The sequence below is a fragment of the Pseudomonas sp. AC247 genome, assembly GCF_979258015.1.
This window is the reverse complement of the sequence record NZ_OZ409829.1, coordinates 1,989,104-2,043,938: the sequence shown is the minus strand read 5'-3', so window position 1 is coordinate 2,043,938 and position 54,835 is coordinate 1,989,104. Positions and strand designations below refer to the sequence as shown.

The 54,835-nt window shown below is 55.4% G+C and carries 62 protein-coding genes (2 of these 62 cut by a window edge); 24 read left to right on the top strand and 38 right to left on the bottom strand.

The window, feature by feature from the left end:
* Window positions 1–289: the final stretch of a serine hydrolase domain-containing protein gene (locus ACZZ0B_RS09540; RefSeq protein WP_463544995.1), read on the top strand. The gene continues 620 nt to the left of window position 1, outside the view; only the last 289 of its 909 coding nucleotides appear in the window; its start codon lies beyond the left edge, outside the window; its stop codon occupies window positions 287–289.
* Between the two features lie 1,025 nt (window positions 290–1,314).
* A complete protein-coding gene (locus tag ACZZ0B_RS09535) occupies window positions 1,315–1,995 on the top strand; it encodes an EcsC family protein (protein WP_008088555.1) in 681 nt (226 codons plus the stop codon).
* A gap of 81 nt (window positions 1,996–2,076) precedes the next feature.
* Here ACZZ0B_RS09535 and ACZZ0B_RS09530 read toward each other — a convergent pair whose 3' ends face one another.
* From ACZZ0B_RS09530 to msrA, 3 genes are all read right to left on the bottom strand, one after another.
* A complete protein-coding gene (locus tag ACZZ0B_RS09530; protein WP_463544994.1) occupies window positions 2,077–2,502 on the bottom strand; it encodes a hypothetical protein in 426 nt (141 codons plus the stop codon).
* A 130-nt stretch (window positions 2,503–2,632) separates the two neighbouring features.
* Window positions 2,633–3,112 (bottom strand): GNAT family N-acetyltransferase, encoded by a 480-nt coding sequence (locus ACZZ0B_RS09525; RefSeq protein WP_463544993.1) that lies wholly within the window; start codon window positions 3,110–3,112, stop codon window positions 2,633–2,635.
* A 67-nt stretch (window positions 3,113–3,179) separates the two neighbouring features.
* Complete coding sequence (msrA, locus tag ACZZ0B_RS09520) at window positions 3,180–3,686, bottom strand: peptide-methionine (S)-S-oxide reductase MsrA (RefSeq protein WP_008088550.1); 507 nt, start codon at window positions 3,684–3,686, stop codon at window positions 3,180–3,182.
* Window positions 3,687–3,818: 132 nt separating this feature from the next.
* Here msrA and ACZZ0B_RS09515 point away from each other — a divergent pair, with 132 nt between their 5' ends.
* From ACZZ0B_RS09515 to ACZZ0B_RS09500, 4 genes are all read left to right on the top strand, one after another.
* Entirely contained in the window at window positions 3,819–4,241 is a 423-nt protein-coding gene (locus ACZZ0B_RS09515) for a DUF4952 domain-containing protein (RefSeq protein WP_463544992.1), read from the top strand.
* A gap of 115 nt (window positions 4,242–4,356) precedes the next feature.
* Window positions 4,357–5,418 carry an alpha/beta hydrolase family protein gene (locus tag ACZZ0B_RS09510; protein ID WP_463544991.1) on the top strand — a complete coding sequence of 354 codons (1,062 nt, stop codon included), beginning with the start codon at window positions 4,357–4,359 and terminating at the stop codon, window positions 5,416–5,418.
* Between the two features lie 154 nt (window positions 5,419–5,572).
* Window positions 5,573–5,791, top strand: coding sequence for a hypothetical protein (locus ACZZ0B_RS09505; protein WP_008088544.1), 219 nt, complete (start codon window positions 5,573–5,575; stop codon window positions 5,789–5,791).
* A 38-nt stretch (window positions 5,792–5,829) separates the two neighbouring features.
* Window positions 5,830–6,303 carry a DUF2059 domain-containing protein gene (locus ACZZ0B_RS09500; RefSeq protein WP_008088541.1) on the top strand — a complete coding sequence of 158 codons (474 nt, stop codon included), beginning with the start codon at window positions 5,830–5,832 and terminating at the stop codon, window positions 6,301–6,303.
* 63 nt (window positions 6,304–6,366) lie between these two features.
* Here the strand turns inward: ACZZ0B_RS09500 and ACZZ0B_RS09495 are convergent, their stop codons facing one another.
* The 5 genes from ACZZ0B_RS09495 to ACZZ0B_RS09475 all read right to left on the bottom strand — a co-directional run bounded on the left by ACZZ0B_RS09495 (window position 6,367) and on the right by ACZZ0B_RS09475 (window position 10,330).
* A complete protein-coding gene (locus ACZZ0B_RS09495; RefSeq protein ID WP_463544990.1) occupies window positions 6,367–6,852 on the bottom strand; it encodes a hypothetical protein in 486 nt (161 codons plus the stop codon).
* A 220-nt stretch (window positions 6,853–7,072) separates the two neighbouring features.
* Complete coding sequence (locus ACZZ0B_RS09490; RefSeq protein WP_008088537.1) at window positions 7,073–7,372, bottom strand: hypothetical protein; 300 nt, start codon at window positions 7,370–7,372, stop codon at window positions 7,073–7,075.
* 1,014 nt (window positions 7,373–8,386) lie between these two features.
* Window positions 8,387–8,644, bottom strand: coding sequence for a hypothetical protein (locus ACZZ0B_RS09485; protein WP_463544989.1), 258 nt, complete (start codon window positions 8,642–8,644; stop codon window positions 8,387–8,389).
* Between the two features lie 15 nt (window positions 8,645–8,659).
* Window positions 8,660–9,025 (bottom strand): hypothetical protein, encoded by a 366-nt coding sequence (locus ACZZ0B_RS09480; protein WP_463544988.1) that lies wholly within the window; start codon window positions 9,023–9,025, stop codon window positions 8,660–8,662.
* A gap of 87 nt (window positions 9,026–9,112) precedes the next feature.
* Window positions 9,113–10,330 (bottom strand): MFS transporter, encoded by a 1,218-nt coding sequence (locus tag ACZZ0B_RS09475; protein WP_463544987.1) that lies wholly within the window; start codon window positions 10,328–10,330, stop codon window positions 9,113–9,115.
* A 133-nt stretch (window positions 10,331–10,463) separates the two neighbouring features.
* Between ACZZ0B_RS09475 and ACZZ0B_RS09470 the strand changes: the two genes are divergently transcribed.
* The 5 genes from ACZZ0B_RS09470 to ACZZ0B_RS09450 all read left to right on the top strand — a co-directional run bounded on the left by ACZZ0B_RS09470 (window position 10,464) and on the right by ACZZ0B_RS09450 (window position 15,124).
* Window positions 10,464–11,102 (top strand): TetR/AcrR family transcriptional regulator, encoded by a 639-nt coding sequence (locus tag ACZZ0B_RS09470; RefSeq protein ID WP_463544986.1) that lies wholly within the window; start codon window positions 10,464–10,466, stop codon window positions 11,100–11,102.
* Between the two features lie 359 nt (window positions 11,103–11,461).
* Window positions 11,462–12,241 carry an NYN domain-containing protein gene (locus ACZZ0B_RS09465; protein ID WP_463544985.1) on the top strand — a complete coding sequence of 260 codons (780 nt, stop codon included), beginning with the start codon at window positions 11,462–11,464 and terminating at the stop codon, window positions 12,239–12,241.
* Between the two features lie 153 nt (window positions 12,242–12,394).
* The gene (locus ACZZ0B_RS09460; protein WP_463544984.1) at window positions 12,395–12,955 is read left to right on the top strand and encodes a hypothetical protein; all 561 of its coding nucleotides are present in this window, start codon (window positions 12,395–12,397) and stop codon (window positions 12,953–12,955) included.
* Between the two features lie 173 nt (window positions 12,956–13,128).
* Window positions 13,129–13,929 (top strand): enhanced serine sensitivity protein SseB, encoded by an 801-nt coding sequence (gene sseB / locus ACZZ0B_RS09455; protein ID WP_463544983.1) that lies wholly within the window; start codon window positions 13,129–13,131, stop codon window positions 13,927–13,929.
* A 382-nt stretch (window positions 13,930–14,311) separates the two neighbouring features.
* On the top strand, window positions 14,312–15,124 hold the full coding sequence (locus ACZZ0B_RS09450; protein ID WP_463544982.1) for a DUF1206 domain-containing protein: 813 nt from the start codon (window positions 14,312–14,314) through the stop codon (window positions 15,122–15,124).
* Window positions 15,125–15,156: 32 nt separating this feature from the next.
* Here ACZZ0B_RS09450 and ACZZ0B_RS09445 read toward each other — a convergent pair whose 3' ends face one another.
* Entirely contained in the window at window positions 15,157–15,981 is an 825-nt protein-coding gene (locus tag ACZZ0B_RS09445; RefSeq protein ID WP_463544981.1) for an alpha/beta fold hydrolase, read from the bottom strand.
* Between the two features lie 25 nt (window positions 15,982–16,006).
* Window positions 16,007–16,708 (bottom strand): glycosyltransferase family 2 protein, encoded by a 702-nt coding sequence (locus tag ACZZ0B_RS09440; RefSeq protein WP_463544980.1) that lies wholly within the window; start codon window positions 16,706–16,708, stop codon window positions 16,007–16,009.
* A 185-nt stretch (window positions 16,709–16,893) separates the two neighbouring features.
* Here ACZZ0B_RS09440 and ACZZ0B_RS09435 point away from each other — a divergent pair, with 185 nt between their 5' ends.
* Entirely contained in the window at window positions 16,894–18,117 is a 1,224-nt protein-coding gene (locus ACZZ0B_RS09435; RefSeq protein WP_463544979.1) for a zinc-dependent alcohol dehydrogenase, read from the top strand.
* 93 nt (window positions 18,118–18,210) lie between these two features.
* Here the strand turns inward: ACZZ0B_RS09435 and ACZZ0B_RS09430 are convergent, their stop codons facing one another.
* Window positions 18,211–18,474, bottom strand: a complete 264-nt coding sequence (locus ACZZ0B_RS09430; protein ID WP_463546921.1) for a DUF1652 domain-containing protein — start codon at window positions 18,472–18,474, stop codon at window positions 18,211–18,213.
* 327 nt (window positions 18,475–18,801) lie between these two features.
* On the opposite strand from ACZZ0B_RS09430, the gene ACZZ0B_RS09425 reads away from it, so the two are divergent.
* A complete protein-coding gene (locus ACZZ0B_RS09425) occupies window positions 18,802–19,050 on the top strand; it encodes a DUF6555 family protein (RefSeq protein ID WP_463546920.1) in 249 nt (82 codons plus the stop codon).
* Window positions 19,051–19,058: 8 nt separating this feature from the next.
* On the opposite strand, the gene ACZZ0B_RS09420 is transcribed toward ACZZ0B_RS09425, so the two are convergent.
* From ACZZ0B_RS09420 to ACZZ0B_RS09395, 6 genes are all read right to left on the bottom strand, one after another.
* Complete coding sequence (locus ACZZ0B_RS09420) at window positions 19,059–19,988, bottom strand: ZIP family metal transporter (protein ID WP_463544978.1); 930 nt, start codon at window positions 19,986–19,988, stop codon at window positions 19,059–19,061.
* 218 nt (window positions 19,989–20,206) lie between these two features.
* Entirely contained in the window at window positions 20,207–20,455 is a 249-nt protein-coding gene (locus ACZZ0B_RS09415; RefSeq protein WP_463544977.1) for a hypothetical protein, read from the bottom strand.
* A gap of 385 nt (window positions 20,456–20,840) precedes the next feature.
* Window positions 20,841–21,206 carry a DUF6124 family protein gene (locus ACZZ0B_RS09410; protein WP_158829619.1) on the bottom strand — a complete coding sequence of 122 codons (366 nt, stop codon included), beginning with the start codon at window positions 21,204–21,206 and terminating at the stop codon, window positions 20,841–20,843.
* Between the two features lie 186 nt (window positions 21,207–21,392).
* On the bottom strand, window positions 21,393–21,758 hold the full coding sequence (locus ACZZ0B_RS09405) for a DUF6124 family protein (RefSeq protein ID WP_008080779.1): 366 nt from the start codon (window positions 21,756–21,758) through the stop codon (window positions 21,393–21,395).
* A gap of 628 nt (window positions 21,759–22,386) precedes the next feature.
* Window positions 22,387–22,779, bottom strand: coding sequence for a hypothetical protein (locus tag ACZZ0B_RS09400; protein ID WP_463544976.1), 393 nt, complete (start codon window positions 22,777–22,779; stop codon window positions 22,387–22,389).
* 262 nt (window positions 22,780–23,041) lie between these two features.
* Window positions 23,042–23,173 (bottom strand): bacteriocin immunity protein, encoded by a 132-nt coding sequence (locus tag ACZZ0B_RS09395; RefSeq protein WP_463546919.1) that lies wholly within the window; start codon window positions 23,171–23,173, stop codon window positions 23,042–23,044.
* Here ACZZ0B_RS09395 and ACZZ0B_RS09390 point away from each other — a divergent pair.
* Together ACZZ0B_RS09390 and ACZZ0B_RS09385 are read left to right on the top strand one after the other, a co-directional pair.
* Window positions 23,165–23,425 (top strand): hypothetical protein, encoded by a 261-nt coding sequence (locus tag ACZZ0B_RS09390; RefSeq protein WP_463546981.1) that lies wholly within the window; start codon window positions 23,165–23,167, stop codon window positions 23,423–23,425. The two genes, ACZZ0B_RS09395 and ACZZ0B_RS09390, sit on opposite strands and share 9 nt — an antisense overlap.
* Window positions 23,422–24,894 carry a toxin-antitoxin system YwqK family antitoxin gene (locus ACZZ0B_RS09385; RefSeq protein WP_463544975.1) on the top strand — a complete coding sequence of 491 codons (1,473 nt, stop codon included), beginning with the start codon at window positions 23,422–23,424 and terminating at the stop codon, window positions 24,892–24,894. Before ACZZ0B_RS09390 ends, ACZZ0B_RS09385 begins: the two co-directional genes overlap by 4 nt.
* Window positions 24,895–25,107: 213 nt before the next feature.
* Here the strand turns inward: ACZZ0B_RS09385 and ACZZ0B_RS09380 are convergent, their stop codons facing one another.
* The 16 genes from ACZZ0B_RS09380 to ACZZ0B_RS09305 form a co-directional block, all read right to left on the bottom strand.
* A complete protein-coding gene (locus tag ACZZ0B_RS09380) occupies window positions 25,108–25,473 on the bottom strand; it encodes a DUF6124 family protein (RefSeq protein WP_158829619.1) in 366 nt (121 codons plus the stop codon).
* Window positions 25,474–25,658: 185 nt separating this feature from the next.
* On the bottom strand, window positions 25,659–26,024 hold the full coding sequence (locus ACZZ0B_RS09375) for a DUF6124 family protein (RefSeq protein WP_463544974.1): 366 nt from the start codon (window positions 26,022–26,024) through the stop codon (window positions 25,659–25,661).
* An 882-nt stretch (window positions 26,025–26,906) separates the two neighbouring features.
* Window positions 26,907–27,167, bottom strand: coding sequence for a PAAR domain-containing protein (locus ACZZ0B_RS09370; RefSeq protein WP_463544973.1), 261 nt, complete (start codon window positions 27,165–27,167; stop codon window positions 26,907–26,909).
* Window positions 27,168–27,355: 188 nt separating this feature from the next.
* Window positions 27,356–27,679: a hypothetical protein gene (locus tag ACZZ0B_RS09365; RefSeq protein WP_463544972.1), complete on the bottom strand. Its 324-nt coding sequence runs from the start codon at window positions 27,677–27,679 to the stop codon at window positions 27,356–27,358.
* A 59-nt stretch (window positions 27,680–27,738) separates the two neighbouring features.
* Complete coding sequence (locus ACZZ0B_RS09360) at window positions 27,739–29,016, bottom strand: T6SS immunity protein Tli4 family protein (RefSeq protein ID WP_463544971.1); 1,278 nt, start codon at window positions 29,014–29,016, stop codon at window positions 27,739–27,741.
* A complete protein-coding gene (locus tag ACZZ0B_RS09355; RefSeq protein ID WP_463544970.1) occupies window positions 29,013–30,725 on the bottom strand; it encodes an esterase/lipase family protein in 1,713 nt (570 codons plus the stop codon). The genes ACZZ0B_RS09360 and ACZZ0B_RS09355 overlap by 4 nt, the downstream gene beginning before the upstream one ends.
* Before the next feature lie 76 nt (window positions 30,726–30,801).
* Window positions 30,802–33,300 carry a type VI secretion system Vgr family protein gene (locus ACZZ0B_RS09350; RefSeq protein ID WP_463544969.1) on the bottom strand — a complete coding sequence of 833 codons (2,499 nt, stop codon included), beginning with the start codon at window positions 33,298–33,300 and terminating at the stop codon, window positions 30,802–30,804.
* A gap of 90 nt (window positions 33,301–33,390) precedes the next feature.
* On the bottom strand, window positions 33,391–33,678 hold the full coding sequence (locus ACZZ0B_RS09345) for a hypothetical protein (protein WP_463544968.1): 288 nt from the start codon (window positions 33,676–33,678) through the stop codon (window positions 33,391–33,393).
* Window positions 33,679–34,159: 481 nt separating this feature from the next.
* Window positions 34,160–34,525, bottom strand: a complete 366-nt coding sequence (locus ACZZ0B_RS09340; RefSeq protein WP_158829619.1) for a DUF6124 family protein — start codon at window positions 34,523–34,525, stop codon at window positions 34,160–34,162.
* A 192-nt stretch (window positions 34,526–34,717) separates the two neighbouring features.
* A complete protein-coding gene (locus ACZZ0B_RS09335; RefSeq protein ID WP_463544967.1) occupies window positions 34,718–35,083 on the bottom strand; it encodes a DUF6124 family protein in 366 nt (121 codons plus the stop codon).
* Window positions 35,084–35,704: 621 nt separating this feature from the next.
* Window positions 35,705–36,580, bottom strand: coding sequence for a trypsin-like peptidase domain-containing protein (locus ACZZ0B_RS09330; protein WP_463544966.1), 876 nt, complete (start codon window positions 36,578–36,580; stop codon window positions 35,705–35,707).
* A 19-nt stretch (window positions 36,581–36,599) separates the two neighbouring features.
* Window positions 36,600–37,019 (bottom strand): hypothetical protein, encoded by a 420-nt coding sequence (locus tag ACZZ0B_RS09325; RefSeq protein WP_463544965.1) that lies wholly within the window; start codon window positions 37,017–37,019, stop codon window positions 36,600–36,602.
* Window positions 37,012–37,821, bottom strand: a complete 810-nt coding sequence (locus tag ACZZ0B_RS09320; protein WP_463544964.1) for a hypothetical protein — start codon at window positions 37,819–37,821, stop codon at window positions 37,012–37,014. Before ACZZ0B_RS09320 ends, ACZZ0B_RS09325 begins: the two co-directional genes overlap by 8 nt.
* Before the next feature lie 349 nt (window positions 37,822–38,170).
* Window positions 38,171–39,676, bottom strand: coding sequence for a YaaC family protein (locus ACZZ0B_RS09315; RefSeq protein WP_463544963.1), 1,506 nt, complete (start codon window positions 39,674–39,676; stop codon window positions 38,171–38,173).
* Window positions 39,677–39,782: 106 nt separating this feature from the next.
* Window positions 39,783–40,310: a DUF6680 family protein gene (locus ACZZ0B_RS09310; protein WP_463544962.1), complete on the bottom strand. Its 528-nt coding sequence runs from the start codon at window positions 40,308–40,310 to the stop codon at window positions 39,783–39,785.
* Between the two features lie 399 nt (window positions 40,311–40,709).
* The gene (locus ACZZ0B_RS09305; protein WP_463544961.1) at window positions 40,710–41,513 is read right to left on the bottom strand and encodes a 2OG-Fe(II) oxygenase; all 804 of its coding nucleotides are present in this window, start codon (window positions 41,511–41,513) and stop codon (window positions 40,710–40,712) included.
* Window positions 41,514–41,780: 267 nt separating this feature from the next.
* On the opposite strand from ACZZ0B_RS09305, the gene ACZZ0B_RS09300 reads away from it, so the two are divergent.
* A complete protein-coding gene (locus ACZZ0B_RS09300) occupies window positions 41,781–42,752 on the top strand; it encodes an AraC family transcriptional regulator (protein ID WP_440097168.1) in 972 nt (323 codons plus the stop codon).
* Window positions 42,753–43,146: 394 nt separating this feature from the next.
* Window positions 43,147–43,947, top strand: a complete 801-nt coding sequence (locus ACZZ0B_RS09295) for a hypothetical protein (RefSeq protein ID WP_463544960.1) — start codon at window positions 43,147–43,149, stop codon at window positions 43,945–43,947.
* 613 nt (window positions 43,948–44,560) lie between these two features.
* Here the strand turns inward: ACZZ0B_RS09295 and ACZZ0B_RS09290 are convergent.
* Window positions 44,561–46,480, bottom strand: a complete 1,920-nt coding sequence (locus ACZZ0B_RS09290; RefSeq protein ID WP_463544959.1) for a tyrosine-protein phosphatase — start codon at window positions 46,478–46,480, stop codon at window positions 44,561–44,563.
* A 342-nt stretch (window positions 46,481–46,822) separates the two neighbouring features.
* Here ACZZ0B_RS09290 and ACZZ0B_RS09285 point away from each other — a divergent pair, with 342 nt between their 5' ends.
* The gene (locus tag ACZZ0B_RS09285) at window positions 46,823–47,299 is read left to right on the top strand and encodes a hypothetical protein (protein WP_463544958.1); all 477 of its coding nucleotides are present in this window, start codon (window positions 46,823–46,825) and stop codon (window positions 47,297–47,299) included.
* A 263-nt stretch (window positions 47,300–47,562) separates the two neighbouring features.
* Window positions 47,563–48,162 (top strand): hypothetical protein, encoded by a 600-nt coding sequence (locus ACZZ0B_RS09280; RefSeq protein WP_463544957.1) that lies wholly within the window; start codon window positions 47,563–47,565, stop codon window positions 48,160–48,162.
* 169 nt (window positions 48,163–48,331) lie between these two features.
* On the opposite strand, the gene ACZZ0B_RS09275 is transcribed toward ACZZ0B_RS09280, so the two are convergent.
* Both ACZZ0B_RS09275 and ACZZ0B_RS09270 read right to left on the bottom strand, forming a co-directional pair.
* Window positions 48,332–48,661 (bottom strand): DHCW motif cupin fold protein, encoded by a 330-nt coding sequence (locus ACZZ0B_RS09275; protein ID WP_008085570.1) that lies wholly within the window; start codon window positions 48,659–48,661, stop codon window positions 48,332–48,334.
* A gap of 268 nt (window positions 48,662–48,929) precedes the next feature.
* Window positions 48,930–49,166, bottom strand: coding sequence for a hypothetical protein (locus ACZZ0B_RS09270; protein WP_463544956.1), 237 nt, complete (start codon window positions 49,164–49,166; stop codon window positions 48,930–48,932).
* Window positions 49,167–49,351: 185 nt separating this feature from the next.
* Between ACZZ0B_RS09270 and tspO the strand changes: the two genes are divergently transcribed.
* The gene (gene tspO / locus ACZZ0B_RS09265; protein ID WP_158835670.1) at window positions 49,352–49,792 is read left to right on the top strand and encodes a tryptophan-rich sensory protein TspO; all 441 of its coding nucleotides are present in this window, start codon (window positions 49,352–49,354) and stop codon (window positions 49,790–49,792) included.
* Window positions 49,792–50,766 (top strand): alpha/beta hydrolase fold domain-containing protein, encoded by a 975-nt coding sequence (locus ACZZ0B_RS09260; RefSeq protein WP_463544955.1) that lies wholly within the window; start codon window positions 49,792–49,794, stop codon window positions 50,764–50,766. Before tspO ends, ACZZ0B_RS09260 begins: the two co-directional genes overlap by 1 nt.
* 24 nt (window positions 50,767–50,790) lie before the next feature.
* On the opposite strand, the gene ACZZ0B_RS09255 is transcribed toward ACZZ0B_RS09260, so the two are convergent.
* A complete protein-coding gene (locus ACZZ0B_RS09255; protein WP_463544954.1) occupies window positions 50,791–51,891 on the bottom strand; it encodes a polyamine ABC transporter substrate-binding protein in 1,101 nt (366 codons plus the stop codon).
* A gap of 82 nt (window positions 51,892–51,973) precedes the next feature.
* Window positions 51,974–52,786 carry a carbon-nitrogen hydrolase family protein gene (locus tag ACZZ0B_RS09250; RefSeq protein WP_463544953.1) on the bottom strand — a complete coding sequence of 271 codons (813 nt, stop codon included), beginning with the start codon at window positions 52,784–52,786 and terminating at the stop codon, window positions 51,974–51,976.
* Window positions 52,787–53,075: 289 nt separating this feature from the next.
* Here ACZZ0B_RS09250 and ACZZ0B_RS09245 point away from each other — a divergent pair, with 289 nt between their 5' ends.
* The 3 genes in view from ACZZ0B_RS09245 to ACZZ0B_RS09235 are tightly spaced (at most 50 nt apart) and all read left to right on the top strand, a layout consistent with a single transcriptional unit that may run on beyond the window.
* Window positions 53,076–53,537 carry a hypothetical protein gene (locus tag ACZZ0B_RS09245; protein ID WP_158835658.1) on the top strand — a complete coding sequence of 154 codons (462 nt, stop codon included), beginning with the start codon at window positions 53,076–53,078 and terminating at the stop codon, window positions 53,535–53,537.
* A 47-nt stretch (window positions 53,538–53,584) separates the two neighbouring features.
* Window positions 53,585–54,325, top strand: a complete 741-nt coding sequence (locus ACZZ0B_RS09240) for a hypothetical protein (protein WP_463544952.1) — start codon at window positions 53,585–53,587, stop codon at window positions 54,323–54,325.
* Window positions 54,326–54,375: 50 nt separating this feature from the next.
* Window positions 54,376–54,835, top strand: the 5' portion of a protein-coding gene (locus tag ACZZ0B_RS09235) for a thiol-disulfide oxidoreductase DCC family protein (protein ID WP_463544951.1). The gene runs 17 nt beyond the window's last position; 460 of the gene's 477 nt are visible here — the first part of the coding sequence; its start codon is at window positions 54,376–54,378; its stop codon lies off the right edge, out of view.

Below are 54,835 nucleotides of genomic sequence, written 5' to 3'. Positions count from 1 at the left end.
ATCAACAAAAACATTGGGCGGCCCGATTCCGGGGCGTCCGTGGGTCAAGCCGGGGTATGGGCTGGGTTTGATGCAGGGATCGATCGAAGGTGGTTACACCCTCAGCGGACACACGGGCTGCGGGCCTGGCAGTGTCATTGCCGTTTACCGCGTGAGCGACGGCGACGCATCGGTTTGTTGCGCAGGTTTTGAAGCGGGCGCCAGTGAAGGTGCGGTTGAAGCGTATGTCGTTCGAAGTCTGATGCAGGCCCTACAGGGTGCGGACGCTCAACCCCGCAACCTGAAGTAGTTTCATTTGGGCCGGTCATCCTGCCCCGGGACGATCACGCTCACCGCCACTGATAAGAAGCCCCATTAACAAGCTGCCGCCGGGCCACAGTTATAAGCCAGGGAAATCCGGACGCGAGGCGAGCATTTGCCAACGAGCTGGCATCAGCAAAATCCTTGCTCGCCCTCCAACCTTCACTTTCCATGGCGACTTCCCAAACGCGATTTAGCGTTTCGCGGTCATTCGAATCGAGAGTGGGTGCGGAAGATACGGACTCATAAAATGTCCAGGGCTGCTCCCAGCAATCAAACGATTCTATTGCTGAAATCAGGTCGCGATGACAATCCATCTCAGCGCCTCAAGGTTATCGAAAAGGGTTCACTGTACCGTCAGCGCCAATCCTTGAAACAGTGCATGCATTGCCGCGCACGCCAAGTCCTCAACCGCCCGCCGCAGAAGGAGCAGTGGGCGACCTTTTGTTCGCAACACGGCTTCATCCGATGGCGGAAATACTCCCAGACAATAACCGGTTCGATACTTTCCCGACGGGCAATTTCATCTACCACGGCCTGATCACCCTTGTCGTGGAAGTCCCTTAGCGCCACAAGTGTCTGCAGTGACGGACAGTAGGCGGTAATCGAATCACCGCATCGATTACAAATGCGTTGCCCGTAGTCAGTCGTCATAAATCGTTCAGTGTTGGTCATTTGAAGTGAGCGTTTTACTAGACGCGGTGGGCAGTGACAAATACGCCTGTACTGCCAACAACCGCAAAGGGCCCGGAAGCCCGCTCAATTCAAGGCTTGCCGAAATCATCCACGACGCCGTTGAAACGCTGTGGGCTGAACGCGTTACCGCGTTCGATGTTTGGTATGAGGAAATGGGCAGCGCCTGAAAAAGAACCTCATCCACCGCTCGAATCGACGTGAAAGAGCGCTGACACTAGCCATAAAGGTAATGTTGTTTTGATATCAGTTATGGCACTCTCGGAACCCGCGCTCGGCCGTGAACACGTCACTGATTAAAATCTACGAATGGAATTCGGTATGACCCAAGTAAAAGAAGAAAGCAGTTCCTCTTTGATGAAGATGGTAGAAGCCATCGCCATCAGCCCGCAAGATGCCCGCGAACTGGTCACCCAGTACGAATCGCAAGCCCGCAAATCGGCGCCGTCCGCGTCGGATGAAAAGATTCAAGATGCCGTCGTCGACAAGATCATCAGCCGCTACTCGAAATTGGCCGCAACGTCTGGCGCCGCTACGGCCCTGCCGGGCGTTATTCCCGGTATCGGCACGGCAGTCAGTGCTGTCGGTGGCGGGCTGGCGGATATCTCGGTGTGCATGAAGTTGCAGATCGACATGACCATGTGTCTGGCGGTCGCCATTAACGGCAACATGTCCAACGAAGATGCCAAGCACATGTCGTACATCATCGCGTTGTATGGCTCTCTTGAGCAGATGGGTTCGACCGGCGCCACCCGAATCGCCAGCAAGGCCGGCGTGCGCATGGTTCAGCAGTATCTGAAGGGCCCAACGCTGCAGATCATCAAGGAACTGTTCGCAAAAATCGGTATTTCGTTCACTCAGAAAGCCGCCGCGAAAGTGATTCCGTTCGGGATCGGCGTGATCATTGGTGGCACCGCGAATTACGCACTCACCACTTACGTCGGAAAAACCGCGCGGGATGCCTTCCGTCTGAACCTGAAGGAAGAGGCGGCGACGGAGTAATTGCATCGGTCTTGGCGCTGAAACAATGCCCCATAGTCACCGAGCAAAATTGCAAATGTATTGGGGTATAGCGAAAACTGGTTATTCGCGGTGTGACTGCCGGATCTTGTCAACGCCCGGTGGCCAGACCTCATACAAATGGCAACCAATCGGAATAGGTTGGCCATCCATCTGATGGGCCGCCCAGGCCAAGACGTGCGCCATGCGTTCTGCCGCCAGTGGCGACAGCCCGCAAGACTCCGCCACCTCGTCCAGCCTCGCCCGGCACACATCGAGGTGGCGTCTTACGCCTGAGAATCCGCCGAGATAGTGATAGAACTCGTCGAGCAGGATGCCCACCCCGGAGATACCGTAGGCCCCCGCCACGCCGGGGGCCTCCTCATAGATGGCCATGACGTCATGCCCCTCCAGAGCCGCGACGGCGGTGAGTACCTCGCAAAACGTATCTTTCATGCTGTTGCTGACCCACAGGTCATAGCTGTTGCCAATGATAATGGGCGCGCCCATGAGTCCTGCCTCCATCGCCTGGGGAATGTCTCGCGAAAGCGCCAGGTCCGTCACTGGCCAGCACCCGGTGTCGATCATTTTTATGCTGGAAATAAACGTAGTCCATGATCGCTTTGAAGCCTTCCTATGATCAGCCGCCAATCCACAACATGGTCTGAACCGTAATTTGCGGATGACTCTCCAACGGCTCCCACTCATCCACAAAAACAAAACCCTGCTTCAGGTAGAAGTTCGCAGCTCTGGCATTGTCCGGTGAAACGTCGAGAAAAACCCGATCAAAGCCCTTCGCCAATGCGCGAGCTTTCACCGCTTCGACCAGTTGCGTAGCCACGCCAGAACCCCGTGCAGCGGGCTCAATCCACATCCCGATCAAGTTAAAGCGGCTGGCGCTATTGACCGCCGCGCCGATCATGCCCATAGGCCTATCTTGCTCAAACGCCAGCCAGAACGCGGTGGTGGCAGACGAAGCGCGGGATTGCCATTGTTGATCCGTGTAATCGGCGGCGGTTTGATAACTCACACCGAACGCCGTCGGCGCGTCCCGCAGTGCGGCCAGCCGGACGTGTTTGAGCAGCTTCCAGTCTTGGGTTTGGGTCAATCGAATGGTCATGTTCGTCCCTGAAAAATAAACAGCGCCCTCAACGTCTCACACGTACGTCGAGGGGGCAATTTGATTTTCAGGCGCGCTTGGGCAGCTTCCAGTTCGGGCGGATGAAGTGGCAGGTGTAGCCATTCGGAATGCGCTCCAGGTAATCCTGGTGCTCCGGTTCCGCTTCCCAGAACGGGCCCGCCGGCTCGATTTCGGTGACCACCCTCCCCGGCCACAATTTCGAAGCGTCGACGTCGGCAGCGGTGTCCTCGGCGACATCGCGCTGCGCTTCGCTGAGGTAGTAAATCGCCGAACGATAGCTTGGGCCGAGGTCGTTGCCCTGGCGGTTGGGTGTGCTCGGGTCGTGGATCTGGAAGAAGAATTCAAGGATCTGTCGGTAGCTGATCACGGCCGGATCGAAGACGATTTCGATGGCTTCGGCGTGGTTGCCGTGGTTGCGGTAAGTCGCGTTCGGTACATCGCCGCCGGTGTATCCGACTCGCGTCTGCAGCACACCGGGATAGCGCCGCAGCAGGTCCTGCATGCCCCAGAAGCAGCCGCCGGCAAGAATGGCAGTTTCGGTTTGCGTGGTCATGGTGTGTCCTTCCTCTCGGGGACGTGGGGATAGCTGATGTTATGAGGGCGTATTGGCAAATTCCAAGGTTGCGTGTAAACAAGCTGACCGGCGCCGAAAACGACGCCTGGGCAGACCCTCACGGAAGAAGCAATGAGCAGACGGATCAGCAAACTTCTCTTGGCCGTTGCGTGCATGTTTGCCGGCTGCGCCATGGCTGAACCGCGATGCGCAGACTTCCTCGCGATACTCAGCAACAAGCCTCCATTCGTCGAGTTTCTGCAGTGCAGCCAAGACCTCGACGCGCAGGGAAAACCTTTCGTCGCGCGCTACCGCGTCAAAGGCACCGATGCCCTTGCGGCTGAGCGCTACCTGAACCACCGCTTCGGATTGCCAATGCTGCGGTATATCTGCTGTGGTTGGGATTCGACGTTTTATTCCTATCGGGATAAAAAAACCCGGCACTGGTATCTGCTCGGAATGGGCTCCGAGGAAACGCCCATCAACACGCGCAAGGCTTGGCCGCAGATAGAGTACTTCTACCTCCAGGTGTTCCTCGCGACCGAAGATCCTTGAGCGCAATTGCACAGCCATTCACCTGATTTCAATAGTCCGTTCGGGCTCATGGAATGCAAGTCGTCGGCAAGTTCCAGGCTCTGCACCTCCACCTCAACCAAGGAAGATAACCCCATTGAAAACTGCCATCAGTGCCCTGTTGTTGACCTGCCTGGCGAGCCACGCCCTCGCTGACGTCAACGCGGTCGGCATCCAATCCCTGAAACTCGCGGACGCGCAAAATCAGCGGCCGCTGGACTTGGTCGTCTGGTACCCCACAGCCGCCAAAACCCCTGCCCAGATGATCGCCGATGACGTGGTATTTGTCGGCGCGGCGGCCGTGCGCGACGCGCCACCGGTGGCGGGCGAGCATCCTTTGGTTGTGCTCTCCCACGGTTACCGAGGCAATTGGGGCAATCAGATCTGGCTGGCAAATGCGCTGGCCAAAAAGGGTTACATCGTTGCAGCGGTCAACCACCCCGGCACCACAACCCATGACCGCAGCCCGAAAGCAGCCGCGCAGTTGTGGCAGCGGCCGGTTGATCTGGGTCGGGCGATTGCAGCGGTGACCTCCCAACCTGAAAAATTTGGTGGGGTCGCGCCGCGCGAGATTGCCGTGGTCGGCCATTCACTCGGCGGCTGGACCGCCATGGAAATCGCCGGCGCGCGTTTCGACCCGGACCTGTTCGCGCGTGACTGCACAGTTCATCCGCAACTGGCCAGTTGCATCAACTACCAAAAGATCAACCCGGCGAGCACACCGGCATTGAAAGATGGCCTGGCCAGTGACTTGCGCGATAAACGCGTCACGGCGGTGGTGGCACTGGATCTGGGATTTTCACGCGGCATGACCGACGCGAGCCTCGCCGCATTGCCAGTACCGGCGCTGGTGATCGCGGCGGGCGCACCGTCGCTGGATCTGCCTGCAGCGTTGGAGTCGGCCGACCTCGCCAAACGCCTGCCGGCGGCGTCAAGCCACTATGTCGAGATCAACGACGCCAGCCACTTCAGCTTCCTGCAACAGTGCAAACCGGGAGCAGTGGCACTGCTTGAAGAAGACGTGCCGGGCGATGGCATCATTTGCGGGGATGGTGACGCGGCGCGGCCACGGGAAGAAATTCAGCAGCAAGTGACCGCGCTGATCAGCGAGTTTCTGCAGAAGCAATGGAAACAGGCAGGCGGTTTGGCCAACCGCTGAGGACGCGCTTGCAGCTTCAGAAACAACGGGTTTATCAATTGCTTGTGTCAGTAATGCGGGGCGGACGGATACGAAATGCCATTGAAGTGCCACCACTGAAATAGTATGTTACTCAAATCCACCCCCCCGCTTTACCCCTCACAAGGAAGACTTCATGTCACTCAAAGGGAAGATAATCTCCGGTTATCTCGTCATAGGTTTCATCTACACACTCTATTCGTGGCTGTTCGGCGCCTATTCCCACTTCAGCTTTGCTTACAACCTCGGCCGCGGCCTGGTGTGGCCTGGCTCGATGTTCCCGGCGTTCGGGACCTTCATCGGCCTCATCATTTTACTCATCGTCATCGGCGCGATTCATCTCAATCGCCGCTGAGCCATCTGCACATTAAAATCATTCAAGGACCAATGCTCATGAGCATGAAAAAGCTAACGCTGGCGGTGTTGTTGGCAGCGGCACTGGCGGGTTGCGGCGGTAGCAAGGAAAAGGCGCAGGCACTAGTCGAAGCCAGCGGCTTGAACCAGCAATACGGCAACATCGTTGAAGTCGCAGCGCGAAGCTACTCGTCCCGCTACCCGATGCTGGAACACGAGCAGATTCGCAACGTCGTGCGCGAAAACCTCGATGCCGAAGACTTGAAAGACATGGTCGTCGAGATCTACGCCGATCACTTCGACAATGATGAACTCGACCTGATGATTCGCGCCAATCAGCATCCTGACCAGGCCATGGCGATGATAATCACATCCAAGACCGGTCGCGACCTGGCTCAGAAGATCATGACGATCCAGACGACCATTGCCAAAGACATGCAAGAAGCGCTGACCGACAGTGATGAAGCGATCATCGATGCGCTGGATGATTTGAAGGACGAAGCGCAAGGCTGAAGAACAGTCAGTTATGGCTCACGCCGCCTACTAAGTAAGTGGCGTGCCCTTGAGCGCCTTGATTCAGGACGCACCATGCCTATAACTGCAGCCGACGTAGAGACCGCTGTCCTTGTTTTCAGTAGAAACCACACGCACCACTCCACCGGTGCTCAGGCTACGTTGATAATCAACGTAGCCGTCGTTATCCAGCAGCTTTTGCAATTTAAGCGCGCTGGCAAGTTTTTCCGCATCAACTTTTGGATTAGTGCTTTCTATCTCCAGGAAAAAACTGAAACGGTCCGTCATCACCGCAGTGGAAGACGTCACACCGTTTACCGTCAATGCTGGTTTGACTTGCCAGGCACTGCCCCCCCATGGTGCGTGCGCCGCATCTTTGGCCAACTTCAATTGCTCGCTGTCTACCAATGCATTGAACTCGCCGACCTGCTGCGCATTGCCTTTGCACTCGGCCAACGCCTGGAACATTTCGCCGTGAGTCGGCGCCGCCGTAGCGGCAAAACTGAACAAGCATCCAGCGAGAGTGAAAAGACCCAAAGCGACTTTCATGACGACTTCCTTGTTGAGTTGAACCCGATGTAAAGATCACCGAAGTTCCATGGCTGATATTCCGTATTGCGCGACTTGCCTAATGGCACATGCCTGCGCAGGGGGCAAAAGTTTGCCATGTTGCAAACCACTAAGCGATCAGGGAAACCCTTAAACGCCGCGCATAAAAAAGCGCACGCAAGTCCGGAGACTCCACGTGCGCCGTTTTCAAGCTGTGTATTTAGTGCAACGTAATCAACGCAAACAGCCCGACAATTACCATCAGCACCGACATGTACTGCATCGGCACAAAGAACAATGTGTGTTTTTTGCGGAAGACAACTTCACCGCCGGTAGCTGGATCAATGTAGGTCTTGCCCGGCTGATTGTTCAGCTTGTGGCCGATAAAAGCGTTAGCGGCCGCTGCAACCAGCAAACCCACGCCTACCCCCATCCCGTTAGGAAGGCCGGCGAAAGAAATCAGTCCAACCAGCGGAATCAAAACCGAAAGAATGCCCCAGCCTTGCCAAATAAGAAACATCACGCGTCCCTGCCAAATTTTCGAAGGCGCGCAATTTAACAAACAACTTGATGCTGCGGCAACATTTTGTAATATTTCCCCGATAGTGAACTATCGATACCCTTCAATTCACTGCGGCCATTCAGAGTAGTCACGTAATGTCAGTTCTATGGAAGAGCTGAAAAGACTTTATGGATAATCCTCCCGAAAACGGCCGGGTATTACTTACGCTTGTGCTGTTTCAGTTTGGCACAAGCCACTCTGCGATGAGACCAACACATACAACATCGATATCGACTGCCCCACCGCCATCGCTGGCAAGCCAGCTCCCACACTTTTTTGTGCCCGAACCACCACCCCCTGTAGGAGTGAGCCTGCTCGCGATAGCGTCCGTCCCGGCAACATCAATATTGACTGAATCACCGCCATCGCGAGCAGGCTCACTCCTACAGGACTTTGCGCCCAGCACAGTTTTTTGAGCACACCGCCAAAACTGTGGGAGCTGGCTTGCCAGCGATGAGGCCAGCACATCCAACACCACGTCGACTGCCCCACCGCCATCGCTGGCAAGCCAGCTCCCACACTTTTTTGTGCCCGAACCACAACCCCCTGTAGGAGTGAGCCTGCTCGCGATAGCGTCCGTCCCGGCAACATCAATATTGACTGCCTCACCGCCATCGCGAGCAGGCTCACTCCTACAGGATTTTGCGCCCAGCACAGTTTTTTGAGCACACCGCCAAAACTGTGGGAGCTGGCTCGCCAGCGATGAGGCCAGCACATCCAACACCACGTCGACTGCCCCACCGCCATCGCTGGCAAGCCAGCTCCCACATTTTTTGTGCCCGAACCACAACCCCCTGTAGGAGTGAGCCTGCTCGCGATAGCGTCCGTCCAGGCAACATCGATATTGACTGAACCACCGCCATCGCGAGCAGGCTCACTCCTACAGAATTTTGCGCCCAGCGCAGATTTTTGAGCACACCGCCGAAACTGTGGGAGCTGGCTTGCCAGCGATGGCGTCAGCCCATCCAACCGCTAGACAGAATTAGACGCAAGCTCGAGCATCCTGGTGAATCGAGTAATTGCCAAGTGGATCTCATCCTGAGTATCGCCATCCCAATCCTCAACGGTCAGCAACTCTGCCCTCAGCGCGTCAATTCGATCGCGTATTTCAGCCATCTCTGCGTCCCCACACTGCCGCGCAATTGCCGCCCATTTTTCATCCGAAATACGCTGCTGCACGGAAAGCCCCGCACGTGCTTGCGCGATCATCGCTGACAATTTACTTATCAAATGCCCTTCTCCTGTTCACGCAACCACCTCAACATAACTCGACTCCCCACCCCCACTCGCCCCCGACAGCCACCCCCAGACAAAACTCAACGTGGTTCGCCCTGCGTCATCCACGCCAACAATGCCCCGCGACCAACCCGACAGAATCTCGTCCTCAGTCGTCAGGCAATGAAACAACAACTCAATCGTGTCAGGCCCCGTCACACGCCCCACCTGGTGCCCCGCGCGAATGCGACCGCCCTGATAAGTGCTCGAAATACCCACGCCATCAACACGGTAGTGAAACACCGTCCCACTACCCGACAGCCCTTGCGAGTTATCCGCCACCGCGAATCGACGATCGTGCAAACGCTCGCTGACTTGTGAGAAGAGAGTTTCCATAAATGTCACGTCCTTGGTCGAGAGAGGCTATTCCAGTGTGCAAGCATCCTACCCGATCGTTTCGCGGCAAAGGCCATCTCGAATACGTCAGTGCCCCGCCACTGCAGGTCGCCCGTCCCCGCGCGGTCCGGACTTGAACCCATGCCCGCGCGCCCGCCAGGCAATCACAAACCCTACGCCCACCAACACCACCATCGCCCATGGAAACGAGGCGACGCCCCAGCGGTCGAGCAACACGCCGCCGAGCACACCGCTGCCGGCAATTGCGCCGTTCCAGGCCACCACATTCAGCGACAACGCCACGTCCGCGCCGTCACCCGCCGCGTCGGCCAAAGCCGTTTGCAGCAAGGTCGCCGCGCCGCCAAAACTCAATCCCCACACCGCCACACCGAGGTAGATCACCTCCGGCAGACGGCCAAGCAAACCCAGTGCCACGCTCACCAGCGCAAAGGTCGCCAGGCTCACCAGCGTGGTGGTGCGCAGCAGCGGCTCGACCAGTTTCGCCGTCAGCCAGATGCCCACCAGTGCGGCGATTCCAAACACCAGCAAGACCAGATCCACGCGATCCGCCAGCCCTGCCGGTGCCACGAACGGTGCGATGTAGGTGTAGAGAATGTTGTGCGCCAGCATCCAGCTGATCACCACCGCCAGCACCGGCCGCACACCCGGCGTGGCCAGTACGTTGCGCAGCGAAATACGTTGATGCGCGGGCTGCGGTGGGTAGTCGGGCACTTTCACCAGCACCCAGACGATCAGCATCAACGTCAGTGCCGACATGATCCCGAACGCAGTGCGCCAGCCCACCAGCCCGCCCAGCCACGTGCCGAGCGGCACGCCGAGTGACAGCGCGATCGGCGTACCGACCATGGCCAGTGCCAACGCTTTGCCCTGTTGCTCGGGCTCGACCATCCGCCGCGCGTAACCGGCCAACAGACTCCACGCGAGCCCCGCCGAAACACCGGCAAAAAAGCGCGCCACCAGCGTCACGCTGTAGTTGGACGACAGCGCCGTGATGGAGTTGAACAGCAGGAAACCGACAATCGTCAGCAACAGCACATTGCGCCGGCGCCAGCCACGGGTGGCGATGGTCATGGGGATCACCGCGAGCACCGAACCCAGCGCATACGCGGTCACCATCTGGCCGGCCATCGAAGGGGAAATCGCCAACCCTTCGCTGATCAGCGGCAACAGGCCGGCCGGCAGGGTTTCGGTGACGATGCAGATGAAGCCCGTCATGGCCAGCGCGAGCAACGCGCCGATGGGCAGGCTTTTCGGCGCGGCCGAAAAAGTGAGTGAGGGTGTCACTGGGGGTACTCCTTGAGAAGAGAAATTCAGACTTAAATACCGATCGATATAAAATACTGGCGGCAGACGCCGGTCGTTGTCAACGACTTATGTATCGACTAGTATCCAAATCACTTTCCGAGGAGTGTTTGATATGGCGAGAACCGGTCGCCCCCGCGCATTCGATCGCGACGACGCCGTCGGCCAGGCCATGCAACTGTTTTGGCAGCACGGCTACGACTCGACCTCCCTCGCCCTGTTGAAGGCAGAACTGGGTGGCGGCATATCCGCGCCGAGCTTCTACGCCGCATTCGGTTCCAAAGAAGCCCTGTTCGATGAGTGCGTGCAGCGTTACCTGGCGACCTTCGCCCAAGTCACCGAATGCCTGTGGGACGCAAGCCTGCCGCCGCGCCAAGCCATCGAAACCGCACTGCGCCAGTCGGCGCGCATGCAATGTGACGACGGCCATCCCAAGGGCTGTATGGTCACCCTCGGCGTGATGAGCGCGCCCAGCCCGGAAAACGCCCGCGTCGTCGAAGCCCTCACCCAGTCCCGCGCCCGCACGCGTGCGGGGATTCTGGCGTGTGTCGAGCGTGGTATCGCTGCCGGCCAGTTACCCGACCAACCTGAGTCCCGCGCCATTGCAACGGCGTTCGACAGCTTCCTGCAAGGCATCTCCATCCTCGCCCGGGACGACACGCCGCTTGATCGCGTTGATGCGGCGATCACCCAAGTCATGCGGGCGTGGGATTTCGCCGCGACCAGTGAGCTGTCAGTGAATTGCAGTGAGTGAATGGCCTGCCTCAATCGACGGCGCGTCAGTGGAATAGATCCATATGCCTGATACCTGAATCGGGCCGACTCCGTACCGCCGCATCAGGGCTACAACACAACACGCTTTTGCCTACAAATCTTACAGACGCGGCTGACTTGCCTGCTTTTCCTTTCAGTTTTATCGTTTCCTCGTCACTGCCCATCATCGAAAGCGTTGGGTAAACAAGGTCCCCTACAAAGCTTGATCAAACTGAAAAGGAGTGGTTGACGCCTCTATCGACCCCACCTAATCTGCTCCCATCCCGCCCAAGGCAGTACGCCGTCCTAACCATCCAGGACGTGCCAAACCCTTGGGCGTTTTGTTATCAGGAAGAAAACATGCCCACAGCGGTATTGGTCGATGGCGCCTTTTTCATCAAGCGCTTTCGAAGGATTGAACCTCAAAACGCGTTCAATGCTGAGCGTGCTGCAGATCTTGTCCATCGGTGGGCCATTGCTCACCTCTTCAGCAAAATCCCATCGCGCTCCAACGGCCGGCTTCCGAGCCTTGAACAGCGGTATAGAAAAGAGTTGTATAGAATTTTTTTCTACGATTGCCCTCCTCTAGACACCAAGCAACACAATCCCATCACCAAAAAAGCAGTGGATCTTTCAAAATCGAAAGAAGCGGTATTTCGTAAGGAGTTGCACGCCAGATTACGCAATAAGCGCAAATTGGCATTGCGACTCGGACATTTGTCAAAAGATGTGAAATGGACGATCAAACCTCTGAAAATTGCAGAGTTATTGAAAGGGAAAATCCAGATCAGCGACCTTACAGAGCATGACGTCAGCATCGAGACCAGACAAAAAGGTGTCGATATGAGAATCGGTGTAGATGTCGCGTCCTTGTCATTCAAGCAACAGGTTGATCAGATTGTATTGATAGCAGGTGACGCTGATTTTGTTCCCGCGGCGAAAATGGCGAGACGTGAAGGCGTTGATTTCATACTCGACCCAATGTGGCAAAGTATCCCGGATGGATTGATGGAACATATCGACGGCTTGCGCTCAACATGTCCAAAACCACCGATACGGCCGAATGATCCGGGAATGCAAAAAACACGCGCCGATCAATGCAGAGCAAGCCTTGAGTGTTACGCAACCACCTCAACATAACTCGACTCTCCATTAGCCCCAGCCAACCGTCACCTCCGCGCAGCAGGATTTGCGGCCGAATTCTGCCAACCCAACCGCAACGCCGTGTTTGACGGCCCTCCCGGCCCCACCTAGTCTGCCCAAGGCACCCTTTCAGCGTTCACGGAAGGCCGGATGAACAACTTCGCCATCGTCGCCGCCGTTCTCTCGATGATCCTCGGGCTCTCCGTCACTCGTCTGCTGCTCGGCGTATTAACGGTATTCCGTATCCGTCGTTTGGCGGCGCCGGATTGGGTAGCGCTGGTTTGGGCAGTGATGTTGTTCACCACACAACTGGAATTCTGGTGGGCGGTCAATGCACTGTCGACGGTTAAACAAACCTTCAGCTTCCTCGAATTTCTGCTGCTGGTGATGCTGACGCTCTCGCTATTTGTCACGGCCGCCCTGTTGCTGCCCAGCCGCAGCGAGGACGAACAGCACGGTTTGCGTGTCTACTTCGAACAGGATGGCCGTTACGCCTTGCTGTCACTGTCGACCTATCTGTGCCTCGGGTTGATCGTCAATGTCACGCTGTTCCAGGCCAACCCGCTCGCACTGTGGGGTCTGCTCGACGTGATCATGATTGCCTTGCCGATCTGCGTATTTGTGGCGCGCTCGCGCAAAGCCTATGCGACCATTACTCTGCTCTACGTGCCCATCAACATCCTCGACACGCTTGTTTCGCTTGCCGCCTGACCATGCCGCCAATCAAAAACAATCCCGGTTCCAAGGGTTTAACCCGTTTGCGCTTTATTCGATTGCCGATCTCGACGTACACGCGCAAGGCAAACGCTGGATTCTGCTAGGGTGCAGCAGCGACTGACCTGCTCTTTGCCATTCACTTACTGTCTGTTTTTATGGAACGATCGATGGACATCACCAATACCCAGGAAGAAAACACCCTCGAACAATCACTGCGCCTGGCGGCAGACGAGCCCGCGCACCGACCCGACTTTTTCAAAACCCTGTTGAGTTCAACCATCTACGTGCTCGGCACCACCGGCACCGGCGAAGGCCCGGCCCATCTTGAGGCGGGCAGCAACATCAGCATCGCGCATTGGCAAAAACCCGACGGTTCCCCCGTCATCCCGTTTTTCTCTTCACTGCAAACCCTGCAAAAGTCGATCGACAGCGAACAGTCCTACATCGAAATCCCGGCCAGAGCCCTGTTTGAAATCACCCTCGGCGCACAGCTTTTCCTCAACCCAAAGTCGCCGTATGGCAAAGAGTTTTACCCGGAAGAAGTGCGCAATCTGCTCTCCGATGCGATCGGCCAAAAACCGACACAACGCACCGTCGAAAAAGACACCCAAGTGCTGCTCGGCCAGCCGTCGGAGTATCCGACACAGATGATCAACTCGCTCAAGCAACTGCTCGCCAAACACCGCAACGTAAAACGTGCGTTTCTGGCGTTGATGCACGACGCCTCGACGGATCAAAAGCCTCACCTGATCGTCGGCATCGAAGCGGACGGCGACATTGAATTGATCATGCGCGAAGCCGGTAACGTCGCCGGCGACACCGCGCCGGATGGCGAACCCGTTGATCTGTACCGCGTCAGCGAAGGTGAAACCGGCCTGAGCGATTACTTCCTCAAGCAAACCGTGCCCTTCTATGAACGCAAATCGGCAGGCTGGCTGCGTTCATTGTTTGGCTTTGGCAACGCATGAGTGAGCGCAACGCCGCGATAACCGCAGATCAGGCGTGCGCCATCGTGCTCGCCTTGTTTGACGGTGTCATGCGAGATGGCAAACCCTCGCGTTGCTGAAAGGCCCGCAACGGTTATGGCTCACGGGCACACGCAGGCTCCTGGAAGACGCGCAGCGACTGCTTGGCGAACAAGGCATCATCACGCAAATAGAGTTAGTGCCTGATGTCGGTGAAGCCATCGTCATCGGCGTCGAAACCTGGCACATCGAAGCGGTGCTGAAGGCGCTGCGCAATCGGTTGAGTTGAGCGGGGAATGACCCGCTGCCACAGTGCTTGATCAGGCAATAGAACCCCTCCCGACGAGAAAGGTCTGCTCTAGTATCACTCTCGGGAATAGATCCAATGTCCACGCAACGCAGCCTTGTAATACTCGCTCGGGGAGGATATGCCGCTCGAGGCGTGCTCTATCTGATCATCGGCATTTTCGCCTTGCTGGCAGCCCATGATTCGACAAAACCGAAGGACAGCCACCGGAGCCTCGAAGCACTGCTGGCCCAGCCGTTCGGCTATTTTTTAGTGGGACTTGTGGTGGTGGGGCTGCTCGCTTTTGGCGCCTGGCGTGTCCTGCAAGCCACGCGTGATGTCGATCATCACGGTAAAAACTTCAAAGGCCTGGTGATCCGTGCCGGCCTGTTGGCGGGAGGTGTCGTCAACAGCGCTCTGGCGTTTTTTGCATTGGGCCTGCTGATCAGCGGCATCAAAAGCTCGGGCAATTCGGCGGGGCAAACCAAAGACTGGCTGGCCCATCTTCTATCCTGGGAATACTCGAACGTGTTGGTGTACCTGATCGCCCTCGTTCCGCTGGGTGTAGGTATTGCCCACCTGGTCAAGGGATGGAAAGCGTCGTTCGAAAAGTATTTTGAAGCCGACGAGGACGTCATGCGCTACGTCCGGCCGGTGTCGCGGTTCGGCCTGATAGCCCGTGGCGTGGTGTTTATAGAGATTGCCTTGCTACTGGCACTCAGCGGTTCCGCTTATCAAGCGATGGACCCACCCGGTATGAAGGAAGCCCTCGACGCCTTGCAGAACTTGCCTGCTGGATGGCTGATTTTGATGGTGATGGCCTTGGGGCTGATCGCTTTCTCGGTTTACAGCTTCTCTGAAGCTTTCTGGCGCAAGATCAACATGGACGTGCCCGGCGTATCGAGAGCTTAGGTTGAGGCCATCACGGCGCTCAACCGTTCGGATTAGAGCAGGCGTGGCGTTAACCGGCGGTTGGCGAGCCTGGGTGCCGGCTCTTCCTCAGCGTATGGGCGGCAGAGGAATTCGCGTATCAGTTCTGCTGTTCGCCTGGCGCTGGTGACCACGAAAAAATGCCCTTCCCCCTTCAATACATTCACTTCGGCATGGCGCAGAGAACGGCGCAGGATATGTGCGTTGTACATCTGCACCAACGTGTCGCGATCACCCGTGAGGATCAGCGTGCGCTGGCGCAGACGAAACAGGCGCAGCAGACTCGTCCATCCGACCAACGCCGCGAGCTGATAATAGTAAGTCCGCGGATTAACCGAGAGCATGCCTTTCACCACACCAAAGCGCAGCAGCGTCTGAATCGAATGGCGGTTCCCTTCGCTCTTGCGCGGCTTGGCGGTTTTGCTTCGAGCAAAAAACTCCATGATGTCGGCGGGCTTCACCAGCATCACCGGGCCGGCGGAGGTAGCGGCGAGGATCAGCCGGCGCACCCTTTCTGGATGACGCAGAGCGAACTCTTGCGCCAGTGCCCCGCCCCAGCTCACGCCGAAGACATCAACCTGAGCCAATCCCAATTGCTCGAGCATCTCGGCGATCAGGTCGGCATGGCGTGGCAGCCGCATCGGCCAGCGAGGCATGTGCGATTGGCCGACGCCTGGCACGTCCAGGGTAACGGTCGTGTAATCGCCCAGTTCAGCGCGTAACGTATCGAAGGTACGGATCAAGCCACCCAGGCCATTGAGGAGCAGCAGCGGCGAGCCTTGTCCGCAGATCGAAACGTTCAACGGCAAACCTTGTACGGTTAGCGTGTGTGTTGTCATGGCGTTCCCTTGCTGCAACCTCAGTTCAAACAGAGATGCCCCCGCTCGCCTGTGAATCAACCGCAGGCAATCCCAGCGACACCCCCAGATTAGCCAAGTATTCGCCAAACCCTCCGCGACATTTGTAATCCTTGCGGGCGCTGGTGATCACGGGATTCATTGCCGTCCAGACGATATGGGCGCCCACCCTCTTGAGGTCAGCAACCAAATGGACGTCCTCGTGCGCAGTAAGGTGCTGGAAGCCGCCGGCGTTCCGATAGGCCTCGGCACTCAGGCCGAGGTTGGCGCCGTGAATGTGCCGGTGATTCTCGATGAACTGATAATGCTCCATGTACGCTGAGCGAACCCAATCACCATGGTCATTCCAGCTATCCACCTCGACCGTCCCACAGACGGCATCAGCGTTGAATTCAATCTGCCGTGCCAACCAATCGGGTGGCACAACGGTGTCGGCATCGGTGAAGGCAAGCCATTTCGCCCCAGCGGCGAGCAAGTGATCTGCACCGGTCGCTCTCGCCTTGCCCACGTTTTGAAAACACACCTCGATCCCGTCGACACCGTGCGCTGAAACAATCTGTGCGGTCTGATCAGTGCAATCGTCTAAAACCACGACGACACAGACTGGCTGGCCCGCCAATGCAGGATGTTCAGCGGCGAACAGCACAGACGTCAGGCAGGCAGTGATGTGCCGCTCTTCATTATGGGCAGGTATCACAACACCGATCATACGTAACCTCCGACTACCAAAATGACAGACTCCAGCAGTCGACCTGCTTGCGCTCCAATAGGTTTAAAAAATGATAAGAGCGCCCGCATTGCCGACCGCTAGTCATCTGCGCCGCCAACACTCTGAACTTCCGTTCGAGGTTGCTCCTCTCCCACTTACCATTCCGCTGAAGCAGGTAAGACGTCATGAGAGCACTCACCTACCACGGCGCGCACAGCGTCAAAGTCGACACGGTTCCTGACCCGGTGATCGAAGAAAACGACGACCTCATTCTGCGCGTCACCGCGACGGCGATCTGTGGATCTGACCTGCACCTCTATCGGGGAAAGATTCCAACCGTCGAGCATGGCGATATCTTCGGCCATGAGTTCATGGGGATCGTCGAAGAGACAGGTTCAGCGGTGACCGCCGTGCAACCCGGCGACCGAGTGGTGATCCCCTTCGTCATTGCCTGTGGCAGCTGTTTTTTCTGTCAGATGGACTTGTTCGCAGCCTGTGAAACAACCAATACCGGTCGCGGAGCGATCCTCAACAAAAAGACGATTCCGTCCGGCGCTGCGCTCTTCGGTTACAGCCATATGTACGGTGGAGTGCCGGGTGGCCAAGCGGAATACGTGCGCGTACCCAAGGCCAACACTGGGCCTTTCAAGGTGCCGGGGGCGTTGTCGGATGAAAAGGTTCTGTTCCTTTCCGACATCCTGCCTACCGCTTGGCAAGCGGTCACCAATGCAGGGATTGGCCAGGGTTCGAGCCTCGCCATCTACGGTGCCGGGCCTGTCGGTTTGTTGAGCGCCGCGTGCGCGCGGATGCTCGGCGCCGAGCAGATTTTCATGGTTGATCACCACCCCTACCGTTTGGCCTACGCGCAAAAAACCTATGGCGTGATCCCGATCAACTTCGATGAGGATGATGATCCGGCCGACACCATCATTCGCCAGACCAAAGGAATGCGCGGCGTCGATGGCGCCGTCGATGCGGTGGGTTTTGAAGCGAAAGGCAGCACCACCGAAACAGTGCTCGCCACACTGAAACTGGAAGGCAGCAGCGGCAAAGCTCTGCGCCAATGCATTGCTGCGGTAAGGCGCGGCGGCACCGTGAGCGTGCCGGGCGTGTATTCAGGCTTCATCCACGGTTTTCTGTTTGGCGACGCGTTCGACAAGGGCCTGACCTTCAAAATGGGCCAGACCCATGTGCAGCGGTTTCTGCCTGAACTCCTGGGGCACATCGAGACAGGTCGTCTCTCACCTGAAGTCATCATCAGCCACCGCATGTCGCTGGAGCAGGCTGCTGAGGGCTACAGGATTTTCGATAAACGAGAGGAAGACTGCCGCAAGGTGATCCTGACCCCCGGAAGTCCTCATGTCGCTGTACCGGAGATCGACGATAGCGCAGCGGTTCTGGCTACCTAGCGTGGTTGTTACGTAGCAACGACGAGATTGCTCGGGCATTTAACGAGGGGTCTCGTCGTTTTCCAATGCCATGGCAGCTTTTCGCTACCCTCCCTACCCCCTCGCTCTACGCTCATCCGACTCGAAGCTGGCTTTGCGTGAAGCCATCTCACTACGAAGTTCGCCAATCAGGTTGGCAATCGCTCTGCTAGTAGTAAGAGTCGCAGTGGAAACCCCGGTCACCAACAGCTCAACACTGCCCGAGGAAGGATCGGTGACCTTGATCGTCAACGAGCCATCCGGATTGAGCGTGCATGAGCAGGACAGCGGCAGGAAGCCACACTCAATGATATGTCGAAGCTCAAGGGCGGAGATCATCGCGTTTTTCCAAGTAGCAATCTGCATTCATTGTTGTCCATCAGGAAAAGTAGTCAAGGTGTCAAAAAAGGATTATTCGATCAGAAATATCAGTGCGAGGCTGGCTGAAACGTTCCACCGCCCAGTGCCCATTGATGCTTCTTGCTCAAGAAAAATATAACCGCCGTTCTGACATTTTCGCCTCACAGCTGTTCCAGTTTATTTCGAAATTTACGCGACGCCGGAGGTGGCCATCCCGTCAAAATCATGCTCGAAAGAAACGCGAAAAAACGTTGGAATTTTTTCGTCGCGCATCACTCATTTGGCTATGAGCGTAAGGAGGAACTCATGAGCCAAGCAGATCTTTTTGTCATCGAGTACAAACTTCATGGACAGCCAAAGTCATTCGTCATTCGCGCTAAAGCAATGCGCAATGTGGAGGCATGGCACTGGGCGAGTTGCGACGCCGGTTTAGTGCCGATTCCCAAACCCGGCAAACCACCGTTAAAGGTCATGTCACGACCCCATGCGGAACGGTTCGGCGTGACAGACGTAAAATGGCGTGAAACAGCGGCTTTAGTCTGGGCGCAGACGTAGGCTCGTCACTACCCCAAAGCAGTGTCGAGGAACATCATCACCCCGAAACCGAGCATCAAACCCAGAGTCGCCGGCGTCTCGTGTCCGTTCCTGTGGGTCTCGGGAATCACCTCATGGGACACCACGAAAATCATGGCGCCGGCTGCCAACCCGAGAGCAATCGGATAGCCCAATGCAAAACTGCTGGAAATGCCCAATCCGACGATGGCGCCAATCGGTTCCATCAAGCCCGAGCCCACCGCGATAAGTGCCGCGCGCAGTGCAGAGATGCCGGTCACGCGTAATGCCAACGCCACAGCCAGGCCTTCGGGAATGTCTTGAATGGCGATTGCAGTGGTCAGCGGGAGTCCGACCTTCATATCACCGTTGGCGAAGCTCACGCCAATGGCCATGCCTTCCGGCAGATTGTGCAGCGTGATGGCGAGGACGAACAGCCAGACACGATTGATGCGCTGCGCTTCGGGGCCACGGCGACCGCTTTTCTCGTGTTCATGAGGCACGAATCGATCCAGACCGACCATCAGCGCTACACCCAATGCCAACCCTGCAACCACCACGCAGGCGGCAAGCAACTGGTTGTCGCAAAGCGCCTGAGCGGCTTCAATGCCGGGCAGAATCAGCGAAAACGAACTGGCGGCCAACATCATTCCGGCGGCGAAGCCGAGCATGATGTCCTGCGTTCGGGCGGCGATATCGCGCAGCGCAATCGCGACCACAGCGCCCAACGCCGTCGCCGCGAAGCCAGACATGCCGCCAAGAAATGCGAAGTGCAGATTCTGTTGATTGGCACCGACGAAGGCGCCATACCCACTGATCAATAGAAAGACTGTTACGCCAATCAGAATTGACCAGAATGCCAGCCCGCCCCACCCGGAGCCTGAGACCCGGGAGACCCAGGAACGAAATGGCGTGCCTGATGAGGCTAACGGCTCGGGCATGCGACCTCCTATTTTCTTGAGTCGGTGTTTTCAGTGGAACCGGATAGCGACCGCAGGAACAGCCTGGAGACACGCTGCGCGTCCCGATCAAAAGCCACGCGGGTAGCATTGAACATCTGCAGAGCAGATGGACTGCGCTGCACGGGTTTCTTGTTAGCCATGGTGTAAGCCCCTTTTGTATCAGATGAAAAACCACGCGTCAGATGAGCACAGCGACCTCAGTGATAATCCTCACCGGCGACTGCACGCCGATACGCTTCGTCCGCATCCCTTCGCAGGTCGCGCCATTCGCTCAGCGTCAACAGCCCCAACCGATCCATCTCATCGGATTGGCGCAACAGTTCGTCGTGGTAGGCATCCGGGCAGTCCATGCGCAGCGCCCGATTGTCCAGCGCACGGTGCCAGTCATCCAAGGCAAGCAATCTTGATTCTTGCTCAGGCGTCAGCTGATTCTTGAAAGCATTCATGACACGCACCCCGGAGATTTCCCTGAAAACGTTAACGGGACTGCGCAGCAACATTGCCCTGAGCCCCTCAGAGCAGAGGACGGATGCGTTGACACGAGAGTTCAACGTGGTTGATGAGCGTTCATCCGGCGGTTCACACGCGGGATGGAAATGTGGCGATCCACGCATTGATCCGAGACACCCGGACGCTCAACGTTAAGGTGGTTTGCGGCAGCTGCAAATGACTGCCTCAGCGCCCTTCGCTGATCGACATCGAACTGATGCGATCACTTGGAGAATCACACTTTGAAACTTGCCAGTGCCAGAACCTACGACAGGCGCGTTGATCTTGTGGCCAGAGAGCTCGCCCCCTGGCCGTTTATCCCGATTCAGCCAGGCACAAGCACTAAGCCGGCTGCTTCAACTCGACGTTATCCAACGCCTTGTTCACCGCCAACTCCCCCAACATCACAACCTGCGCAATCCCCAACAACGTATTGCGATTCGGCCCTTCCAGCATCCCGGCAAAATCACCGAGCATCACCGTCGCCGAGGCCAAAGACTCACAGGCATTGACCAGCAACGTTTCCGTGTCGGATTGCGGGTTGACCATGAACAAAGTGCTGGGGCTGTACGGCGTCGCCATGATCTTCTCAGGCGCAAGATAATGATCAAGCGCCCGCTCTGCCGCGGCATGAAGCTTCTTCGAATCGAATGATTCATACGGCGACGCCGGATCTGTCACCGGCGGACTGTTAGTGGTTTCGGACATCAACTGAAACTCCACAAGCACCCATCAAGGCACTCCAAAAGAAATATGAATCCCCACCATGTAGGAGCTGCCGCAGGCTGCGATCCCTTGATCTGCTCTTCAACAATCGAAAACAAAAATCAACAGATCGCAGCCTACGGCAGCTCCTACACAGCGTTCGCGGCCTAGCCGTCAATGACGCAGCGCTCAGTTCGGCAAGCGGCGACCATCCAGGACTCGATTCACCATCAACTCACTCAGCATGATCACCTGATGCAGCATCAGCATGGTTCGGCGTTGGGAGTTGTCGACGACGTCGCTCATGTCACGTGCCATGTCACTGGCGGCGGCTAACGACTCGCAGGCTTCGAGGAGTAGTGTTTCTTCGTCCACGGCGGGATCGATGAGGAAGATCTTGCTGGTTTTGCGGGATGGGATTGAGAGCTTCAGTGAGCCGGGGTTGAGATAGAAATTGATGGCCCGGTCGGTCGCCTCTCTTATCTTTTGAGGCTCGAGGGTTGGGTCGTACGGGATCGGATCGGCGTCCGGTGGGTTTGGAGTAACTTTGAACATAACAGCACCTCTTTCTTGAAAGAATGAAGAGCCGTCACTTTCGCTACCAAACGAAGGGTGGCGGCCACACGTGGGTTGGTAGACCGGTCAAGACAGAGAAAACCCCGGCGCTCCACGAAGGAGCCCCACGCATGGCCACCATAAAAACGGAGCCTCCAAATGGAGACCACTTAAGGTTGTGCCTTACGGTTGTCGAGAAACGGGCTACCAAACCCGATCACTGTTTTCAGTGACGGGGAAACGATATAGCCCGATCCATAGTCGTGTATGCCGGCGGATTCTGGCGTACGCGTAGGCAACGGCGCAAGGCGTTGTAGCCTTTGTGGCGTAACGGTTTGTGTAATTTAAACGCGCTTGTGGGGTTATGTTTAAGCGACGAAAACGCCTGCCCCTTCTGCGATCAAAAAATGAATCCCCCCCCTTGTACATGGGAAATTGCCCCTACGATTACAACTGCAATCGCGCGAATGAACATGGCAGAACAGTCAATATTATGAACGCCCATCCGCCACCGCCAACCGGCAATGAGGCTTTAGCGTGCCGCTACAAGGTCGTGGTGCGCTCAGTTGGGAATCGCCCAGAAGTCGACCACACGTGGTAGTTGAGTCAACTCTGGCTTGGCTAAACCCTACGAACAAGCTTTCAACCGCTCTCCATCAGTGCCACTGCCTTCACTGGTATCAATCTCGCCGTTACGGTCGATATGGATTTCAGTTGTCGGCCATCGGGGCGTAATGCTCACGCAGCGATTAAGGCCCTTCGTATTCCACCAGTCGAGGCGCATGAAGAACTCATCGTCAGGAAAGATATGTCCTACATCACCCGTTGTCTTTCCTGGTAGCAGTTCACCGCGAACAATCGTGTGCTGCGTGTTCAGGACGTAATTAATATTCTTGGCGCCGTCTTTTGAGTAGTAAACGACAACACACGGTACAGCTACGTACCAGCACGCCACAGCGGCAGTGAGAACAAGCGTTATCCACCGCCCAATATGTCGTGGTCGCTTTTCACTTGCAGGCATGTTTTTGACCCCCTGTACCCCAGTCAGCAATTGGCACTGCCAACACTTTATCCATGATGATTTGCTGTGAGACTGCCGTTCGGATACTCCTTGTAGAATCCCATCCCAAGAATAATCGACACCCTATCTGGAGCATCGTCCCATGCTCGCATTACCTCGACGCCTTCCGCCCTTCGTGGGCCATTAAACCTCTTCGGTCATCCCGTGCCCTTCTGCTGTCCCGGAACCGGTAGTTTGCAGCACACGTGTGCCAAGAGTTGAATCAGTCCTCTTTGAACCCCGATAGGCCGTTAGCCGCGCGCCATTCTTTCACCGTCTCAGTGACACCTTCAGCAGAGTTGTCGGCACCCGGTTCCGGGTGAAAAATGAGGTCGTAACCCTCTGGATGACCCACAAGTTTGCTGAATTGCTCAAGCAGTTCACCCAGCACATCATCCGTGCCGCCCTTGTTAACGACGCGTATTTTTTAATGAAGGCGATGAATTCGACTTCGGTGAAATCAGAAATTTCTTCCATGTTATGGCTACTTTCTCTTGTGAAAGCGAAGTCTCTTATCAAACAAATCATGGCTCAATGGAATCACACCATAACTTTGTCCTACACTGCGTCCTTCTCACGCTTTAAGCCGGCAGGGGCCGGTACGTGAATAAGGAGATTCTGGTGTTTTTCAACGCTCGCCGCTGTTTCGCTCTGAGTACAATCACTCTCGCTTCCCTCAGTCTTACCGGATGCTTCACTGAGGAAATCGATTCACGCCAAACCCAAGAAATTCGTGGTTTGATTTACAAAGTCCACGCAGACGACCCATTCACTGGACGTATCCTCAATTACCCTATGTCGGTACTGGGGCTGTTCAGCGTTGGAACTTGCTCAATCGACGTAAAAAAAGGTCTGCCTGACGGAGAAATGCGCTGCTCGGATAACGCGGACAAGCTGCTGGCTGTAGGTGAATTCAAAGCTGGGAAGCGAGACGGTAAAGAAGAAAAATTCGACGCAAAAACCGGCAACAAGATTGCTGAGGGTAATTGGAAACGAGGACTACAGGACGGACTGCTAGAACAGTTCAATCCTCAAAACGGCGAGCGCACGATTGAGGTGCATTACACCGCCGGCAAAAAAGACGGCCAAGAGCGTGCCTGGGATGAACAGGGAAAAGTGCTCATTGCTGATCTCGACTGGAAAAATGGCAAGCAGACCGGATTCGACAACCGCGGAACCCAGCACCGCACGTATCTACAGGGTGAGTATCACGGGCCGCAAAAAGATTATGGCATTGACGGTAATCGCTTCTACGTATCGCATGAAGAGAACTATGAAAATGGCCAACTTCATGGAACTCAGAAACGTATCAATGCGCGAGGTAACGTGACTGAACTCAGCGAGTTCGAGCACGGAAAACTGAAGGCGCGAACCGTTGATGAGTATGGGAACTTTGACGGCAAGCACCTTCACCATGTCAGTCGACTGGCCATCAAGGAAGACGTCAATCAATACATTGCCAGTGATCTCAGCAATGACGGTCTGGAGCAGTATTGGGACAATGAAGGCCATCTGATTAGAGAGCTGCAATGGAACAAAGGAAGGCTCGTCAGTGCGACTGCAACTATATGGGTCGGTGACAAGCAGATAAGCCAATACCAAGGCGTTGCACGACCGGGCTACGATAGCCATCAAGATGACGTGGTCAAGCATGGTCAAGAACGCCTCTATGACCGCAATGGGGAATTGGACGCTGTAGTGGTATGGAGCGCAGGCAAAGTCACTAACACGATCGTAAATCTACCTTCTGATCGTCGCAGCCAATACCCAGGCAAGATGGCCATGCTTAATCCCAACATGAGTTGGGGGAATCCAGTGGAAGAAATTCCGGATTTCGAAACCCCTAGTCGTTACGGTGGCGGCGGCTTCGCTATCGACTACGTAACAATCGTTGATACTCCCGCCCCAGGACAACCGATCCAAAGCCAACCCGTACAAAAAACGGTCCTGGCAGCCTCTACTAGCAATAATGTAGATGCATGCGTGCAACAGAAAGTAGACGCCGTGCATGCTGAAGATCCTGATGCACTGGTGCGTGCCGACATGCTCGATGAGTTTGAGCAAGACTGCCAGTGAGCCTCCACGGCAAATATCTGTGTTGCGCGTGATATCCAGCCGAAAGGGGCATCGAAGATGCCCCCTGTTAAAAAATGGGGACGGGTTTATTTCAGAAAATAAACCCGTCACTTTTGCGTGGAAGCCGTTGGCGACATTGGTGGGCGCGCGTTGACTTTGCAACAAGGGAACACGCTCCCTAGCCGTTTATCCGGAATCAGCCAAGCACAAAACCTAGGCCGGCTGCTTCAACTCGACGTTATCCAGCGCCTTGTTCACCGCCAACTCCCCCAACATCACCACCTGCGCAATCCCCAACAACGTATTGCGATTCGGCCCTTCCAGCATCCCGGCAAAATCACCCAGCATCACCGTCGCCGAGGCCAATGACTCACAGGCATTGACCAGCAATGTTTCGGTGTCGGATTGCGGGTTGACCATGAACAAAGTGCTGGGGCTGTACGGCGTCGCCATGATTTTCTCAGGCGCAAGATAATGATCAAGCGCCCGCTCTGCCGCCGCATGAAGCTTCTTCGAATCGAATGATTCATAAGGCGACGCCGGATCTGTCACCGGCGGACTATTAGTGGTTTCGGACATCAACTGAAACTCCACAAGCACCCATCAAGGCACTCCAAAAGAAATATGAATCCCCACCATGTAGGAGCTGCCGCAGGCTGCGATCCCTTGATCTGCTCTTCAACAATCAAAAACAAAATCAACAGATCGCAGCCTACGGCAGCTCCTACACAGAGTTCGCGGCCTAGCCGTCAATGACGCAGCGCTCAGTTCGGCAAGCGGCGGCCATCCAGAACTCGATTCACCATCAACTCACTCAGCATGATCACCTGATGCAGCATCAGCATGGTTCGGCATTGTGAATTGTCGACGACATCGCTCATGTCACGAGCCATGTCACTGGCGGCGGCCAACGACTCGCAGGCTTCGAGGAGTAGTGTTTCTTCGTCCACGGCGGGATCGATGAGGAAGATCTTGCTGGTTTTGCGGGAAGGGATTGAGAGCTTCAGTGAGCCGGGGTTGAGATAAAAGTTGATGGCGCGGTCGGTCGCCTCTCGTATCTTTTGAGGCTCGAGGGTTGGGTCGTACGGGATCGGATCGGCGTCCGGTGGGTTGGGCGTGACTTTGAACATAGACGGTACTCCACTCAGCAAAATGAAGAGCCATCACTCTCGCTACCAAACGAGGGTGGCGGCCAGGCGCGGGTTGGTAGACCGGTCTAAGCGGAGTAAAACCCCGGCGCTCCCGAAGGAGCCCCACGCATGGCCGCCATAAAAACCGCCCCCAAAAAGGGACTGCATAAGGCGTCAACACACGCTTAGAAACGGGCTACCAAACCCGATCACTGTTTTTCAGTGACAGGCAAACGATATAGCCCGATCCATAGTCGTGTATGCCGGCGGATTCTGTAGTAGGCGTAGGCAACGGCGCAAGGCGTTGTAGCCTTTGTGGCGTAACGGTTTGTGTAATTTAAACGCGTTTGCCGAGTTATGTTTATTCGAGGGGAATGACTGATTCCTTCATGGCGTTCTCATGCAAACCACTACTGGTTCAGCTCAAAGCCGCCATTCGTGAGGGCCGCTGTCGGCGCAAAAGCGGCCCGTCAAGACTCAATCGTTTCGAGGTCATACTGAATGTTCCCACTCGTGCCGGTGAGTAAAACGTGCTTCACCGCTGCGAGCTATCTCTCGTCGCGCCTCGCAGAAATGACTTTTGCCCAAGTAGCCTATTTTGCTACCGACAGGAGAAGCTCTATGTCTAGGCACAATGCCCCCGTCATCCCAAACCGACACGGATAAAGGCACCGATACACCCAACTGGCTGCTTTCTGATCTAGCCAATGTATCGCCTAACCCCTCGCCGAACTTCACGACTCGGCTTGTTCAAGTAGCAATCGCTTGGAACGGTCTAGGACCCCATATAGCGGTTTTTTTTTGACATAGAAGTTTCGTTTAGCTGATTAGACTCAAATGCAGCACAGGCTAAGTGACCATCGAAAATGCCTTCTGCAATTCTCAACTGTCGGCGTCGCCGTTGGGATTACTCGCGATCAGGCTGGCACCGCAAGCTGTTTTCATTCCGTCGAGCGCTACGGGCACGCCACCCACATCCAGCGTGGCACTTCCCTCAGATATGGGAAATGTTCCTTTGCATTTAGGACAATCGACCTTATGCCCCACCCCAGACATGGGTTTGCCATATAAGTCAGTTTGGCTGAAAGCTTCAATTACGGTTCCGCCGTGACTGGTGGAGTCGCCGAGTCGAATGATATCCATGTCTCTTCCTTTGAGTTGCACCCACTGTGCGGAACTATAAACGTTTAAAGATTGCGATTTGGGCGAGCCCCTGCGGGTGTTTGACCGCAGGGGCATTGCTCGTCTAGCTATCGGGAGATGGTGATGGTGATGGTGGTGATGAAGTTAACCATCGAGGTCTTCGGTATTAGTGGGTCATTGCATCCGCACTACCAAAATCGGAGTTCTCCACCGAACATGAAGAAAATGAGCGTCATTCCAAACTCGCCTAACAGTAGTGGTGCGATTGTAATCAGACCTTGAGTCACGACGGCAATTTTGAAGCCGCTCGACAAGCCATAGCGCCGCCAATACAGCACATGCAGAACCATCGTCAGACCGTTCGCTAACCAGACTGCGCCAATGGCCATCAGGTAATTCTGCTGTGCAATTCGCAGCAACATGAGCAGCAAGCCGAAAAATAAGACGAGAGCAGACCCTACAATAAGTGGAGAATAATCCCGCTTTATCGGGTCAGATACAGGTCGGTGCATTGCGTTTCCATCCATATAAGCGCAAAGAAAAACTAATCAATTTGATGAATAAGCAGATTCTACAATTTATCCATCCAGTTCTCAGATGATGAGAGACCGGCCAGAAATTCCTCCATGGAATAATCATCTGTTCCAGGCTTGGGGTTATGGATGGATGTCACCGGATTGGGGTTTGTCGGGCTGCTGGGGGGCTTTTTACCGGTAGGCGGTGGTGTCAAGGCTCCAGGGCGGAAGCGGACGCTGTTAATAATGGCATCCCAAATTTCGAAGAATTCCGCTTCGGTGGGACCTCCAGACACATTCTCAGCATTAGGAAAGTCGCCCAGTGACGACGGCTTTTGCGACGTCAGATAAGTCGTATCCATCGCGAGATTAATACTTGGCAATGGTGTAGGAGTTCCGCGCCCGACAAAGTCCCACTCGCCGCCCGCATTGGTCTTGAACTCATGAGGCCCTTCACCTTCCGTTCCCGCCATGACGTATTCCTCACCGGCCAGATCCCCAACCACGCGCTTCGCCGCTCGATATTCCTTGCGCCCAGCAACGACGCCTGGCTCCGACAGCAGACGAGCTATGAGCCCTGCCACCTCTATATCCGACTCTCGACGTTTTTCAAGCATAGGCTGTCCCGGCGTCCAGACCAGTGCATGCCGCACTACTACACCGAGTTTGCGAGGTAGCACAAACCCCCAGTTAACGTCCTCCTGCTCCCCATCAGCGAGATCGTAGTAACCCTCTACGAAGGCGCCACTCAGGCATATACCTGGGTTCTTGGGTATTTCGTCTGTTGCCCGAGCATGCAGACGTGGAAGAAGTTTAGCGATCTCTTCCGTGCCATTTAGCTGGGGTTTAATTTTGAACAAAGTGCCGTCACGCCAAAAGTAACCCTCTGCGTCGTAGTTGATATCATTGCGCCAAACTCCATAAAAATCAGGACCGTCGGCGTGTCGAAAACCATAGGTAAATACCGCACTGTTATCGAGCGGACTGGACCTTTCTGCTGGGCGCTTAATATCTTCGCTATTGCTTTGCCGTGCTTCGACCTCTTTCCAACGTCGTTCCACCTGCTCAAGGAACTCTCGTTGACTGACACCTGTGGTTACGGAAAGAGTCACGTCGCCCAGTTGCGCACCACTGGCGTGTGGCGTCCAGGTTGTGCCTGCTGGTAGGTCGATCAGTAAACGACCTACACAATGGGTCTGCATATTTTGGGTCAATTCACTCATTGCATAGCTCCGATCGGGGTGGGTCAAGCGCCATTGGTGCCAGCCGTAGATACAAGCGCCCAAGGCCAAGAAAACAAAAACAGCATGCAGCAGATGACGTCGAACGATCATGCTGAAAGCTCCTTGGCGGCTGCTGCTATGCGCAAAATCGAGTACACGGTGATGTGCTGTACATTCAGGTTTTTGTAGGATCCCTGATGGTCGTAACCTGTCATCTGGGCGGCGAACACAGCCTTTGGTCCAGCGTCTTCAGCGGCATGCGCCGGGACAGTGCCATCACCTGCTTGGTCCTGACCTTGGAGATCGGCAAAGTACTTGTCACCAAAGGAGTTACGGGTGACACCGGTGCCATTCTGATTGACCCATTGCTGTTCATTTACCTCATTAACCATCCACACGCGCCCCTCATGGCCGTCACCACCCAATCGCAAAGCAAGTGCATGTTCGCGTGTAGGGGGCGGTACCAACGAACGAGGCCCGCTTAGAGTGGGCGGTATGCTGATATTCCATGTAACTCGATGGAAAGCTTGATGGCCTTCATCCGCGCCATAATGCACATAGCTGTTAGGGTGATAGTAACTAGATAGCTTGCCATGAAATTTTTGAGCTTCTAGCAATCTATCGCGATAGTTCCCCCAGGCCCTAACTAATGCCGATTCGTTTTGTGCCGCGGCAGTTGCAGGGCTAATCCACGCAGGATCCATCAGACGCCACCATGCTCGGCTCTCTAAATAAATTTGAGAGTATGGATCAGCGCCTCCAGAGCCTGCTGCAGGCAACTGAAATGACTCCTTTCCATCACAAGTGACACGCAACCAGCCAGCGCCATATCGCTGGTTAGGCAACAACTCTAGTGGTCCGGCAGCATTGGCAAAAATAGGGATAATTTTTTTACCCGTTCCACCGAGCCCGATGGCTCCGGCAGTATCTTCCCAACCTGCACGTACTCGTCGGTAAGCTGTCGCCGCCCCTATGGCCGGTTGGACACCGTGTACCACCCCCTGGATCAAGTTGGGATTACGTTTCGCACACATACGCGCCACTAACCCGCCCATCGAGTGAGTGACCAGAATTACACCATGATCACACTTAACGCCTAGATCCTTCCTGCATCGCTCAAGAACGGCCTGAATTCGACCTGCAAGGTAATCAGCCGCCTGGGAGTTGGAGTTAAGCCAGTTATAGCCCACTGCGTACACGGGGTAACGAAACTCGGCCGCAACCAACAAATCATCCTGTGTCAGGCGGTTGTATCCCTTGAGCTGGCCCCACTGGGAGAGGTCGTACGGCATTGCTCCCTGAATAGCTGGATAAGGTTTGCTTTGGGGCGTCAGGATGAAACGTAACGAGCCTTCCAACGCATTGAGAATATTTCCATAGGAGTCGAGCATCACTGACCCCCAGCCACGATTCAGCGCCTCTTCAACCGGTAGTGCAGTTACATATTTGCTCACCGTTTTACGGTCTGCATCCTCAGGCATCGACAGTGCGCGAGTATTTTGTGGATCGAGCAGTTGCTTGCGTTCGGCTGGCGTCAAACTGTTGTAGCTTTTCCATTTGGTGATCCCCGCTACCCAGCCTTTAGCATCATCGGGGAACCATGCCCATCGGTTGTCACTGCCCATGATGCGAGCGTTAGAACCAGTTGCCAATAACGGACTGCCCATGATGCCAGGCACGAAGACTATGGGAATTGCTTGATCCGGAGGCGCATGGACTTCAGCGCGAACATTGTTGGAAGTGCGGCTCATCGTCACACGTGCAGTAACGTTCCCATCTGGGCCAATTTGGGTGGGTACTGGCCTTGTTGGCTCGCTCATTTAGGCTCTCCCTGCCATTGTTTCCTGATTTTCACTAATGATCCTGGCTTTTTAATACTGCGGATTTGCATGATGGTCATGTCTCACTTGGACCAAGCAGATGGAACTCATAACCTTCTGTTGAGAGTCCTTGCTGCATGGGAGCCCAACCATCGCCGTCAGTAACACCTTCCACCTTGGCGCCATCACTTCGCGTGAGTGCGTATCGGTAATTAGGAACGGGCTTTCCATTACGTACTACCCGTACGCGCTCGTTAAACGGAGTTTGCTCCCACGTATTGAAGGTGGTGGACGCATGAGCTGGCGCGATAAAGCTGTGCTTGGCCGACTTGACGATAAAGTTGCCGGGCATCCCCAGTTCGATGTTGCCTCCCTTAAGGGTTAGATAGGCACCGCCGCAAGTCAGGGTGATGTGCTCCTTGGCAGAGATCACAACGTGTTGAGTGCTCGCGCTAATCTCCACGCTTTGATCCGCCTCCAAGCTGATGTTGTTCTTTTGAGCCTGTAGAAGCATCGCCCCCTGGTGAGTGATATGTCGCATCTCACCGCTTTGAGCGAATAGACCCAAGTCGGTGCCCGCATTAACTACGAATTTTTGGCCCGAGGTAAATTGCTGATTTTGTTGCGCAACGCTATCGATATGCTCGCCAGCAGCCAGAGTGACGCTATTAGGAGACACTGCCGCGATACCGGCCTGACCACTCAAGGCAATCGCAGGTTTACCGCCGTTAGTTTTCCCAGACTCGTCATTGGCACCATTACCCAAATCACGAACCGCCTCACTAAGCGTCTTCTGTGGCTCCGTGTCATGGCCGACACCCTGATGATCTGCGCCGTAGTCACCCAACTCCTTAGCCAGTTGAAGAGCTGCCTCCAATACCTGAACGGCAGTGGCACGATTGAGATGCCCACCGTTGGCATTTAGTTGTTCTTCAGTACTGAGTAGCAGCCCCTTGGCTGCGCGCAGCGCGCCATGCTCGTCTGTGCGCAGCTCGAAACCTTCACCGCGTGGCTCTCCGCCACTTGGACGCGGGTGAGTCAGATAGCCCAGGTGCAACGCGGTACTGCCATGATCACTCATCAATGCAGCACTGATTTGCTTGGTAGTGTCGTCGATGCGCAGCTCGTTGGCCCTAGTCCCCTTGTACTCCTTACTTTTGATGGTGCTCAGAATTTTGTGATTCGGGAGTTGATACGGCGGTGAGTTGGTCGCACGGTAGGTGCGGCCAGTGATGATCGGCTGGTCACAATCCCCGTCAAGGTAGTCGACGATAACTTCTTGTCCGATTCGCGGAATCGCCATGTGGCCCCAGTCCGCACCGGCCCAATTTTGCGACACTCTGATCCAGCAAGTGCTGAATTCGTTGTTCTTGCCCTCTCGATCCCATGGGAACTGCACCTTCACCCGCCCCCATTCGTCGCAGTAGATTTCTTCACCTTCAGGCCCAACCACGCTAGCGATCTGGGGCCCGTCGATGCGGGGCTTCGGCAATGGCGCAGGGCGCCACTCTGTTTCCTCGGAAATGATCTCGGCGGTAAAGTCGTAACTAACCCCCATCTCCGCACCGGCAGATTCTTCTTGCTGGCTGGAGTGCTGTACACCTTTATGGGTAATTCGGACCGAACGCCACCACCGGTTGAAATCTTCTCTAGGGTGGCCAGTAAGCTGGAACGACAAGCCAGGAATGAGACGAGGATCATCTCCTTCGACCACCGCAATCTGCGCGTCACGGCGATGACCACGTAGGCGGTTTTCAGTAAAAGGTTTGCCGACAGCACTGGCCTTGTAGCGTCCAGGGTAATCGTATCGTTCGTAGTCCTGGGCCTGATGGTTCAGGTCATCACCGGCAAGATTTTGCTGCTGGTCAAAGGTGGGGCGTTTAAAAGTGTAATCGCGCTGCGTCTGCTCAGCCGTGCGGACGTTTTCGGTGTAACTGAACGCATAGAGCACCGGATGCTCGGCATCTGCTGCTGGCTGTGTGGTGTAAAGCACCGGCCCACCCTCGATGCGCTCCTGGACATAGAGCTTGTCGCCATGAACTAGAGTGTGAGTACTTGCGTCGAATTTGAAATAGTAGAAAAGGCCTTCCTCGGTAGAAAGCCTATCGAACAGGTAGAGGTCGGTATCGCCGGCCTGAGCGCAGTACTCGCGAGGCAAGTGTTCTACGTTGATGTTTTGTTCATAGTTCATAACGCCATGTTCGGTAAGCACGGACTTAAGTATGTCGGGCACATTTTTTTGCTGGAATATGCGCCAGTTGGAGCTTAGGGCCAACCGGGCAATTTGAGGTTCAACTACAACTTGGTATCGCGTGCGTCGGAACCCGGTTTTGCCTTGAGTGAAGCTGGACACCAAGCCATGAACGTAACGGACAGCCATGGAACCTTGCCAGATCGTGAGCAGCGCTGGTTGATCGAGTACCTGCTGAAAGTCGATATTGGAGTTGTCACTGGCAAGCTCGACAGTCAGCCGAAAAGGCTCGCAAAGCGCCTCCTCCAACGTGAATTCTACGACCTCGAACTCGGTCCGCCCGGACAGCACGGAAAAGGTGAATCTCAAATCCCTTTGACGCATATAACAGCTCCCTAGTCAAAATGGTGAGCGACACGTGAGGAAAGCGGCCTCACATGACAGTCTTCAATTTCTTAAAAAAAATGTGTGCGCTTACAGTGCCACTGTCGAGTTATAGCCGTACCGGCACTCGCACGGGGGGACCATAAACGAAACGGTGAGGTTGCCCGTGAGTTCCGCTGCGGCACCCGTATAGCGCCCAAGAAGTTGCTTTTTGCAACACGCTATTGGGCTTTGATCTGGACGCGTATTGACCAGTTCGCCATCGAACACATGATGCTTGCTAATAGACCAGTTGCCGTGGAGATCGGCGATCTTGAAAGGCAGAGTGAGGTTATTGGCCATCAAACTGGAATGCATTTGTGGGAAAGCGTTGAACATCCTTGTTCCTTTTTTAAGTGCCACAGCACGAGTATTCATCCCTGACACGGGGGAGCCCAAAGCATGTGATCAAGCCTTACCTGGCCTTTATAAGCAAAAAATCCCGAGCTCTCTAACAACGCGGCGAAAGAGTTGCAGCAGTACACGCCCTAGCACTCATCCGAATTTCAGTATCTAAGAATATTACCTCAAATTGTATCGGCAGGTTTACGTCTCCAAGCCACCAAGTTAAAAAATAAAGATTCTCAAAGCATCCTGCCTGTTGCCTCAGATGCTGTATCTACCCAGTTGCCGACGCAGCGCTCTCACGACCTCTTTGTCACCGTCTCCTGTTCGGTTCACTGACAGTACTCTGCATCACACCCAAAAAAGGGAGACAGATTTATTTCAGACAATAAACCCGTCCCCCTTCTGCGCGTTTTTTTCGTGGCTGGGGACCTCGCTCCCTAGCCACTTATTCCGAATCAGCCAAGCACAAACCCTAAGCCGGCTGCTTCAACTCGACGTTATCCAACGCCTTGTTCACCGCCAACTCCCCCAACATCACCACCTGCGCAATCCCCAACAACGTATTGCGATTCGGCCCTTCCAGCATCCCGGCAAAATCACCCAGCATCACCGTCGCCGAGGCCAACGACTCGCAGGCATTGACCAGCAACGTTTCCGTGTCGGATTGCGGGTTGACCATGAACAAAGTGCTGGGGCTGTACGGCGTGGCCATGATCTTCTCAGGCGCAAGATAATGATCAAGCGCCCGCTCTGCCGCCGCATGAAGCTTCTTCGAATCGAATGATTCATACGGCGACGCCGGATCTGTCACCGGCGGACTGTTAGTGGTTTCGGACATCAACTGAAACTCCACAAGCACCCATCAAGGCACTCCAAAAGAAATAACCACCGCAAAATGTCCCCCTGTAGGAGCTGCCGCAGGCTGCGATCCCTTGATCTGCTCTTCAACAATCGAAAACAAAATCAACAGATCGCAGCCTACGGCAGCTCCTAAACAGAGTTCGCGGCCTAGCCGTCAATGACGCAGCGCTTAGTTCGGCAAGCGGCGACCATCCAGGACTCGATTCACCATCAGCTCACTCAGCATGATCACCTGATGCAGCATCAGCATGGTTCGGCGTTGGGAGTTGTCGACGACGTCGCTCATGTCACGAGCCATATCACTGGCGGCGGCCAACGACTCGCAGGCTTCGAGGAGGAGAGTTTCTTCGTCCACGGCGGGGTCGATGAGGAAGATCTTGCTGGTTTTGCGGGATGGGATTGAGAGCTTCAGTGAGCCGGGGTTGAGGTAGAAATTGATGGCGCGGTCGGTCGCCTCTCTTATCTTTTGAGGTTCGAGCGTTGGGTTGTACGGGATCGGATCGGCGTCCGGTGGGTTTGGTGTTGGTTTGAACATAGAGGACTCGCTACCTTATAAGAAATAAAGAGCCGTCACTCTCGCTACCAAACGATGGGTGGCGGCCATGCGTGGGTTGGTAGACCGGTCAAGATAGCAAACCCCGGCGCTCACGAATGAGCCCCACGCATGGCCACCATAAAAGCTGAGCCTCAAAATCGAGACTGCATAAGGTGTCGTCATACGGCTATCAAGAAGCGGGCTACCAAACCCGATCACTGTTTTGCAGTGACAGGCAAACGATATACCCCGGCCCATAGCCGCGTATGCCGGCGGATTCTGTAGTAGGCGTAGGCAACGGCGCAAGGCGTTGTAGCCTTTAGGGCGTAACGGATTGTGTAATTTAAACGCGCTCGCAGAGTCATGTTTATTCGAGGGAAATGCCTGATTCCTTGATGTTTTTCTCATGCAAATCACTACCGGTTCAGTCCAAAGCCGCCATTCTCGAAGGGCCGCTTTCGGCCAGAAGCGGACGTCTAGGAATGACTGCTTCCGGACAATAGCAGTCGGCCGTGAAAGGAAATAACGGACAATTAACGTTGTCGGAAAGAAGAGGAAGTTGGCAAGTACCTGCCATCGCAAATGGTAAAGACGGTCCAAATAGCCTGCATTTCCGCCGTTTCAGCCAATCCGCTTTGCTATCTGCGCCGGAAAATCATCAAGAGCGTCGGCGTGGATCACAAATCCCAGATTCATCATCAGTCGAACAACTGGTATTTTTTCTTCATATTGGTCTAAATATGTTGTTGGAATTGGTTGGGGGATGAGACGCCCTTCAGCATCTATACTAGGTCCACCCCATAAAGTACCTAGAAGTTTGATACGCGATCCTGGAGTGTATCCAGTTCCTGTGCGATACATTCCATCCTCGTACAAAAACACGGGGGATCCGCTAGAGCCTGGAAAACATGCTGCATCAATTAGAAACTCCCTTCGCCCGTTCCAATTTACTAATGCATGCGATGCAGTTTGGCCTCTTCGAGCAACTGGTCTGTTATTAGCTTCATCCCATAATCCGTTTGGGTAACCAATCATCACAATTGGTTCCAGCGGCCTCAAGCTAGCCCTCAGTTCTGGATCTAGCCGGGCATCGTTTGAAACAAAAAAATTTTTTAGCCCCACTCCGTCTGGGAAGATACTCATGTGTTGCCCGCACAAGATGCAGCAGAGGTCAACCTCATCATCAGGATGAGGAATCATCGAAAATGACAGATCTTCAAACAAGAGCTCTTTCCGTTCCTCATTTGAAGCACTCGCTTGCTCTGATATAACAGCACCCTGCGCAATGAGCTGGACGATCGCTTTTAATTTAATTACGCCTTTGACGACATGCTTGTTCGTTATAATAGCTGGCACTTGAGTTACGTGCCCAGTTGTCGGATCTGTAACGTCGAAAATGTAGAAGTAACCAGTTCCGACATTTTGTGCTTTCCTGCCAATGGCTACTAGTCGGACAGTGCTCATCGAAATTAACGTAGCGGGGCTTATTTGTGTCATCTGCACACCTGAAGAGCAGTTAGAGGTTTGAGAATACTGCGGCCAACTCACCAAGCTTTAGTGATATTGCCAACAGGGCAATTAGGATCGAAGTGTATAGAGGCCATACCGTTCTATTAAACATTAACCGTATAGTAGGCGAACATTCAGCACGAAAATTTCTAGGATCCATTTCAAAGTTCTCACTGCTTAGCATCCCTTGCGCAACCGCTCGGTGCATGGCTCTAAAAATCTTCTCTTGGCGAAGGTAGTATGCATCGAGTGACCAAAAAAGGATAAGCGCTAGAAGTGAAGAAATGATTACTTGAGATGCTAGGGATGAGATGGCTAACATCGCCGCTGCCAGCGCTACTGTCCAGCCCTTTATAAGGAATGAGTTGTTGCTCATTCTGTTAATTACCCCTTGAATGAAACCAAGGTGCGCAATTTTCTCATCCACAAATATGACTCTTCAAGTTATAAAGGTCGTCTAATGACTCGGCTCCACGCTTTGTTGTCTTACTCTGCCACAATGAAAGGTCGAAGCTATTTAGAGGTGTTAAGTGCTCAAGATCTATTGAGTACTCGACATTAAAGGATTTGCTAAAGTTCTCATTGGATGAGTCTAGAGCGATGGTTCTACCGCGATGTTCATGAGGCTGACGTTTTTGGATCAGTCGTGTCATTGCGATTTCCGAGTAAATCCAAGGTGAATATGTTTCATCATTGCCTTCTATATAGCTTTGAGGCGTAAGTGAATTCTCAGTGTTAACAAAAAATATACATTCACAATTATTGATGACTTCGGCTAGCGCGGTGGATAGCATCATATAAACGTGACTAGTAGATTTATTTCGACTGGAGTAGTCATACATTGTCTTATCATCATTTGAGCAGTAAGCGTTATCTATCATCCTAAGCAGCTTCTCTGAATACCCCCAAATACAAGAGTCAATAAAAGATGTTAGTCCTAATTTATGATGCAACCAACCCGAAATCGCAATCACAAGGGACTCATCTTTGTGCGAATGCGAGAGAAAAACATTTTTTTTAACTGCAGGGAACCAATCAGCAACGATTTTACTGGCAATTAAATTTCCAGACTCTCCTTTAAAACTTTCAATTACAGCATTAACCTCTCTTTTATTTTGTGCATGTAACTCTCGGCCGTACTGTAAGTATTCGGAAAAACTTGCGTCATCCAGTCGAACATCAAATCCCTTGTACATTTCAAATCCTTCAAGGCTTGGACGTAGGCTCATCCCGGTCCAGGTACGATGCTACTATGACATCACGCTGGAGAGAATACTGGATCAGCACTGCTTCCAGTCCACATAGGGGATCATTTTAATCTGGCTCCCAGTGCGCAAGATGCTACAGCCGATCCAGATTTCTTCGTCAACAAAACTGGCCGTCGTGGTCGGCGCGCCCCCCCATGTGCGGTACTTCCTCGCCATTAGTGCTTACTCGCTGACCGGGCGCCTTTTTGGCCGGAAGCAGTCTCTCGTGTGCAGCCGCTTTCGGCCCACGACAGATGCACAGATAGGCTCAGGGCTAGCAAAATTGGCTCCCGTGATCACGCCCTCACGTGCAATGCGCTATGAAGAGTCTTCAGATAAGAGAACCCGGCATACTCGTATGGACACGCTCTCCTGAAATACTTTCTAGAAATTGCTGCGGCAAAATCCTCTCCAGGACATCAAGTACGGCGCGCATAACACTTAAATGTTGATCCCAATCCCCTCCCTCTACACGACGCCAAGCGCCTGGCATATATCTCACTAAAATTGATAAGGAATATAAAATCGCAAGAGATGTGACTCTATACTCAGCCACCCCGCCTAATACAGGCATGATCAATGTCGAACTACTCAAGTAAGGACTCTTATGTAACAGAAGTGCCTCGTGCCAAGCCTCCAATCCAGAATAATCAATTCGCACTCGGAAAACCTCTCCATCATCTGATGTGTCGATCTTTGTTAACTCAGAAAATGGCCAATCCTGCGAAACGATTCTAGACTCTGATATCTTACTTGATCGATCCTTGAGCAATATGTAGCTACTTGAAGGTGCCGAGCCTTTTAGCGCACGGTAGGAGGCCATATCAATATAGGGAATCAACCATGCTGGCTCATCGTCGTAGACCTGCGTAAAAAGGTCACCCAATTCAGGTATCGCTGACAACAGAGCCGACATGTTTGCAAAAGATTGTGATGGGTACTTAGCTAAATCGTCTAAATCGCTTACTGACTTCGCTTTGGCTCGAGGATAGAAGCCCGTGTCATAGCCCAGAAAGCTAACCCAGTTTGGATAGAACCCGGTGGCTATAACCCCTACTTTCAGGTCTCCGAAGCTTCCAGTCACTGATGGTAGAGCGAAGAGCCCGTGGCCTTGTTTAGTCATGCCCTCTAGTTCATCAAGGTTGGATGGTCCGTTGGGGGAAGCAAGCATCTCCGCGAATGCAAGACTTAGAGTGCCATAATACAAACTCAGAACACGTTTGTTTAAGCTTTCATTGGGCGCTCCTTTATAGTAATCAGAAGCATTGCTCAAAGAAAATGCGATCCCAGAGGCTTTTGAGCTAACTTGTGCATCTGTAAGCGCGATTCCATCCGCATTGGCACGTTTTAGAACCAGCTTTTTTGCGAGCTCTGCGCTCGAGAATTGGCTAAGTCGAGACCAAATCCCTGCCAATGGATTCTCTGAAACAATTCTTAGAATAGTACTGCTGGTAGTTTTTATTCGTCTAATTGGCTTGCCCGGTGCCAGTTCACTATTCCACTCGACAAGCAGCGGAAAAAAATCACCAATCGAAGAGATTGGTACAGCTATGCCTCTTGCATAAGCTTCAACATTATACAATTGTCCATTAGTGAAAATATGACTGACCGTATTTTCTAAGTTCTTGTAGTGTCGATTGTCTGTAGCTGATGTATACATTAGAGCTACTGAGTGCTTAATGCTATTTTTTTCTGCATCTATGATTAAATACTCACCATCCTCTGACTCGCTTTTGATGGCAGCTACCCAGCCATGGGATAAGAGAGGACCAAGTATTTGTTGCTTGGCTGCATCTCGTAAAATCTCCATTCGTAACTCTATGCCTACACCGCCCATATCCATATTCCTTTATTGCGGAATAACCTTATTACGAAATGGAACTAACTCAATCCATGCAAGGGTGACATCCACACCCTTTTTAGTGATTTTATAAAGTTTCGCATCAGAGGGGAGTGTTATTTTCCTCTCTTTTGGCTACGACAAAATGCTCTGTGTTCTCCAATACCCTAGACCACTGTTGTGAAATTTTTCTCTGGAATTCGATATCATCCGCGTGGCCTTGGGGGATGTAAAACTTGTCTATGTCAGTCTGACTAAACTTGGAATATTTTAATTCTTGTGCCATTGCCCCGATTAGCTCAATCCATGTATGGTCGCGTTCCTGGCTTGGGGGCTGAGACAATAACGAATAGTACTTGTGCCAGAGGTTTTTTATGTTTGCGCTGTCCGCATATACTACATCAATCATGTTGAGCGCCTGAGCGACTTGCTGCGATATAATCAAACCTTTTCTCTCTCCGACAAGAGTGAGAAATAGTTTTCGTTTTGCCTCAAGCTTGTCCTTTCTTGATTGGAACCAGATTGTGAAGAAGACTCCAGTAATCGGTCCGGCAAAAATAGCTATAGCCGTTACCCATAGCTGGAGTTGGGCTAGTACTAACTGAGTCTGAGCGAGTTCCTCTGCCGCCATGTTAACCATCCTGATTAAATTTGCGCGCCTAGCTGCGAGTGGGTAACTGGGTAAAACAAGAAATGTGCTGTTGCATTTTCTATACCTTTTCATGTGGAGATGGCTTGACGCTACTAATGTAAGGCTAGTCGAGAAAAACAGATTGTGTAAGTGTTTCAATCTGCTTTCTAGCTAGCCTTCCTTCACTCTATCTGGAGTCATGTCGTCCAATCTAGATTATAAGCAGCTATGGGTTCTACGGCGTGGCGAGGCAGCTTGAGCTAACCGAGACGAACGTCTACTTTTGGCCGGCAGCGGTCGCGTGCGGACGTCCGCTACTGGCCGAACGCGGCCGCTCATGAGAGACCGCTTTCGGCCAGAAGCGGACGCAAAAAAAAACTGAATTTAAAAGTACAAACCTCACCCCTTCTTCCTAAACAGTTTTTCCACGTAATACGTCACGCTCCACCGATCCTTCGGCCGCGGCTTATAGTGCGTTTTATTCCTCTGCCCCGGCTCCCCACCCACCCCACTCGCCGTGTAGTAATAAAGCGCAATCGACCGCCGCGTGATGCCTTCCGGCGTAGTCAACGGCTCCGGATGCCCATGGTTACTGTCCTTATCCGTATTAAAAATCACACACCGGTTATAAACCGGCAGCACCTTCTTCAGGCATTTCTTCATCCCCACATCCCAAAGCTCCAGGTTGCCGCCGTACGCCTCCTGCCAGTCCTCGGTCAGGTAAATAATCACGTTCAGGCGCCGCTCGACATTGAGCTTTTTGTTCAGCCGAAAATCCGAGTGCACGCCCAGGAAGCCGCCGGTTTTGGTTTCGTGCAACCCGCCGCCGGCGAAATAAGGGTCAGGAATCAGCCCTTGTATGCCGGTGAGTTTTTCGAGGAATTCCAGCATGGGTGCGGAGTTGAAGGTGTTGAAGACGTTCTTCAGGTACGGGCTGCAGGCGTTGGGGCTGATCTGGCGTTTGAGTTGGCCTTTGTAGCCGCGCTCGTAGATTTGTTCGTTGTTGGTCGGTTCGACCGGGAAGTGTTCGCGGATGCTGGCGATGACGTCGGCTTGCAGGAAGTTGTCGATGACGATGTGCGGGAATGGCGTGGCTTGGGTGTATTCGGTGGTCAGCGATTCGCCGAAAGCGCTGGCGGCGGTTTGGTCGAAGTCGAGTTCCGGGGTCAGGGTGATGGGGAGTGTTTGCGTGTTGGCTTGCATTGCCGCTCCAATGTTTTTTTGGGCTTTCAGGGCGGGTCAAACAGGGCCTGGGGCTTGGCGCGGGGCCTGTGTTTGCTCGCTGAGTACAGTGGCGAGCAGGTTGCCATGTCGGCCATGGCCTGCCGAGTGTCCTTTGCTTAAACGTGGTGCGGCGGTGTTACGGCATGTTTCAGGCTGTCACAAACGCGTCATAATTCCTCTGCTAGTCTTCTCGGCGCCCTGCCCCACACCCCTGCCCTAGAGCCCCCAACCGAAGGTGCCGCCAAGGTGTTTCCGTCTCCCGTTCGCCAGCAAATTATCCTGCGCTCCGACAACCTCCGTTCGGACGACTTCGGTGCACTTTTTTCGAAGTTGTTTGGTAATCGCTATGCGGACAATCCGCCGCTGCCGGCGAACATCATCATTGGTGGGGTTTATGGGCGGCATGAGGGGGTGAGTTTTCGGCGGATGCATTATCGCGGGGATTTCACCGTTGCCTTCCCCGACCCACAGGATGAGATCACGTTCGTCATCCCCACGGCCGGCCAGATTGTGTTCAACCACGCGACCGAGTCCATCGGCGTTTGCCAGGTTGGTTTGGCGATCGATAAGGCTGACATCCGCTCGATGCGCTTTTTTGATGGCCACGCGCATCACGGGATGTCGATCAATCGGCATCAGCTCACTGAGCGGTTGGCGGCGCTGTTGGGTAAACCGATTCTGGAAAGGATTGTGTTTGAGCCGAGCGTGAATCTGGATTCGGCGGCGTTTCAGGGGATCAAGGCGTTGATTGATCTGGCGACGGGGACGGAGTTTGATTTGTTGATCAACAGCGGGACGTTGATGCCGTCGCGGTTGCGGGAGATGTTGATTGATGCGGTGCTGGAGGCGTGGCCGCATAACTTTTCCGAAGCGTTGCGGCGGCCGACGGCGATGGTTGCGCCGCGACATGTGAAGTTGGCGGTGGAGTTTATTCAGGCGCATCCGGAGCAATTGATCAGTGGCGTGGATCTGGCGCGGTTGAGCAATGTCAGTCAGCGGGCGTTGCAGGAAGGGTTTCGGCGGTTTGTCGGGATGTCGATTGTGGGGTATCAGCGGCAGGTGCGGCTGGAGCGGGCTTATGAGGTGTTGAAGCAGCGGGATGCGGGGTCGGTGACGGAGGTGGCGTTAAGGTTTGGGTTTAGTAATGTGGGGCGGTTTTGTCAGTATTTTCAGGGGGCTTATGGGGTGAGTCCGGCGGAGTTTCGGGCTCGGGGGTGAGCTTGTTGGATGTTTGAAATGCAGTTTTTGGTGAGGGGATTTATCCGATAGCCATCACCATTCACTGAAAACGTCCATCTTGGTGAGCAGCCAGAAACAGCCAGTCCTGCGTGGCTGAACATTCCTCAATTTGAGGCGGCTAGCGCGGCTGTAGAGTTTGTTAATATCCGTCGCGTTCTGATAATCGAGCACACCGAGATGCTAGCCAGGCTTGCTGGGCAGGAAGGAGCCAGAGCCGTTTCACTTCCTCGTCGATCGCGTTTGCAGGCATCTAACTATCAGCTTCCTTCCTAACGCAGAGACGGCAGCATCACACTTCGATCGCATTAATGAAGATCACTCTGCTGGCAGCGCGAGACTTGCACAGGAAATTTGTCGTTCAAGGAGAGACCTTTTGAAGAGTGCAGTTCTAGCTCTGATTTTCACGAGTTGCATGACGTTGTTGGTTGGCTGTACTACCACGGCGCCTGACAAATCGAACACCTTCACTTTCACCGCAGATCTGCCGAAGAATTTCGCATACGTCGCGACGGTATGGTACGTGCCCGCTAAAGGCCAAAAGTGCGACTTGGCTAAGCGCGACAATCTGAATCCACAATTCAACCGTGAGTGGCGGAAGGCATATAAACCGGATTCGCGGATTGAAATACGGCGAGTCAGTAAAGGCTGTGAGTTGGTGATCTATCAGATAGACCTCGAAATCAACGCTACCTATGGTGATGATTTCGGAGACATGGGAAGAGACTCGGCGGGAATTTCCGTGCGCGAGGATCTCTTGAGCATGGACAAAGGCGTCTTCAACACTACCGGCGAGAGCGAGTTTTCTGGCCAATGCCAGTGGATGTTCCGTACGGTGGGTGGTTTGCGTCGACTGACCAAAATTCTCGACTGTAAAACATACGATCAGGCTGGAAAGCCAATACCCGGCAAGCCTTCTGCCGCGTTTACCCTGGATCAACTGCCAGGAAACACCGTACGGCTGAAAATCAATCTCGCTGATGAGGAAAAACCCGCCATCAGAGACACTTGGGTCAAAGTGCCTAATGGCTGGAAACGCTGTATGGGTAAAGGGTTCAAAGATCCGTACGCATTTTGCTATGGCAACGACAAGGACTTCAGCAGCTTCATGATGCCGGATGGGAAGAGCTGCACCATTTATCCTGGTTGTACTGAAAACAAGGAAGGCCCTCGTTGACGGTAAAGCCTATAGAAGCGTGGGAAAAGGCAGTGTTCAATCAGCATTTCCATGCCTGCTCGTTGAGCGGACGCGTCGTCAGCATGGACATGTCATTGGTGCTATTCGTCATTTTGACGTCGACTCTATCGTTTAGATCTTCGCGGGCACTCGGGAAGCTTATGGGGTGAGTCCTGCGGATTTGCGTGGGCGGCGTGGTGAGTCTGTTGGGGGTGATGTTGTCTGTTCGGGCGCCATCGCTAGCAGGGCTAGCTCCCACAGGGATTTGAGGGGTGATTGAGATTGATGGCATTCCATAAAACCTGTGGGAGCTGGCTTGCCAGCGATAGCAGTGGATCAGGCAATGAAGATGTTGGCTGTGCTGGCCAAATCGCTGGCAAGCCAGCTCCCACAGGGATTAGTGGTGTGATTTAGATTGATGGCATTTCACGAAACCTGTGGGAGCTGGCTTGCCAGCGATAGCAGTGGATCAGGTAATGAAGAGGTTGGCTGTGCTGGCAAAATCGCTGGCAAGCCAGCTCCCACAGGGATTTGTGGTGTGATTTAGATTGATCACAACCCACAGAACCTGTGGTGTCTGTTGCAGTGGGGTCGTCCTTGACCCCGCTTTTTTTCAGAACGCGTAGCTGGCCTTCAGCCCGCCGTTGAAACCGTGGCTGTCGCCGCCGCCATTGGCGCCCACTTCTGCGCCCAGGCTCAGGGCGCCGAGGCTGGCCATGACGTTTACCCCGCCGCTGAATTGGTCGCGATTGTCGAAAGCGGCGCGTTGTTCGATGTCGAGCCCCAGCAGGTGGCTTTGGCTGTCGACTTCGTTATCGCCCAGTGTGCGCTCGTAGCCCACTTGTACGCCCGGCACCAGTTGCCAACTGCCCATCGCCACGGGCGCGAAACCTACGTTTAGGTTGGCGACGGCGCTGCGGCGGGTGGCGGTGTTGTCGTCGACGTCGAGCGAGAGTTCGCTGCCCTTCTCTTTGAAGCCGTTGAGGTCGAGGTGGCTGACGCGCAAGCCGAGGCTTGGTTCGAAGGTCATGCCGTTGACCGGGGCGCGGTAGCCGAGGGCCAACGTGGCGCCGGTGAGGTTGCCGTGGGTGTTGCCCTTCGCGGTGCCGAGGCCGCCGCCGAGGTCGCGTTTGCTGTCGTAGTCGATGTAGCCGGCGCTGGCGTTGGCGTCGAGGAACAGGCCTTGTTCCATGCTGGTGAAGCCGTAGCGGGCACCGACGTTGAGGAAGGTGAAGTCGGTGTCGGCTTCGCCACCCGCACCGCCGACGGAGCCTTTGCTGTAGCCGAAACCGCCGCGTGCGCTGAGTTGTTCGCTGAAGCGTTGGGTGATGCCGACCATCAGGCCTTGGCTGTGTTCGTTGCTGCTGTCGGCGTGGGCCGAGTCGTCGGTGCCGAGGTAGCCGGCGAGCGCGGTGGTCCAGAGGCGATATTGGCCGACTTTGAGGTCGCTGCCGCTGGCGAACGGTGCGGCGGCTTGTTCGATCATCGCGTTTTGGCGCAGCAGGTAGCTGGCGGCGTCGGCGTGTACCTGGCCGCCGACTTGGGATTCGACACCGCCGAGGGTGCCGGCGTCGATCGCCGATTGCAGGTAGTAGTTGTAGGTGCTGTAGGTGCCGGACAGCTCGGTGTTCTGCAATTGGCGGAGCAGTTCGGCACCGGCAGCGGCGTTGCCGATCAGCCCGGCCTGACCCGGCAGGCTGTTGTATTCGACGAGTTTGCCGCGCAGGACGTAGATGGTTTCCTGCGACAAACCGAGGCCTTGTTTGAGGTAGTTGTCCATGGTGCCGTATTGCGCGGTGACTTCGTCGAGGCCGGCTTGCAGGTAGCTGGCCTGCACGCCGAGCAGTGGGCCGTAGACGGCAGCCATGCTCGGCGGCATTGCCTTCAACGTGGCGGCGACGCGGGCGGCCGTGTAGTCGTTGGTCGCCAGGTAGTTGGCCATGATGGTCGCGTTATCGACGCCGGCGATGCTTTGCAACACGGCGGCGGTCCAGCCGGTGCGGTCTTTGCCGGCGGTGCAGTGGAACAGTTGCGCGGCGTCGACGCTGGCGAGTGCGTTGAACAGGTTGCCGAACTGGCTGCGCATGCCGGCGTCGCTGACGAAGGCGCGGTTGGTCTGCTCCATCATGGCGATGGCGTCGGCGGCGCTTTTGAAGGAAATGTTGGTGATGTTCGAGCCAGAGGTGGTGCTGCCGATGATGTCGATGTTCTGGTAGGTGGCGCCGCTGATCAGGGTGTCGGGGGTGGCGGCGATTTCGCTGGGGGTGCGCAGGTCGTAGATGGCTTTGATGCCGAGGCTGTTGAGGGTCGCCAAGTCGGATGCCGTCGGGGTCAGCGCGTTGGAGCGGTAGAACACGCCGCTGCGCATCGTGCCGTCGTGCGCCGTGGTGTACGCGGTGCTGATGCCGGCGATGTCACGGAAGTTGTCGATGCCTTGCAAGCGCGGCGTGTCGAGCGGCACGGACTCGGCAGCATGGGCGGCGGCGATGGACAGGCTCAGTACGGACAGCGAACACAGAAGACGTTGAAACACAGTGCAGCCTCATTGAATAAGCGTTGGGCTGGTCACTATGGGTAAGCAAGTGATACTGAATATGACAGTTTTGCTTTGAAGCGAAATGGCTGCGCGATTGGGCCGTGGGGTGCGTGATTTGTCCATGTTGGAGGTGGGATGGCTGTGCGCCAGGGATGGCGGAGCCATGGGCACACGCTATCTGTAGGAGCAAGGCTTGCCCGCGAAGGCGGTGAATCAGGCAATGGCGATGCTGGCTGATTAAACGCCTTCGCGGGCAAGCCTTGCTCCTACAGAGTGAGGTGTTTGGGATTGTTCTCGTCCATAATCGCGCCTCAATTTTGATAACACAGGGAGTGCAGAATGAACACCACCCAATGGCTCGACTTATTCGGACGAGCCTTTCACGACATGGAAAAAAGCCTTGAGCAGGTCCTGCAACTCAGCAGCTGTCGGGAACACTGGATTCAAGCCCAGATCAGCCTTCATGCCTGGTTCAACGATGAGTTGGAAATCTGGACGGACCTGCCAATCGGCGATCGGCGCAAAGCGGATCTCTATGCATTGGGTGAAGACGGCAAGCCGTCGATGGTCGCGGAAGTCAAATGCCTGGGCGACATTTCATACGCCAAGTGCCTGGACGGTGACTGGTCGGTGCGGGCGGATGTTGAACGGCTGAATGCGTTCGAGTGCCCTACCCGGCTGTTTATTCTGGTGATCGCCAAAGGTGAGCGCGAGACCAATACCGGCCGGCGCCTTCGCGAGGACGAATGGGTCGCTGGCCGCGAGTGCATCACTGTCGACTTGGAGTTTGCGCTGGTGCGAATGTGGGCGCTGTGAGTGCCTGAAGGGCTCAAGCGAAAAACCGCGTCTAGCGAGTAGGCGCGGTTTTTTTATGCCTCGGCTGGCAGTCTTGGCGATTGCAGCTCGCCTGACGGTTTACTTGCGCAGGCGCTTTATGATTTCATCTCGCGAAGGCACAAGTAGCCTCCCTGCTGCGATGGGAAATACGAAAAATCCAAGTGAACTTACCCACTTGTTTAGCCACTGCAAGCAGCATGCTGGTCGAGGCACGTCTTCGATTTGGCTAAAGGAGTGATGCTATGAACCGTTCGAATGCCGCGCAGTGCCTGGATGATTTGAAGTTGCTTGCCAAAGTTTCTGTGATTGGCGAGTACACGTATTGCCAGCGACTGACCCATCTCAGCAAAGAATTCGGCTTTAACAATCTCCATCATTTTCAGAAGGTGGTTAACCACCTTTCTGATGACATGATCGCCAATATTTCTACGACGCTGATGCGCCGTTATTGCGAAATCGCCCAACCCAAGCCCGGCATTGCCTACTACGAATTTCTCTCGGTCAACAACGACACGCGCTTGCGCTTCTACAGCCAGTGGGCCGGGTGGGACGTGTTTGGCCAGGAGGTTCGTGTGCCAAGGTCGCTCAAAGGCGACTCGGCCCCTCGCCTGCGCAAGTCGCTGAGCAAAACGGTGTACATCGTTGAAAATGATCGGCAGTTGCTGGCCTGGCGTCATCGTTGGCATGGCCTGTGTTATGTGCCTAAAGATCTTTGCCAAAAGCACATGAGCGAAGCCTTCGAGCGCAAGAACGCCGTCGTAGAGGGTGATCGCAACGAAGCATTCCCCTTGCTGAACGCCTTCAATGACAACTACGCAACGTGGTATCCCGTCATTGAATAAACGCACCCCAGGCGATACCGGGGCACGTTGATCCTGAACAGACAGGGCGCGCGCCGAACCCAAAACCCTGTAGGAGCTGTCGAGTGCAACGAGGCTGCGATCTTTTGATTTTTCCCATCAAGATCAAAAGATCGCAGCGTGCCGCAGCTCCTACAGGTCGGGTTTTTGGTTAGTCCACGATGAATAATGTTGCCCCGGTGGCGGTGGACGAACGATGGCCTTCGGCATCATTGCCTACTTGGTAGCTCATGCCCGCCGTCAGGGTGAACTGTCGGCCGTCTTCCAGCTCTGTCTGCAACTGTCCCTCCAGGCACAACAGAATGTGCCCTCGCCAGCACCAGTGATCGGCCAGGTAACCGGGGCTGTATTCGACCATCCGCACTCGCGTCGAGCCGAACTGGCAGGTGCGCCAATAAGCTGTGCCGGTCTCGCCGGCGTGCGCCACGGGCTCGATGGTTGACCAATCGGTGGTACCAAAAGGGATGGCGGTGAGATCCATGGTTGCCTCATCGAAATTCAGGGAATGCGACCGTAGCAACCTGGAAAGACCACCGATAGACACAGATCACCCGTATTTACGCGATACAGGGCAGCGCTTTGCGCATGAATACCCGGGCAAAACCATCCTCGGTGATGCGATGGTTTTCCTGATACTCGAGCTTTTGTAGAGGGCGATGCTCTCGACCCTCAACTCATGCGTGTACAAACGCCCGCCTCGCACCGTTCGTGCGTGACGCCGCAAACCAACGGCGGCTTGCGGCAAGGCCTCACACCGTTTGCTTGACCACCCGAACCTGCGTGATCCCGACGACCTCCGCCTGCTGCACAATCTGCTCCGGCGTGGCGTCCGCCGGGGGCATGATCAGGCCGTTTTCGGCGTCGCCGACGTGCAGCTCCAGCAGGTGCAGCGTGGCCTCGTGTTCGGCCAGGTGCGTCTGTTTGACTTCGAGCACGTGGCGGCGCGGCTCGCCGTTGAACAGGTATTCGAGCAGAAAATTGTGCATGGGGTCACCCGTGTGTGATGGCGATAATATCCTGACGAGCCAGTCAGCTTTTAGTTCAACTGCAACGCCCGGCGTAAAAACAGTCGTCGCTCACGGCAAAACTTTTTGCGTCACGGGGCGTCATCTGTTTAACGGCCGACACGGCTTGGCTTCCCCCAACAGCTGACTTCAGCTAAGGACTGGCGATGACCTTTTTCATTTTCCTTCTGGCCTGCGCCGCAGCGGCGACCACCGGTGTCATGTTCAAACCGGGCGCCTGGTACGAGGGCCTCGTCAAACCGCGCTTCACCCCGCCGAACTGGGCGTTTCCCGTGGCCTGGACGCTGATTTACCTGCTGCTGGCCTGGGCCGGTTACCGCTTGACCCTGATCCCGGGGAGCCAGGTGGTGTTGGCGTTATGGGCCGCGCAGATTGCGCTGAACACCTTGTGGACGCCGGTGTTTTTTGGCGCCCACCAAGTCTTGGCCGCGATGGTCATTCTGGCGTTGTTGTGGCTGGTGGTGGCGGCCATGGTGGTCATGGCGTTGCAACTTGACGTGATTACAGGCTTGATCCTGTTTCCCTATCTGGCGTGGTTGTGTGTGGCCGCCGCGTTGAATTTTTCCATTTTGCTCAAGAACCGCTGATGACCGACTTTACAGGGAGCAACCCGGCACCTTGGCCGCAGGGCGAACGGGAGTTGGCACAGGTGCGCGAGTTCAACAAGAAGCTCGCCTGGTTGCCGCGTTTTCGCATCCGCAATCGCACCACGCCACGGCTGATTCAGGCGCTGTTGCGCGCCAGTCAGTTGGTTAGCCCCAGCCCCCTGCCCAAGCATGGCCTGAGCGCTGAACGAAAGATGATCGAGGGCGGCGCCGTTCCCGTCGCCGTGCGGATCATCCGGCCCAAGGGCAAAGCCAAAGGCGTTGTGCTGGATTTTCATGGCGGCGGCTGGGTGATCGGCAACGCGCAGATGAACGACAACTTCAACCTTGCCATCGTCGACAGCTGCGAGGTCGTGGTGGTCTCGGTCGATTACCGGCTCGCCGTGTCGACACCGATTGAAGGCCTGCTGGAAGATTGCCTGCACGCCACGCGCGGGTTGCTGCGTGACCCTGCGTTTGCCGATTTGCCTGTGGTGGTGGTCGGCGAATCGGCCGGGGCGCATCTGGCGGCCGCGACGTTGTTGGCGCTGCAAACATCGCCCGAACTGCTGCAACGCATCAGCGGCGCGCTGCTCTATTACGGCCTCTACGATCTGACCGGCACGCCGAGCGTGCGCACGGCGCCTGCTGAAACCTTGCTGCTCGATGGCCCATGCATCGTGCCAGCGCTGCGCCTGCTGACGCCGGGGCTGAGTGACGAAGAGCGTCGCCAGCCGCCGCTGTCACCGTTGTATGGCGATTTCAGCGGTTTCCCGCCGGCGTTGTTGTTTGCCGGTGAGCTGGACCCACTGCGGGACGACACCCTAGAGATCGCCAAATGCTGGGCAGTATCGGCACCCGTCGAGATGCACATGCTGCCGTCCTGCCCCCACGGTTTTATCCACTTCCCGACGGCCATCGCGCAGAGCGTGTTGGCCTACAGCCGTCAATGGATCTCCGCGCGCTGCTTGCCCTGAGGCAAGCAGTTTTTTCCCGCGGGCTCAGGTGCCGCTTTTGACTTTGCTCCAGACCCGCGTACGAATGCGCTCGATCTTCAGCGGCAACGGCTGCGCAGGAAACAGCGTCGCCAGGGTCGCGGCCGGCGGGTAGACGTCCGGGTTGTTGCGCAAACTTTCCTCGACGTAGGTCAGCGAACTTTTGTTGCCGTTGGGGTAGCCCAGGTAGTTCGAGCTTTTGGCGATGACCTCGGGGCGCATCATGTAATTGATGAAGTTCAGGCCCTGCTGCGGGTGCGGCGCGTCCTTGAGCAGCACCAGCGTTTCCATCCACACCGAGGAGCCTTCACGCGGGATGCGATAGGCCAGGTTCCGACCGTTCTTGGCGCGCTCGGCGTTGGTCTTGGCGTCGAACACGCCGCCGGACCACGCCACCACTGCGCAGATATTGCCATTGGCCAGATCGGTGATGAACCGCGACGAGTCGAAATAGGTGATGTAGGGGCGGATTTTCAGCAGCAACGCTTCGGCTTTGGCGTAGTCATCCGGGTTGCTGCTGTCGGGCGGCAAGCCGAGATAGTGCAAGGCGATCGGAATGATTTCGCCGGGCGAATCGAGCATGGCGACGCCGCACTGGCTGAGCTTCTTGATGTTTTCTTCCTTGAAGATCAAGTCCCAGGAGTCCGCTGGTGTCTCGTCGCCGAAGATTTTTTTCATCTGGTCAACGTCGTAGCCGATCCCCGTGGTGCCCCACAGATAAGGGATCGAGTAGCGATTGCCGGGGTCGTTCTGCGCCACTTTGGCGAGGATGTCGGGGTCAAGATTTGAGCGGTTGCTCAACTGGCTGTTATCGAGTTCCGCCAGCACGCCAGCCTTGATCAGGTTGGGCAGCGCACTGTTGGTAACCACGACGACATCGTAGCCGCTGCGCCCGACCATCAATTTGCTTTGCATGACTTCCGCGCTGTCGAAGGTGTCGAGCAGCACCGGTGTGCTGGTTTCCTTCTGGTAATCTTTGGGAGCTTCGGGGGCGATGAAGTCGTACCAGTTGTAGAAGTTGACCGTGGGGCCCTGGGCCCAACTGACTGCTGCGCCCAACCCGCAGACAGTGAACAAGCCAAGGTGCAGCAAACGCTTGAGTTTCATGGGGAGCTCCTGGCGAATCGGCCGTCGTTTGGCAGTCCGCCGCGATGTTGTTTTTATTTGGAAAGCGAGACGGTTTCAGCGCTCAGGGAATCAACAGCTCGCGACGACCGTCCGGGTGTTCAGTGACCGCAGCGGCCAGCTTCAAGCGCTTTTCTGCGCGGTAGTCATAGAGCGCGCGCGACGGTGCGATCTGTGTCAGGTCCAGGTCCACAACGTGCCGGGATTCTTGCGCGCCAGCTTCAAACAGGCGTCTGCCGAACGGGTCGACGACGCTGCTACCGCCTGCGAACACTTCGCCGACGCCTTCGCCCACGCGGTTGACCATGGCGGCAAACACCTGGTTTTCCTGGGCGCGGGCGGCGACGGCGGTGTGGTGCAGGTGGCCGTAAGGTTCCATGTTGCCGTCGGTGATCAGGATCAGTTGCGCGCCGAGCGCCGCCAGTGCGCAGGCGCTTTCCGGGAACTCGATGTCGTAGCAGATCAACAGACCGATGCGCACTCCGCGCCACTGCACCGTGGCAAATCGATCGCCGGCGTGCACCAACCCGGGCTCGCCGACCCACAGGTGGGTCTTGCGGTAAGTCAGCGCCACGCCCTCGGGGGTGATCAGCAACGTGGTGTTGTAGAAGCGCTCGCCCTCGCGTTCGATCAACCCGACAACCACCGCGACATCGTGCTGCCGCGCGGCGGCGCTAATCGTCTGGACACTCGCGCCGTCCACCGGCTCGGCGAGTCGGGCAATGTTGTCGTGGTCGAGAAAACCGGTGATGGACGACTCGGGGAACATCACGATATCGCTGCCCGGCGCGCTGTCGGCGACCGCTCGCAGAATGCGTACCAGGTTGTAAGCGGTATCGCCATCGCGCGCCGCCATTTGTACAAGTTCTAATCGCATCGTCAGACCTTCAGGTGAATAACGCCGTGTCTGCCCAGTATGCGGATCGTGGCAAAACTTCCTATCACTCAGAGTGAGTACCCCCAAAGGGGTAGTCCCCATCCCACCGCTCCCCTGTAGGAGCTGACGAGTGCAACGAGGCTGCGATCTTTTGCCCCCCCCCCCAAGATCAACATCAAAAGATCGCAGCGTTCCGCAGCTCCTACAGGGTGGGAGCTTTTGGTCTGCCCCCTTTGCCTGTCGACCCGGAACCTGCACAATTGCCGACTTTTTGCGACAGGATGTCTTCATGCAACGGATTGTCAGCGCCCGCCATCTGCGTCGGGAGAAATCCATCCTCGCGGCGTTGCTGTTCTGCGTCACCTCGTGGGGTGCGTTATGGATGGCGTCGCAATGGTGGGAAAAAGCCCTGGCCGAGCCCTCCCATGAACCGCAGTTCAGCCCCAACGGTTGCTATTGGCTCCAGCAATTCAGGCCGTACTGGGTATTGCCCGGCTTTTTTCATTCCAACACCCACCCCGACGATACGGTGTCTGAGACTTGGCCTGGCTCTTGGGAATTCCCAGCGTTCTTCCGCTTGTACGATCGCCGCACTTACAAAGTGTTGGGCGAAAGCAACATCTACGATCTGGTGAGTGTGGGTGGTCCGGTGAGTTGGGACTACGACGGAGGCCCTTCCGCTTATGTCGGCATGATCCGAATTGAATCCGATTCGCCAGGCTGCGTCGCTAAAAAAACCGACTCACACTGAGCACACCTTCAACATTGCCACGCCAACACCACAAAGGACTGTATCGAATGAGCGAAAACCACACCCTCGACTACACCAAAATCCCCGAAGGCCTGCTGCCGTTCCCCAACGCCGAAGACGTGTTTGTCGCGGATCAATCGGAGCTGGCGCACCACTTGCACGCCCTGTTCAGCATTGACCTGAGCAAGGTCAATCCACAGTGGTCGGGCATGGCGCACATGCTGAGCCCGCTGGAACCCTACGAGTGCTTTGTCGGTGAACTGACCGAGTGGAACGGCTATCACGGCGACCTGCTGAAAACCAACTGGATCGGCTTTCAGATCGAACAAGGGCGCTATCGTCTGTGCGGTGATCCGCGCTACTTTTTCCTGCACGAAGGCAACGCCGAGCTGGCCGAGCCGCATCCCGGTGCCAGGGCGGATCTGCAGCAACATTACGCCGAACAGCACAGCGCTTTTGCCGCCGCTGCTGAGGGTTTCAAACGCAGCGGCAGACTGGCGCGCATGGATTGGGACAGCACTCACCCGATCGAGTTTGTGCAGCAGTTGGGCGGCGACGTGGATGGTCGGGCGAACTGGGTGGAATCGGTGGAATTCCCCATGGACATCGTCGACACCAACGTCGATGAGGGTGACTCGAACGTCTATCCGCTGAGCCCGGCCGGCCATCGTTTCTATCACGTGGCCAGTGTGCCGGGCTGGCACTACCGTTCGGCCGGTGCCGACTTGATCGTGATGTTCTATGAACCGGTCGAAGGGTTGGTGTTGTTCACATTCGACTACAGTTGAAGACGGTCGGTTATGATCGCGAATAACCCGTCTCATCTGGACCCACACTGATGCCAGCCTCGCAAACCCGCCCTGCCCCTGCGCCACTGCTCAAACCGGGCGAGACGGTCGTGCTGTTCGATGGCGTGTGCAAGCTGTGCAATGGCTGGGCGCGTTTTCTGATCCGGCATGACCGCCAGCGCCGCGTGCGCCTCGCGACCGTGCAGTCGCCCGAGGGTCAGGCGCTGCTGGCGTGGGCCGGTTTGCCGGTGGATCAGTTCGACACCATGGCGGTGATCCGCGACCGGCATTACTGGGAGCGTTCGGATGCGTTTTTCGAAGTCATCGGCCAATTGCCTGGTCACTGGCAACCCATCCGGTGGCTGCGCATCGTGCCGCGCACGCTGCGCGATTGGGCGTACGACCGGATTGCGCGCAATCGCTATCGGTTGTTCGGCCGGTACGACACCTGCCTCTTGCCGAGTCCTGATCATGAGCAGCGCTTCTTGAAAATGGCCGCGCCACCCAGCG

What these genes read in the sequence shown, in the direction of transcription:
- ACZZ0B_RS09535 (WP_008088555.1), top strand. Translation starts at nt 1,315, where the DNA reads ATGACCCAAGTAAAAGAAGAAAGCAGTTCCTCTTTGATGAAGATGGTA.
- ACZZ0B_RS09530 (WP_463544994.1), bottom strand. Translation starts at nt 2,502, where the DNA reads ATGGGCGCGCCCATTATCATTGGCAACAGCTATGACCTGTGGGTCAGC.
- ACZZ0B_RS09525 (WP_463544993.1), bottom strand. Translation starts at nt 3,112, where the DNA reads ATGACCATTCGATTGACCCAAACCCAAGACTGGAAGCTGCTCAAACAC.
- msrA (WP_008088550.1), bottom strand. Translation starts at nt 3,686, where the DNA reads ATGACCACGCAAACCGAAACTGCCATTCTTGCCGGCGGCTGCTTCTGG.
- ACZZ0B_RS09515 (WP_463544992.1), top strand. Translation starts at nt 3,819, where the DNA reads ATGAGCAGACGGATCAGCAAACTTCTCTTGGCCGTTGCGTGCATGTTT.
- ACZZ0B_RS09505 (WP_008088544.1), top strand. Translation starts at nt 5,573, where the DNA reads ATGTCACTCAAAGGGAAGATAATCTCCGGTTATCTCGTCATAGGTTTC.
- ACZZ0B_RS09500 (WP_008088541.1), top strand. Translation starts at nt 5,830, where the DNA reads ATGAGCATGAAAAAGCTAACGCTGGCGGTGTTGTTGGCAGCGGCACTG.
- ACZZ0B_RS09495 (WP_463544990.1), bottom strand. Translation starts at nt 6,852, where the DNA reads ATGAAAGTCGCTTTGGGTCTTTTCACTCTCGCTGGATGCTTGTTCAGT.
- ACZZ0B_RS09490 (WP_008088537.1), bottom strand. Translation starts at nt 7,372, where the DNA reads ATGTTTCTTATTTGGCAAGGCTGGGGCATTCTTTCGGTTTTGATTCCG.
- ACZZ0B_RS09480 (WP_463544988.1), bottom strand. Translation starts at nt 9,025, where the DNA reads ATGGAAACTCTCTTCTCACAAGTCAGCGAGCGTTTGCACGATCGTCGA.
- ACZZ0B_RS09470 (WP_463544986.1), top strand. Translation starts at nt 10,464, where the DNA reads ATGGCGAGAACCGGTCGCCCCCGCGCATTCGATCGCGACGACGCCGTC.
- ACZZ0B_RS09465 (WP_463544985.1), top strand. Translation starts at nt 11,462, where the DNA reads ATGCCCACAGCGGTATTGGTCGATGGCGCCTTTTTCATCAAGCGCTTT.
- ACZZ0B_RS09460 (WP_463544984.1), top strand. Translation starts at nt 12,395, where the DNA reads ATGAACAACTTCGCCATCGTCGCCGCCGTTCTCTCGATGATCCTCGGG.
- sseB (WP_463544983.1), top strand. Translation starts at nt 13,129, where the DNA reads ATGGACATCACCAATACCCAGGAAGAAAACACCCTCGAACAATCACTG.
- ACZZ0B_RS09450 (WP_463544982.1), top strand. Translation starts at nt 14,312, where the DNA reads ATGTCCACGCAACGCAGCCTTGTAATACTCGCTCGGGGAGGATATGCC.
- ACZZ0B_RS09445 (WP_463544981.1), bottom strand. Translation starts at nt 15,981, where the DNA reads ATGACAACACACACGCTAACCGTACAAGGTTTGCCGTTGAACGTTTCG.
- ACZZ0B_RS09440 (WP_463544980.1), bottom strand. Translation starts at nt 16,708, where the DNA reads ATGATCGGTGTTGTGATACCTGCCCATAATGAAGAGCGGCACATCACT.
- ACZZ0B_RS09435 (WP_463544979.1), top strand. Translation starts at nt 16,894, where the DNA reads ATGAGAGCACTCACCTACCACGGCGCGCACAGCGTCAAAGTCGACACG.
- ACZZ0B_RS09430 (WP_463546921.1), bottom strand. Translation starts at nt 18,474, where the DNA reads ATGATCTCCGCCCTTGAGCTTCGACATATCATTGAGTGTGGCTTCCTG.
- ACZZ0B_RS09425 (WP_463546920.1), top strand. Translation starts at nt 18,802, where the DNA reads ATGAGCCAAGCAGATCTTTTTGTCATCGAGTACAAACTTCATGGACAG.
- ACZZ0B_RS09420 (WP_463544978.1), bottom strand. Translation starts at nt 19,988, where the DNA reads ATGCCCGAGCCGTTAGCCTCATCAGGCACGCCATTTCGTTCCTGGGTC.
- ACZZ0B_RS09415 (WP_463544977.1), bottom strand. Translation starts at nt 20,455, where the DNA reads ATGAATGCTTTCAAGAATCAGCTGACGCCTGAGCAAGAATCAAGATTG.
- ACZZ0B_RS09410 (WP_158829619.1), bottom strand. Translation starts at nt 21,206, where the DNA reads ATGTCCGAAACCACTAACAGTCCGCCGGTGACAGATCCGGCGTCGCCG.
- ACZZ0B_RS09405 (WP_008080779.1), bottom strand. Translation starts at nt 21,758, where the DNA reads ATGTTCAAAGTTACTCCAAACCCACCGGACGCCGATCCGATCCCGTAC.
- ACZZ0B_RS09400 (WP_463544976.1), bottom strand. Translation starts at nt 22,779, where the DNA reads ATGCCTGCAAGTGAAAAGCGACCACGACATATTGGGCGGTGGATAACG.
- ACZZ0B_RS09390 (WP_463546981.1), top strand. Translation starts at nt 23,165, where the DNA reads ATGACCCACAAGTTTGCTGAATTGCTCAAGCAGTTCACCCAGCACATC.
- ACZZ0B_RS09380 (WP_158829619.1), bottom strand. Translation starts at nt 25,473, where the DNA reads ATGTCCGAAACCACTAATAGTCCGCCGGTGACAGATCCGGCGTCGCCT.
- ACZZ0B_RS09375 (WP_463544974.1), bottom strand. Translation starts at nt 26,024, where the DNA reads ATGTTCAAAGTCACGCCCAACCCACCGGACGCCGATCCGATCCCGTAC.
- ACZZ0B_RS09370 (WP_463544973.1), bottom strand. Translation starts at nt 27,167, where the DNA reads ATGGATATCATTCGACTCGGCGACTCCACCAGTCACGGCGGAACCGTA.
- ACZZ0B_RS09365 (WP_463544972.1), bottom strand. Translation starts at nt 27,679, where the DNA reads ATGCACCGACCTGTATCTGACCCGATAAAGCGGGATTATTCTCCACTT.
- ACZZ0B_RS09360 (WP_463544971.1), bottom strand. Translation starts at nt 29,016, where the DNA reads ATGATCGTTCGACGTCATCTGCTGCATGCTGTTTTTGTTTTCTTGGCC.
- ACZZ0B_RS09355 (WP_463544970.1), bottom strand. Translation starts at nt 30,725, where the DNA reads ATGAGCGAGCCAACAAGGCCAGTACCCACCCAAATTGGCCCAGATGGG.
- ACZZ0B_RS09350 (WP_463544969.1), bottom strand. Translation starts at nt 33,300, where the DNA reads ATGCGTCAAAGGGATTTGAGATTCACCTTTTCCGTGCTGTCCGGGCGG.
- ACZZ0B_RS09345 (WP_463544968.1), bottom strand. Translation starts at nt 33,678, where the DNA reads ATGTTCAACGCTTTCCCACAAATGCATTCCAGTTTGATGGCCAATAAC.
- ACZZ0B_RS09340 (WP_158829619.1), bottom strand. Translation starts at nt 34,525, where the DNA reads ATGTCCGAAACCACTAACAGTCCGCCGGTGACAGATCCGGCGTCGCCG.
- ACZZ0B_RS09335 (WP_463544967.1), bottom strand. Translation starts at nt 35,083, where the DNA reads ATGTTCAAACCAACACCAAACCCACCGGACGCCGATCCGATCCCGTAC.
- ACZZ0B_RS09330 (WP_463544966.1), bottom strand. Translation starts at nt 36,580, where the DNA reads ATGACACAAATAAGCCCCGCTACGTTAATTTCGATGAGCACTGTCCGA.
- ACZZ0B_RS09320 (WP_463544964.1), bottom strand. Translation starts at nt 37,821, where the DNA reads ATGAGCCTACGTCCAAGCCTTGAAGGATTTGAAATGTACAAGGGATTT.
- ACZZ0B_RS09315 (WP_463544963.1), bottom strand. Translation starts at nt 39,676, where the DNA reads ATGGGCGGTGTAGGCATAGAGTTACGAATGGAGATTTTACGAGATGCA.
- ACZZ0B_RS09310 (WP_463544962.1), bottom strand. Translation starts at nt 40,310, where the DNA reads ATGGCGGCAGAGGAACTCGCTCAGACTCAGTTAGTACTAGCCCAACTC.
- ACZZ0B_RS09305 (WP_463544961.1), bottom strand. Translation starts at nt 41,513, where the DNA reads ATGCAAGCCAACACGCAAACACTCCCCATCACCCTGACCCCGGAACTC.
- ACZZ0B_RS09285 (WP_463544958.1), top strand. Translation starts at nt 46,823, where the DNA reads ATGAACACCACCCAATGGCTCGACTTATTCGGACGAGCCTTTCACGAC.
- ACZZ0B_RS09280 (WP_463544957.1), top strand. Translation starts at nt 47,563, where the DNA reads ATGAACCGTTCGAATGCCGCGCAGTGCCTGGATGATTTGAAGTTGCTT.
- ACZZ0B_RS09275 (WP_008085570.1), bottom strand. Translation starts at nt 48,661, where the DNA reads ATGGATCTCACCGCCATCCCTTTTGGTACCACCGATTGGTCAACCATC.
- ACZZ0B_RS09270 (WP_463544956.1), bottom strand. Translation starts at nt 49,166, where the DNA reads ATGCACAATTTTCTGCTCGAATACCTGTTCAACGGCGAGCCGCGCCGC.
- tspO (WP_158835670.1), top strand. Translation starts at nt 49,352, where the DNA reads ATGACCTTTTTCATTTTCCTTCTGGCCTGCGCCGCAGCGGCGACCACC.
- ACZZ0B_RS09260 (WP_463544955.1), top strand. Translation starts at nt 49,792, where the DNA reads ATGACCGACTTTACAGGGAGCAACCCGGCACCTTGGCCGCAGGGCGAA.
- ACZZ0B_RS09255 (WP_463544954.1), bottom strand. Translation starts at nt 51,891, where the DNA reads ATGAAACTCAAGCGTTTGCTGCACCTTGGCTTGTTCACTGTCTGCGGG.
- ACZZ0B_RS09250 (WP_463544953.1), bottom strand. Translation starts at nt 52,786, where the DNA reads ATGCGATTAGAACTTGTACAAATGGCGGCGCGCGATGGCGATACCGCT.
- ACZZ0B_RS09245 (WP_158835658.1), top strand. Translation starts at nt 53,076, where the DNA reads ATGCAACGGATTGTCAGCGCCCGCCATCTGCGTCGGGAGAAATCCATC.
- ACZZ0B_RS09240 (WP_463544952.1), top strand. Translation starts at nt 53,585, where the DNA reads ATGAGCGAAAACCACACCCTCGACTACACCAAAATCCCCGAAGGCCTG.